Here is a 57671-nt window from a genome sequence, read left to right as displayed (position 1 = left end):
TGCTAGAAATGATGCATCTGTAAACAGCGAAAAAACAGCAAATACCAAAGAAGCTAGTGCAATCCAAAAGGCATATCTCGCCAACTGTCCCCAATCAAAACTTTTCACGTCCAAACTCTCCATCAATTCGTCCGCTTTCTGTTCATCCAATAGATTTTCTTTCTTCCAAAATCGGACAATATCTTCGATCGATTGTTTCTCTTGTTTGCTGACGTCGTATTTTCGCATAAATTTAGATTTACGTTGCAAGGTACATTATTTTTTTAAATCACTTGTATATCACATTTTATTCCAAAAGTCAGATTGGCTCGCATAATTCCTTTAAAATCTGTAATTTTGCATGTTTTGCATTTTATCCCTTAACAGGGACTTTAAGGAGTTTTCATGGCAGTAAAAAAAAGCCCAGATTTGGGCGAACAAAGTGAAGTTCAGGTATTTGGAGCGCGCGCGCATAATCTAAAAAATATAGATGTTTCTTTTCCTAGAAATGAGTTGGTTGTTATCACAGGTCTGAGTGGTAGCGGAAAGTCTTCTTTGGCTTTTGACACTATTTATGCCGAGGGACAGCGTCGCTATATGGAAACATTCAGTGCCTACAGCCGTCAATTTTTGGGTGGAATGGAACGTCCGGATGTTGACAAGATATCGGGATTAAGTCCAGTGATTTCCATTGAGCAGAAAACAACAAGCAAAAATCCCCGATCTACGGTTGGAACAATTACTGAGGTCTATGACTTTATGCGTCTATTGTTTGCCCGAGCTGGAGAAGCGTTCTCTTATGTGACTGGAAAAAAAATGGAACGCATGTCGGACGATCAGGTTATCGAACGTATTTTGACTGAATTCGAGGGGCAGGCTTTAAATATTTTGGCCCCGGTGGTTAAAGGGCGTAAAGGCCACTACCGTGAATTATTTGAACAAATCCGCAAGCAAGGTTATGTGAAAGTACGCGTGGATGGAGAGATATTGGATCTTGTTCCAAAAATGCAGGTAGATCGCTACAAAATACACGATATCGAAATCGTAGTGGATCGTTTGAAAGTAGAGCGTGAAGATAAAAAGCGCCTACAGACTTCGGTTATGCAGGCGATGAAAACAGCCAAAGGTATTATAAAAGTGTCTACAAAGGATAATCAGGAGCAATTCTATAGCCGTTATCTTATGGACGCCGAATCAGGTATTTCTTATGACGAACCACAACCTAATACCTTCTCCTTTAACTCGCCATATGGCGCTTGCCCCACATGTGATGGTTTAGGCTATATTTTTGAAATTGATAAGAGTGCGGTTATTCCAGACAAAAAACTCAGTATTCAAAAAGGTGGATTAGCGCCCCTAGGGCCTACGCGCGAAAACTGGACTTCGGAAGTCTTGAAAGCTGTCGCAAAAAAATTGGATTTTACCATTACAACGCCGCTTGAAAAACTCAATGAAGAACAAATTGATCAGCTTTTATTCGGGAATAAAGAAGAGCCTATCGTTGTCACTGTATCGTATGGAAGTTATGGTACACGTGAATATCGTGTTGAATTTGAAGGTATCTTTAAGATGCTGGAAGAGTTTTCTGGAAAATCATCGGATGAAGCCCCTTCTTTGGATGATTTTAGGACGAAAGTCACCTGTCCGACCTGTGCAGGCGCTCGTTTGAAGAAAGAGTCTTTACATTTTAAAATTGCCGATAAAAACATCCATGAACTCTCTACGATGGATATTACATCCATCAAAGAATGGTTTGATCAGGTAGAAAGCAAACTTGATGAACGCCAACTTGTTATTGCAACAGAGATCTTAAAGGAAATCCGTGCACGTTTAGGCTTCTTGCTGGATGTAGGCTTAAATTACCTCACCTTGGATCGTACCGCTAAAACACTTTCCGGCGGGGAGGCGCAACGGATCCGTCTGGCGACACAGATTGGCTCGCAGCTGGTCAATGTACTTTACATTCTTGATGAGCCGAGTATCGGACTTCATCAACGTGACAATGAACGGTTGATCAATGCGCTCAAAAATCTACGTGATATTGGCAATTCGGTACTTGTTGTAGAACATGATAAAGACATGATCCTACATGCCGACCATGTTATTGATATGGGGCCTGCGGCAGGAGTTCATGGCGGCACGGTGGTTGCGGAAGGTACTCCACAAGAAATCCTCAAATCAGACTCTTTGACAGCAGCTTACCTTAACGGGACTAAAGAGGTTAAGATCCCAGAAAAACGCCGTAAGGGCAATGGAAAAACATTATCATTACATGGCGCGACCGGACATAACTTAAAGAATCTGTCGGTCTCCTTTCCTTTGGGGAAACTCATTGTCGTATCCGGTGTTTCGGGCTCGGGCAAATCCAGCTTAATCACGGGTACTTTATATCCGATTTTAAATAAACATTTTTTCAGGGCCAAAGCAACTCCTCTTCCTTTCAAAAAAATAGAGGGCTTAGAGCATATAGACAAAGTCATCGAAATTGACCAAAGTCCTATCGGACGTACACCGCGATCCAATCCATCGACCTATACTGGTGTATTTTCAGATATCAGAACCTTGTTTGTTCAATTGCCAGAGGCGAAAATCAGAGGATATAAACCTGGACGATTCTCCTTTAATGTCAAAGGCGGACGTTGTGAAACCTGCCAGGGAGCCGGATTGAAAGTCATTGAAATGAATTTCCTACCCGATGTACAGGTTCCTTGTGAAACATGCCACGGAAAACGCTACAACCGAGAAACTTTAGAGGTGCGTTATAAAGGAAAATCCATCTCTGATGTACTCGATATGAGCATCAACGATGCTGTGGGCTTCTTCGAAAACGTACCAAGTATCTACCGAAAGATCAAAACACTTCAAGATGTCGGCTTGGGCTATATTACCTTAGGTCAGTCCTCGACAACTTTATCGGGAGGTGAGGCACAGCGGGTAAAATTGGCCACGGAGCTTTCTAAAAAAGATACTGGAAATACATTTTATATCCTTGACGAACCGACTACAGGTCTTCACTTTGAAGATGTCAATGTCCTTATGGGGGTTATCAATCGTCTCGTTGACCGAGGAAATACAGTACTGATCATTGAACACAATCTTGATGTCGTTAAATCGGCAGATTGGGTCATTGATATCGGTCCAGAAGGTGGCAAAGAGGGTGGTCAAGTCCTGTTTGAGGGAACACCTGAGAACTTAATTAAAAATAACAAAAGCGAAACGGCACGTTTCTTAAAATTGGAAATGTAATATCAACGAAACAGCAGCGGCGAATTATGCTGTTTGCAGCTGCTGTTCGTAGGGTGGCTCGGTTATTGCAAAGGGAATATTTTTCCAGCTCTATCAGTTGTGTTTTTACACAGCTGTTAGACAACGCACACTGACTTTGACGTCCAATGGATAGCGGCATATTTAATGACTAAATAGGTTTATAGGTCCTTTTGGGCTGTAAACAATTCGTCGTTGCTGTCCCCATTTTCATTTGTATAAATGAACGCTTACGGACTTTTGTTTTTTAAAGAACATGTGGAATACCCAATTGATTTTCATCAGTGTTTATACGCTGTAAATATGGATATTTCGTAACTTTGTATTATATGTCGGATATTATTCAATTACTTCCAGATAATGTTGCTAATCAGATTGCGGCGGGAGAAGTGGTGCAGCGACCAGCGTCTGCTATTAAAGAATTGATTGAGAATGCTATTGATGCTGGAGCTGACAAAATAAAACTTATTGTGAAAGATGCAGGCAAGTCATTGATCCAGGTCATTGACAATGGCTGTGGCATGAGCGTAACCGATGCCCGCCTTTGTTTTGAGCGCCATGCGACATCAAAAATCCGTAAGGCTGAAGACTTATTTGCTATTCGCACCATGGGTTTCCGTGGGGAAGCGATGGCTTCCATTGCAGCTATTGCCCAGGTGGAGCTCAAAACACGCCGTATCGAAGATGAACTGGGTACAGTTGTCGAAATAGAGGGGTCAAAAGTTGTCAATCAATATCCCGAAGCTGTTGCTGCCGGGACAAATATTTTAGTCAAAAATCTTTTTTACAATATTCCTGCGCGGAGAAACTTCCTAAAGAGCAACTCCGTAGAAATGCGTCATATCATTGATGAATTTCAACGTATAGCCTTATCGAATCCGCAAATTTTCCTGACCTTACATAGTGACGGAAATGAAATCTACCATTTGCCGGCAGAAACGCTCAAACAACGTATTGTCCATATCTTTGGCAATAATTACAATCAGCGTCTCGTCCCTGTGGAAGAAGATACTTCCATCATTAAGGTGGAAGGCTTTGTAGGGAAACCCGAATTTGCAAAGAAAACTCGGGGAGAACAGTTTTTCTTTGTCAACAAACGCTTTGTACGTGATCCATACCTGCACCACGCTGTTATGAATGCTTATGAGGATATTTTGCAGGCAGAAACATTTCCTTTCTATGTCTTATTTATCGACATAGATCCTGCACGCATCGACATCAACGTACATCCCACCAAGACCGAAATTAAGTATGAAGACGATAAGGCCATTTATGCCATTATCCGCTCAGCTGTAAAAAGATCATTGGGACGATACAATATCATGCCTTCTCTTGATTTTGAACAGGAAACAAGCTTCACCAATCTGATTACAAAAAAAGCATTGGATGAAATTATCGTTCCAACAGTGACCTTTAATCCGGACTTCAATCCATTTGATACAGACAACTCGAAGTCCAGTTCGAGCTACACGCGATCAGAAAGCTATGCGGAAGGACTTAATAAGAAGACAGGTGGCATACCTAGCAATTGGGATTCTTTGTATCAAATCGTCGAAAAGGAAGAATCTGTTCAGCTGCCATTGCATGCGGAATCCGAATTGAGTAGCGATGGCCCACAAGTCATTCAAGTCGAAGATAAATCATCTTCGAAGCTCTTTTTCCAGCTGCATAACAAATATATTGTTTCTCAGATTCACTCTGGATTTATTCTGATCGATCAGCAATCGGCACATGAACGCATACTCTTCGAGCAATTTCTTGCACAGCTGGATCAACATAAGGGATTGAGTCAGCAAAGTCTATTTCCACAGACGTTGGATCTGAATGCCGCAGATAATGAGTTAATGAAGGATCTTCTGGAGGACATCAATGGCCTGGGCTTTCAAATTCGTGAATTTGGAAAAAATTCCTATATTATTGACGGAATCCCTGCGGACTTAGGGACGGGATTTGACGAAATAAAGATGATTGAGAAAATATTGGAGGATTACAAAAACAATCAGTCTGAGTATAAGCTCGCTAAGCGGGAAAATCTAGCGAAGAGCCTAGCCCGCAATGCAGCGATAAAACCCGGTACTACACTGGATAATACAGCTATGGCAGAGCTTGTAGATAGACTTTTTGCCTGTCACTCGCCCAATATCTCCATCTATGGAAACCCTGTAATTGTAACATTTACATTGCAAGAATTAGCGGAAAAATTTGGTAAAAACTAGAAGATAAAATATATGTTTCCACAATTAACACCTGTTATCAAGAATTTATTGATCATCAATATTGTATTTTATATTGGATCACAACTTTTTCCTGTAGCATATGATTATCTTGCGGTCTATTATCCAGACTCGCCTTATTTTAAAATCTGGCAAGTGATCACACATATGTTTATGCATGACAAGAACAACATTACCCATATTTTCTTCAATATGTTTTCCTTAGTCATGTTCGGCCCTATGATTGAGCAGGTACTTGGATCGAAACGTTTTTTAAATTTTTACCTGGTTTCGGGGATCGGAGCCTGGTTTCTTTATACTGCAGTAAATGGTATACAGCTTTATAATGCGACGGGTTCCTTCGCACCACTCCACGGCATAAGTGGAAGCGAACTTATTGCCATGGCAAATACCGGAAACAACGAAGCATTAACTTATCTTATTCCAATGTTGGGAGCCTCGGGAGCCATTTATGGCGTTTTATTGGCATTTGCCTACCTTTTCCCAAACATACCGCTTCAATTTTTGTTTATTCCTGTACCAGTCAAAGCGAAGTATATGATCGGTGGATTTATCCTTATCGAAATATATATGAGCTTGTCTAGACCAGGAGATTCGGTGGCTCACCTGGCTCACGTCGGTGGTGCACTATTTGGCTATCTACTGCTTAAACTGTGGAAGATTAGAAAAGGAATTTATTAATATCGTGCACAATGAATAATATCGGCTTAAAAGATTTTTGGAGACAAACCTATAAGACAGGTTCACCGGTTCCTTTGGTGATCAGTATTCAGGTATGTTTATTTGTCCTCATTTATTTTTTAGATCTGCTCTTTGAATTAAAGATTGTGCCCCAAAGTTTTTTAGAGCCTATTGTACGTCGATTGAGTTTACCGAGTAATTTCTCAAGCTTTATTGAACAGCCTTGGTCGTTGATCACATCGAATTTTGTATACGTTAAGCTGCTGACCATACTTTTTGATAGCCTTTGGCTCTATTGGGTCGGTCAGATCTTTTTCACTTTTTTAAACAAAAGGCAATTTCTATTTGTCTATATCGCATCTTGGCTGCTAGGCAGTGTGCTTTATGTTGGTTTTGGGTCACTAATTCCCACGCCTACCAGCTTACAGCTCATGGGTGGCTCTCTCCCTCTGGCAGCAGTACTAGCGGCAATTGTTACCTTGGTGCCCAAGTATGAGTTACGGTTCCTGCTTATCGGTACCGTTAAGTTAAAATTAGTCGCCATTATTTATTTTGCGATTGAATTTCTTGCTCTGACCATGACAAACCGACCTGCGGCCATTTCCTACTTTGCTGTTGTACTTTTCGGAATGGGATTCACTTATGCCCTAAAATCAGGCATGGATTGGTCCACAGTTTTTCAGAAAAAACGAAAGAAGCCTGCAAAAATGAAAGTCGTTGTAGGCAACAATATACCTACAAATCGGAAACATCGTTATGACCTGCCCAATCAGGATGAAATCGATACTATCTTAGATAAAATTTCCATTTCTGGCTACGACAGTCTAACGAACCCCGAAAAAGAAACGCTCTTTAGGGCAAGCAATAGTGGTGACAAGGTTGATGGATAGAAGGACATTTTTAAGAAGAAAACTGGGCTTTATAAGTAAAACAATGTTCCTGGCAAATATGCTTGCGATCATTGCCTTGCTGATGAGTTATTCGGCGACCTTCATTAATCCTAAATCTTTTTGGCCCATTGCATTTATGGGCTTAGGCTACCTTCCGATCCTCCTTATTAATATTGGTTTTATTTTTTATTGGCTGCTTCGTAAACGGAAAATAGCACTTTATTCGCTCGTAGCAATCCTCATTGGATGGCCTTTCTTAACTAAACATTGGAACATCCGCAAAGAGAACGCTCCTGTATCGTCCGAAATACGCACGCTTCGCATTATGACTTTCAATGCTCATTTGTTCAAAAAGGTAAATGATGAGAAGAAAAACTTTAAAGCCGACGTTGTCCGCATTATTGACAGCATATCTCCTGATATAATCTGCTTTCAGGAATATATTAGCAAGATCAAGGGGAAACATGTTTTTTCGGAGGAATTCAAAGATAAACTGGGCTATGATTATTTTTTCTTTGAACCCAGCTCCAAAAATGATTACGAGGCATATGGTATGGCTGTTCTTTCCCGCTTCCCGATCTATGATTCCGGCACCATAAGGGACAACGACTACGGCATCAATCGGATCAGTTACGTAGATATCAAAAAACAGGATACACTGATTCGGATATACAATATACATTTACGTTCGTTTGCGCTTCAAAATGAGGACAAAGAGTTTATCCAGAATCTATCCAATAAAAACGAATCCGATAATTCAACCACCCGCAGGTTGAGCCGAAAACTCAAGAATGCTTTCGAGCTACGTAGCGAACAGGCACATTCATTAAAGAAGCACATGAATGAATGTCAATATCCTTATATTGCTGTAGGCGATTTCAACGACACCCCAATGAGCTACTCGGTCAATTTAATTGGAGACGGTCTGTACAATGCCTTTAAGGAGAAAGGTAATGGCTGGGGAGTGACCCATCATGCACTCCTGCCGATCTTTCAGATCGACTACATTTTTGCAAGCCAGAAATTCCAGATAATGAATTATCAGATTGTCAAACAGAAATTATCTGATCACTATCCCGTATGGTCGGACCTTAGACTTAAACCTTAGGCATCTGATACCCCAATGTTTTAAGGCCAATTTCAATAAATTTATCTCGGCGATTCTTGATTTTATAGTACGCTTCACGGCCAAAATAATACCGACCAACCAGGGCTTCGATATCAGACTGAATCAAATCATGCAGGTTTTTCGCTTCATTGGCTGTTACATGAATCGCCTTTTGTCGATTGAGGTATGAGATGAATAGATCAAACTCCGCAGCTGGCAGATGGTAGCCACTGATAAAATTCTCAATAGAATAGGCAGGCAAATGCTTTGTAAACCGATCATACACGAACTCTTCGATCGCATTGGAATGAAAAATCTCGCGGTATTTAGCACTGGTTTCATTGGTATCAATCGGGATAGTTACGTCTGGAAGAATACCCCCACCCCCAAAAACAAGTTTTCCTTTGCTGGTTGTAAACATCTCTTTTTGGCTAAATTCGGTATCCAGTGTCCATAGATCGAAACCTGTCATGTATTTTGCCGCATCAAAATTGGCGCGTGTATATTTTCGCTGAATGCATCTCCCAAGAGGCGTATAATAGCGAGCTACAGTCAGATTAATGGCCGATCCGTCTGAAAAGTCAAATTGTTCCTGCACTAGACCTTTGCCATAAGACCTTCGGCCGACAATCGTTGCCCGGTCCAGATCCTGAAGCGCACCACTCAAAATTTCGCTTGCTGAGGCTGTACTTTCGTTGATCAGCACAATGACACGGCCATCGCCAAAATCGCCAGTTTTCTCGGAATAGAAATCCTGACGAGGTTCATTGGCACCTTCGGTATACATCAATAGTCTTTTTTCTTTGAAAAATTGACCTGCCAGATCAATCGCTGTATGGACAAATCCGCCACCATTATTGCGTAGATCCAAAATAAGATCTTGAGCACCGCTTTTTCGTAAATCAATGAGTGACTGTCTGAATTCGTCGGCAGTTTTATGTCCAAACCTTCGAATCTTCACATAAGCTGTCTTTGGAGCGATCATATAGGATGCATCTAAGCTCGATACATTTACCTGATCGCGAATAACTTTAATTGGATTGCTCAATACCTCCCCATTGCGTTGAATGGAAATCAATACTGCCGTCCCTTTCTTGCCACGGATAAGTTTTTCTATTTCGGATTCAGTCACCTTTCTTCCAATAAGATCTTTATTTCCGATCTTTAAAATGCGGTCACCAATACGCATACCTGCTTTTTCTGCAGGACCAGCAGCCACCATCCCAACAACAAGCAGCGTATCCTTCAGACGAAAATATTCGACTCCGATACCGTCGAATGTTCCTTCAAGAGTTTCCTGCTTTGCTAGGACTTGATTTGGTCTCAAAAAGGTAGAAAAAGGATCGAGGCGGGAAACAACATGTTCAATGGCTTCATCCTGAACCGTGTCTATACTGACGTTGTCGACATAATTCTCAGCAATTAATTGAATGAGATATTGCAGTTTATCTGAATTGCCATTGGAGCGTAAACTTGAAAAGGTTGTTTTCTGGTTATTTCCTTGTTCCTCGGCATAATTTTGTCCCAACAGCAAGCCAAGAAACAGTACTGCAGCATATGTAGCGGCTACAAAGATATTTCGTTTAATACTTTTCTGCATGGGAAATCTTCATGAATTATCGAAGAAGAGACAAACTGTTCAACATTAATTACTTGATCAAAAATAATAAGTTTATTCGGTTAAACGAGTATTTGAGCGCATATTTTTACATTTAAAAACAAAAAGCTCCCCGATCTTGTTTTGAACTGAGTACCGCCTAGCCATCGCACTAGAAAGCTGGTAGGATTATGAAAAAGTGAATTTAACCTCATAACGATGATCACTATAATTTAACTTGCAAATGCGCGTAAATTTATCTTAGTTTGAATTGAAAAAGATTCCACTGTATGCACGAGATCGAACCTTATTACAATTGGCGGGACTACTACATTGCCGCTGAAGATGAACAATCCCCATTTTATGGCACCGTCTATAGCGAATTCGATTTTGATAAACAGATTTATAATTTCCTATTGCACCCACAATGGGATGAATTCGGCTCACTGACCTTATACCTAAAAATACTATTTGTGGACTACGAGAAACAGTACTGCATTATCGAACTCATTGGTGAATGGAATGATGCGATCTACAATGATATTATGTTGCTCAAGCGAGAAATTATTGATGTAATGATCAGTCAGGGCATCAAGTATTTTATGCTGATTGGAGAGAATGTACTCAATTTTCATGCTTCAGATGATTCTTACTATGAGGAATGGTTTCAGGATATCGATGACGGCTGGATAGCAGGCATTGGTTTCCGGGAGCATGTCATTGAAGAATTTCAGCAGCAGAATATAGACTATTACATTAATTTTGGTGGCGCACTGAACAAGCTTCCCTGGCGGACATTAAAACCGAAACAGGTTTTCCACCATGTGAATGAATCCTTGACAAAACGTCTTGGTTTTTAAGAGCTGATTATTGTTTTTTATTCTAATCCATATTCTTTAATCCTTGCTCTTTACTGTATTATCCTGTAACTTTGTAATTGATGTATTATGTGCTAAGCACATATACTCTTAATTTTTACGTTTTACTTATACTTACATACTATGTCATTCAGAATTGAAAAAGACACGATGGGTGAAGTTCAAGTCCCTGCAGACAAATACTGGGGTGCACAGACAGAGCGTTCACGCAACAACTTTAAAATCGGACCAGCAGCTTCGATGCCACACGAAATCGTCGCAGGCTTTGCGTATTTAAAAAAAGCGGCTGCTTATGCTAACCACGAGTTGGGGGTATTACCTGTAGAGAAACGTGATGCGATTGCTACCGTATGTGATGAGATCTTGGCGGGCAAATTGGATGACCAATTCCCACTGGTTATCTGGCAAACGGGTTCAGGTACACAATCCAACATGAATGTGAATGAGGTTGTCGCAAACCGTGCACAAGTATTGGCTGGACATAAAATTGGTGAGGGTGAACCTGTGTTAAAAGCAAATGATGATGTAAACAAATCGCAATCATCAAATGATACGTTCCCTACAGGAATGCATATCGCAGCTTATAAAGCTGTTGCAGAAGTTACAATTCCAGGTGTAGAAAAACTGCGTGACACATTAGCTAAAAAAGCTGAAGAGTTTAAAAACGTCGTAAAAATTGGCCGTACACACTTAATGGATGCTACTCCGTTGACTTTAGGTCAAGAGATCTCAGGTTATGTCGCTCAATTGAACCATGGTTTAAAAGCATTGAGAAACACACTTTCGCATTTATCAGAACTTGCTTTAGGCGGTACAGCCGTAGGTACGGGATTAAATACGCCAAACGGTTATGACGTTGTGGTTGCTAAATATATCGCTGAATTTACAGGCCTTCCTTTTGTAACTGCTGAAAATAAATTTGAGGCATTGGCAGCTCACGACGCAATCGTTGAAACACACGGTGCATTAAAGCAATTGGCTGTTTCATTAAATAAAATTGCAAACGATATCCGTATGTTGGCTTCTGGCCCACGTTCAGGTATCGGTGAAATCTTGATCCCTGAGAACGAACCAGGATCATCAATTATGCCAGGTAAAGTTAATCCAACGCAATGTGAAGCGTTAACGATGGTTGCAGCGCAAGTGATGGGTAATGATGTGGCTATTACGATTGGTGGAACGCAGGGCCACTATGAACTAAACGTGTTCAAACCTTTGATGGCAGCAAACTTCTTGCAATCGGCTCGCCTATTGGGTGATGCTTGTGTTTCATTTGAAGAGCACTGTGCAGCTGGTATTGAGCCTAACTACAAACGCATCAAAGAATTGGTTGACAACTCATTGATGTTGGTAACGGCACTAAACACGAAAATTGGTTACTATAAATCTGCAGAAATCGCTCAAACAGCACATAAAAATGGGACTACGCTTAAGGAAGAAGCGGTCCGCTTAGGTTATGTAACTCCTGAAGATTTCGATGCCTGGGTGAAACCGGAGGATATGGTTGGAAGTTTAAAATAGGCTGTGACTATTATTTCAAAAAAAAATACACGAACAAAAACATACCTATTGGCACTTGCCATAGGTATGTTTTTCTTTTTTACCGCCTGCAAATTCAATTCGGATATGCAGAGCGAAGGTGCCCCCTTTTTACAGGGCGAATGGGTCCAGGACAGTATTCCGGGGCAGCAACAAATGATGCAATACACCTTGACTGATTTCAAGTTCACTTGTGATTCTGTTTACGCGACCATGCACGTCAACAATAAAGTACAAACCATACCGGATAGCTGTTACAAAAACGGCTCCTGGACAGAACATGCAAAGGGTATTTATGTTTTGCGCGGAGATTCCGTCATCGTCGATGGTATTTATACCAAGGAGAATGGCAAGCAGAAGATTTCAGGCTGCTATCTTTCCGGTCAATATATCCCCCGCTTTAAAGTTGTTTACCATGCCGCTGATTCGGTCGTATTGGAAAGCAGATTAGATCAACGTCAGATCATCTTAAGAAAGACTAAAAATATTACTTGTGTCCCTCAAAAAAGGTATCAATAATTTTTAGTACAATCTATTTATTATCTTCGTACCATTATCGTACAACCTCAACCTTAAAATACAATGAACAAAGGAATTATCGCTTTGGCATTTGGCGGACTTGCCATCGGAATGACCGAATTCACGATGATGGGTATCCTGCCTGATATTGCCAAAGATCTTCATATCGAAATCCCTACCGCGGCCCACCTGATTGCGCTCTATGCACTAGGTGTTGTTGTTGGTGCCCCAACATTAGTGCTATTTACGGGAAAATATCCCCCGAAGAAGGTACTGCTCTTTTTAATGCTGCTCTTTTTTATCTTCAACGGCCTATTCAGTATTGCTCCAGGACAGTTTTTAATCAGTCTTTCTCGCTTTATGGCTGGACTTCCACATGGTGCATTTTTCGGTGTTGGATCTGTTGTTGCAGCTCGATTGGCTCCAAAAGGAAAGGAAGCGCAGGCTATTTCCATCATGTTTACGGGAATGACGATTGCCAATTTAGCCGGAGTACCATTGGGCACATACCTCGGTCATCATTATTCCTGGCGTTTGACATACGGTATCATCAGTATATTGGGATTAATTACTTTTGCAGCAATTTATGCTTGGATGCCCAAAATTGAAGCCGCCAAAGGGAATAATATCTTTAGCCAGCTAAACTTCTTCAATAAAAAAATTGCCTGGTTATTAATGGCTATTATCGCCATTGGTACTGGTGGACTTTTCGCCTGGATCAGTTATATCGCACCATTAGTGACCAATGTATCGGGTATCGCCCCTGATCGCGTACCGCTAATTATGATCCTGATTGGTATTGGTATGTTTTTTGGAAATCTTATTGGCGGAAAATTGGCTGACACGATTTCACCGACCAAAGCAGCTATTGCGAGTTTTTCAGCAATGGCGCTATGCCTTGTGATGGTCTACTTTATATCGCCACTAGGCTGGACAGCTTACCCTTTGGCCTTTATTACGGGACTGGTATCTTTCACTATTGGTTCACCGACACAACTGATGTTGATCCGCGCTTCAAAAGAAGCTGCAACATTGGCTGCGGCAGGTGGTCAGGCAGCCTTTAACCTCGGGAATACCTTAGGTGCATTTCTCGGCGGAATTCCAATAACATGGGGGTTAGCTTACAATACACCTTCGCTCGTTGGCGTGGGCATGGCAAGCATTGGTGCACTCCTCACCCTACTATACTTAAGAGTCTACGACAATAAAAGTCATTAAAAATAGAATACCCCAATGGCGCGAACCAGTTATATCAGTGTACTACGTATTGTTGCGATACTGCTCGTTATCTTGATCCATTCCTCTTCGGGTTATCTGAACAGCAATGAATTTCAGTCATTCGACTGGAATTACGCCAATTGGCTCAACAGCTTTTCACGCTTTGCAGTGCCTCTGTTTGTCATTATTTCAGGTGCTCTACTGCTACAGAAAGACGAAAGCACGGGACAGTTTTATCGAAAACGTCTGTTAAAAATTGTCCCGCCCTTTCTTTTTTGGACGATCGTCTATCTTCTTTATTATTTTATTCGGTACATCGATTTTGACTATATTGGTTTTCCACAAGTTATTAACATTGTGTTAATTCGCTTAAAGTCAGGAACGAATGCACACCTATGGTATCTATATATGATACTTGGGCTCTACCTTGCGGTTCCTTTCATACGCAAAATTGTGGGCAACTGCAGTAAGAGAGAGCTTGAGATCTTCTTAGGATTGTGGTTTGCAGCATTATTTTTTACAAATAAATGGTTTAATAGTTACCTGCCTAATTTTGACCTGACCTTTTTTTCGGGGTATATGGGTTATCTGGTTTTAGGCTATTACTTGCGCAACTATCCCATCCAGATGGGAAAATTACCGTGTTCTACATTTTTCCTGATCTGCTGTTTAATTACGGCTTCGGGGACTTATTATTTAAGTAGCTCTCGAGGGGAATTTGATCCGACACTTTACAATTACCTTTCGCCCAACATCGCATTGAGTGCAGGCTTTTTATTCATTTTCGTTCAAGGTCTTAAACTCCCAGAACATCTCAACGCATTCTGGGAATTTATCGACATCCACAGCTTTGGCATTTATCTATGCCATATTTTGCTGCTGAATTATATCCATCCCTTGCTTCCCTTATCCACTTTGTGGAAAATACCGGCTGCAACGGTGCTCACTCTACTGGCAAGTGCTGTGCTTACCTATTTGTTACGAAAAATTCCGTGGGGTAAATATGTCAGCGGCTAATTGAACGAGCAGGGTCTTGTTTTATTTATAATTTCTCTCCTTCAACCTTATTATACACATAGAGATGTGCATTCGGTCCTTCGATCTGATGACCTTCCTGATCCAGTCCGATCAATTTATTTTCGCCCACTTTCAGTTTCATATTTGTTTCCTTTCCTGTGAGATGAACAACGGATCCATTGTCGTGCCACATGACTTTACCACTGTCTTCGATTTTAGTGTTTTTATTAATGTATTCACTGATAATAGCGAAAGTATTGTCATTTTTTAAGGTAATATTTGTTTTGATCCCTTCACAATCTGCACAGGGAATGGTAGCTTCATAAGTACCGGCCCAATCCAGTGAATTCTGCGATGTATGGGCCGTGTCCACTGCCGCTGTCTCGTGTGCAGAAGAATCTGTGGCCGTATGTTGACTATTTTTTGAAGTTTGATTACATGCGCTTAGCGAAATCGCTGCTAAGCAAGAAAATAATACGGATAGTTTCATATCTGTTGTTTTTTTGATGTTAAACCTCCTATAGCAAGCAATTTCAGCGCCAATAAATGTCAGTTGCTAGAACTTGTCTTATGGAGGGAAATAAAAAAGGCTTCCCAAGGAAGCCTTTCTATCGTAGAGAACTGTATGCTTACAGTTCAAATAATCTATTCGCTACCGCTTGTGCGATAGAGCATGAAATCTTATTCAGATTAGAATGGTAGATCGTCATCATCTGATGAACCCGCCAAATCTACAGGAGCAGGCATATCTGCGTAACCTGGAGAAGATGGTGCCGGAGCAGCATTACCCAATTTTGTTACACGCCATGCGACCAATGAATTGAAATAAGTTGTTACGCCATCTTTATTAGTCCAAGGACGACCACGAAGATTAAAAGATACTTCTACCTCTTCACCAATTGCTAAGTTATCAAAAATTGAAGTTCTGTCTTGTGTTGCTTCAAAACGGATATATTCAACAAATTGTGGGTTTTCGGCATAAGCTACAATCATATCGCGTTTTTTGAATGATTCTGTCACTTGTTGTGTCGCTCCTATCTCGTGTACTTTTCCTCTAATTTCCATAATCAAAAAAATAAATATTAAAGCGTAAAATTAAGCAATTTTTGAGGAAGAGTTTAATTAACTTTGTACAAAATATGATGGAAGTTTTCAACACCCCCAATAAAGTTATTATAACGTGCAATAAGCGCTTATCTCCTTATTTGCAACAGGAAGTTAAAGAGTTAGGTTTTGACATTGTCAGAGCATTTCCCACTGGAGTAGAATTAAAGGTCAGTATAAATGATACGATCAAACTCAATCTGAACCTACGTACAGCCTCTCAGATTCTGTACTCGTTAAAGGAGTTTACAGCCAATAATCCGACGGAACTCTATGAAGAATTGAGTAAGATCGCCTGGGAAGAACTTATTCAATTTGACGGATATTTCTCTGTCAGTTCCAATGTAGACAATGAAACAATCAGTACACCTCTATTTGCAAATGTAAAGGTTAAAGATGCGATCGTGGATCGTATCAAAGAAAAAAAGGGCATGCGCCCTAATTCAGGCCCTGAGAATAATAAAGCAGTGGTACATTTGTACTGGAAAGATGATCGTGCTGAAATTTTTCTAGACACTTCGGGGGAGACCCTAGCGAAACACGGCTATCGGAAGATCCCTGGAAAAGCACCGATGTTGGAAGCTCTTGCTGCTTCAACAATTATCGCATCCAAGTGGGATGGCAATTCTCCTTTTGTGAACCCGATGTGCGGTTCCGGAACTTTGGCTATTGAGGCCGCTCTGATTGCAACAAACAGAAAACCGGGGTTACTACGGATGAACTATTCATTTATGCATTTCATTGGTTATGATGAAACTGTTTTCTTCCAGGAGCGCAGACTACTTAAAGATCAGATCAATAAAAAAGCCACTCCACAAATTATCGCAAGTGATATTTCGGAAGAGGCGATCAATGTTTCTAAAATGAATGCCAGAACTGCTGGTGTAGAACAATTAATTTCATTTGAAGTATGCGATTTTGCCGAAACGCACGTTCCTAAAGAACAAGGTGGTGTCATTTTATTCAATCCTGAATACGGTGAACGTCTAGGCACGCACAGTAAACTAGAAATTACCTACAAGCGCATGGGAGATTTCATGAAACAGGAGTGCAAAGGTTATAGAGGCTATATATTTACAGGAAATCCAGATCTGGCAAAGAAAATCGGGCTGCGTGCATCCCGACGTATAGAATTTTATAATGGTAAATTAGATTGTAGATTATTAGAATACGAATTATACGAGGGTACTCGCGAAAAAACAAAAGTATTGTATGAATAACATTATTGAGCGCACAGTAGCATTTGTGCAAGATCGATTGAAATTTGCAGAAGCAGGCCACGATTGGTCGCATATTCAACGCGTATGGAACAATACGAAGTTAATTTTAGAAGATGAAGAAGCAGATGTCATGGTTTGTGAATTGGCAGCGTTATTACATGACATCGCTGACAGTAAATTCCATGATGGCGACGAAACAATAGGCCCTCGTGTTGCCGGAGAATTCTTGGCAAGTCTAGAAATTTCGCCTGAAGTCATTGATCACGTCAAGAAGATCATCTTCAACATGTCTTTCAAAGCAAGTTTGGGTGAAGTATCATTCCATTCAAAAGAAATGGAGATCGTCCAAGATGCTGATCGTCTTGATGCCATCGGCGCAATAGGTATTGCCCGTGCATTTAGTTTTGGCGGCAACAAAGGTCGTGAGATGTATAATCCTAGCATTCCTGTGCAGGAATATAAGGATAAGGAAGCGTATAAACATTCGGAAGCCCCTACAATCAATCACTTCTACGAAAAGCTCTTATTGTTAAAGAATAAGATGAATACAGAAGCGGCGAAGAAAATCGCTGCGCATCGTCATGATTATATGCTCGGTTTCCTGGATGAGTTCATGGCCGAATGGAATGGTAAAAAATAAATTACACTTAACAATTCCTAAATATAAAAGTGGTACTTTAGATCTTGTACATCGAGATAAAAAGTACCACTTTTTTTGTCCTATGTAAAATCAGCTTTTAAACCCATTTATAAGAAACGAACCTTTTATCAGGTTCATTTTTTACGGGTAATATCGTCATAGGTAATATATAAATGTCGAAAAATAGAAATAGAATAGCAATAAATCACCGAGTGAAACGTGCGCATGATGCCGTTGAAAACAAACACTCATACATAATTATAGCATGAAAAAACATATTTTTAGCTGTCTGACACTAGCGATGGTGATCTCATCTTCGGCATTGTTCGCACAGACGAAAGCCATTGCGCATCGTGGTGTATGGAAAAACAGCCATCTCCCCCAAAACTCTATTGCTTCTTTAAAGGCGGCCCACGACCTTAAGCTCTTCGGATCCGAGTTCGATGTACATTTGACCAAAGACAATATTCTTGTAGTCAACCACGACAATGATTTCTATGGTATCGATATCGCAACGGCAACATATAAAGAGCTTTTGGAAAAAAAGCATCCTAACGGCGAATCTATTCCCACGCTGGAAGAATACCTTAATGCTGGGAAAAAATTGAAAGGCTTGCGGCTTATCCTTGAATTGAAAATCAATAAACTCGGCGTCGATCGTACACTTGAAGCGACCACAAAAGCGGTTGAGATGGTCAAAAGCTTAAAGGCAGAAAAAGTCACTGATTATATTTCCTTCAGCTTTGAGGCTTGTCAAAAAATTCACGAACTGGCTCCTAAGGCCAATATCCAATATCTTACAGGAGATAAATCTCCTTCAGATGTGAAAGCTACTGGAATCAATGGAGTGGATTATCACTTTTCGGTGTTCAAAAAGAATGCAACATGGCTGAAAGATGCGCATCAACTTGGCATGAAAGTGAACGCATGGACAGTAAACACAGAAGAAGAAATGACAAATCTAATCGATCAGAAAATTGATTTTATTACAACTGACGAACCTGAATTGTTGCTCCGTGTATTAAAGAAATAAAGACAAACCGGGTGAACCGAGCCTATCGATATCGATGGGACCAAACACTTATACCGCTAAAGGCAGTGTGAATACCTTTAATAGAAAATAAATAATCAACAAATAACCGAGTGAAACGAGTTCATTTATACACATGAAGATCACTCATAAATATCATAAATAATTTAAATAGATGAAAAAAAGTCTTTTTCTCGTTATAGCACTATGTTTATCCTTCTTGTCCTATGGACAGGAATTTATTGCCGCCAGCTATAATATTCGCCAAAGAAATACCGTGGATGTCGACAATATGTGGAATGACCGAAAAATTCCACTTACCAATCTGATTAAATATCATGGCTTTGATATTTTTGGTATCCAGGAAGGTTTCTTTGACCAGGTCCAAGATCTCAAAAAACTCCTACCTGGATTTGATTACGTGGGTGTTGGCCGCGACGATGGCGCGCAAGAGGGCGAGCATTCTGCGATTTATTACAATACCAATCGGTTCAAAGCTATTAAAAGCGGTACTTTTTGGCTCTCAGCAACCGATACCGAGCATCCAAACAAGGGCTGGGATGCAGCCTTACCACGGATCTGTACCTGGGGTATTTTTGAAGACAAGGCTAACAAAAAACGCTTTATCTTTATGAATACACATTTTGACCATATCGGCCGCACTGCACGTACAGAGAGCGCCAAATTGATTCTAGCAAAAGCAAAAGAATTTGCCAAAGACCTTCCATTAATTTTAACAGGTGATTTCAACGTAGATGAAAAAGATGATGCTTATTTCACCTTGGCCAATAGTAAAGTAGTGACTGATGTACACGAATTGGCGACATTTAAATATGAACCCAATTCTTCTTTCAATGGCTGGGGCAAAAGCATTAGACCAACAGGCCGTATTGACCATATTTTCATAACCAAACCTTTTCAGGCAAAAAAATATGGTATTCTGACTGATACCTACATGAATAAATTCCCTTCGGATCACTTTCCAGTAGCAACAACGCTCTCCTGGAAATAATATCTTATTAATACAACAACCTTATAACACAAACAGCAGGTTCTCTTAGAATCTTGCTGTTTTTTTATTTTATCGCTTTTAATTTATGTCTATCTGCGTTATTCTTCAACAAATTAAGTGATAAGACCGCATCATCGAAGTCTTCCCAGATTCTACGTAGATGTTCCGAGATTACTCTCCCACCTCTTCGCAGGATGCTTCAACACCTTTAAAAAGATAGGACATGCGCACTTTGCGGGAATCTGTAGCGCATTTGCTACTATTCCAGACAATAATGACGCTTAGCCATTATTGGTTTAAACTTTCACATAAATTAACAGTCGATATGTTTAATTTTGACAGCAAAACAAATCATGATGAAATTTCCACTATTATATTGTACACTTTTGGTCTCAGGACTACTGTATTCCAATGCAAGCGAAGCACAGATTTTTAAGAAAATCAGTGAGACATTGGCAAAAGCAAATCAGGGCCAGACGGACAGTACTAAAACCACGACAGCATCAAACACGGCCGCAACATCATCAAAATCCAACACCTTGGCATCTTTATCCAGCAAAGATGCTTCATTGGGGATCAAACAGGCTTTAAGCAACGGCTTAAATCTGAGTATCGAATCTTTAGCCAAAAAGGATGGTTTTTTGGGAGATGCAGCAGTAAAGATTTTGATGCCTGCCGAAGCACAGAAAGTAGAAAAAACGCTTCGTGCTGTTGGAATGGGGAAATTGTGCGATCAGTTTATACAGAGCATGAACAGAGCTGCGGAGGGAGCCGTTAAAGAAGCTGCCCCGGTATTTGTTAATGCACTTTCGAAGATGACGATTACAGATGCGACCAATATTCTTTTAGGAAGCAAAGAAGACGCCGCAACAACGTTTTTTAAAACAAATACATCGAACGAATTAACAAACAAGTTTAGTCCAGTCATTAAATCTGCTATGGGTACAAACAATGTGGATCAGTACTGGACCCAATTGACAACAGCTTATAATAACCTCCCTTTAGGCAACAAAGTGGAGACAAATCTTACTGCATACGTTACGCAGAAAGCAATAGACGGTTTATTTGTCAAAGTTGCCGACCAGGAGTCAAAAATTAGACACAACATAGGTGGCAGTAGAAATACCAATATTTTACAGAAGGTATTTGGTTACGCAGACGAAAAGAAATAGAAAACGATTTACTTTTTCTATTTATGGTGGACCATCATGATTTCTTTTTTTATCCATGGATCAAACCAAACTGTTCAAAAGCTCTCCAGCACCATTATATCTAGCGATACATTTCCTTCAGCAGGAATTAGGATCCTATCCGCTCCGATCAGTTTCAGTTCAGTTATTGCCCGTTTGTTCACAAAAATAGTCAAGCACATATATTAAGAGCAAATTGTTTGTAAATGCAACCAAATTAAATTGCAAATAAAAAGCAATTTATCTAAGTTTGACCACCCTTATCACATTAGGGCTATTAGAAAATGAGTACATTTGAGATCAACAACATAAGTGATTTTTCGGTATCCGAAAGATTTCAACGTTATGTACAGATTGACACACAATCTGATGCAAATTCACCAACATGTCCTTCTACAGAAAAGCAAAAGAACCTTGGAAAGTTACTTGTAACAGAGTTGCTGGCATTGGGTATTGCAGACGCGGCAATGGATGAAAATGGCTACATCTATGCAACTATTCCATCTAATACCACAAAGCAAGTTCCTGTTATCTGTTTCTGTTCTCATATGGATACATCTCCGGACTCTTCTGGAAAAGATGTTAAACCTCTGGTTCATTCTAACTATCAGGGCCAGGATCTCGTGCTCCCTGACGACAAGAGTATTATCATCAAATATGCCGACCATCCCGATCTAGCCAATCAAATTGGCAATGATATCATTACAGCAAGTGGCACCACTTTACTCGGTGCAGATGACAAAGCTGGTGTAGCGGAAATCATGGATGCTGCTCGTCTATTAATGAAACACCCTGAAATCAAACATGGTGATATCAAAATTCTTTTTACGCCAGATGAGGAGATTGGCAGAGGCGTTGATAAAGCAGATTTAAAACGTTTAGCAGCAGATTTCGCTTTTACCATGGATGGTGAAAGAGCGGGAACCATCGAAGATGAGACATTTTCCGCAGATGGAGCTACATTAACTATTCATGGCGTATCGGTGCATCCAGGTTTTGCTAAAGGGAAGATGCAAAGTGCCATCAAAATCGCCAGTGCAGTAATTGATGCGCTACCGAAAGATAGACTTTCACCTGAAAGTACGAATAAAAAAGATGGTTTTGTACATCCTGTTCATATCAGTGGATCTGTGGAAAAAGCAGAAATTCAATTTATTGTACGTGATCACGTTACGGACAATCTCAAGAAACATGAAGATGAACTGGAGGGTATTGCAAAATCAATCGTTGAACAATATCCAAACTGTACTTATACTTTTGTTGTAAAAGAACAATACCGTAATATGAAAGAAGTGCTGGATCAGCATCCTGAAATTATGGAAATCGGCATGGAGGCAATCAACAGAGCAGGAATGGTGGCCGAAAGAAGAAGTATCCGCGGCGGAACAGATGGATCCCGTCTTTCTTTCATGGGCTTACCTTGCCCAAATATTTTTGCTGGAGGGCATGCTTTCCACGGAAAACAAGAGTGGGTATCGGTACAAGATATGGAAAAAGCCGTCAAAACAATTTTGCATGTTGTATCTTTATGGGAAGAAAAAGCATAAAGGAAAAATAAATTATAATGAAAAACGACGTATTAAAAGCAATACACTACAGAAGATCAGTATTTCAAGCTTCCTTTACTGAAGAAGAAGTCAGTAAAGAAGATATCTTGAGTATCTTGGAAGCTGCCAATGCCGCACCAACACATAAAAGAACACAGCCTTGGCGTTTCGTTATCTTCCGTAAAGAAGGATTACAACGTTTGGGCACGGAGCTATCGCGTATCTATAAATCAGTGACTCCTGCAGAGAAATATACCGAGGCAACCGAACAAACAATGGGCAAAAAAGCAACACAGTCAAACGTTGCGATCGCTATTGTTGTCAATTATACCGGTGAAGTTCCTGAATGGGAAGAATTGGCCTGTACAGCTGCAGCAGTCGAAAACATGTGGTTAGCCGCACACTCGCTAAACATTGGTGGATACTGGGCGACTCCTGGTTTAATCAATCACTTGGGTGGTTTCTTGAATCTTGAGGAAAATCAAAAATGCATTGGTCTATTTTACTTAGGACACCATCAATCGGAAGCGCGTGAGCCTATACGCACACCTATCGAAGATAAAATTCGTTGGGAAGAATAACGCTTTCCAGCTTTATAATAAACAACGAGCGGCTTAGAAGAATCTAAGCCGCTCGCTGTTTATAAGTTAATTAATTATACTTGATGAACCATCAAAACCTATTTTTATTAAAAATTTAATAATGAGACCTTAACCATTTAACAATCTTGCAGGGATAATTTCGCAACATACTTGTGACGGACACTAATCAACTAAAAAGTGAAATTATCATGCAAAGAAACATCGTTTGGTTAATGGTATTAACCATTATTACATTTTTCCAAATCCCAACTAACAGTTGGGCTCAGGGTACCGAAGCCACTATTACAGGTCGGATCATAGACATCAATGGGCCAGTAAAAGGAACATCTGTATCGGTCAGAAATGAATCAACAGGGTTTAAACAAACGACACTGACCAACCAAAATGGTGTCTATACCTTTCAACAATTACCTTTGGGCTCGCCATACAGCATCACAGTAAACCATGTTGGCTATGCAGAACAAAAAAAGACCGACTATAAATTGAGCTATGGTGACGAACTCAATGTGGATTTCACCTTATCATCAGCTGAAAATAAATTGGATGAAGTTATCGTTCAGGGAACTGCGGCTGACCTAAAAAATAAGATCAAGACTTTGGGTGCATCCACAGCAATTACAGCCAATGATCTTAAAAAAATGCCTGTAAATGGACGTAATTTCTCCTCTCTAATTGATCTATCGCCTGTTAGTAGTGGTACGAATCTAGCTGGACAACGCGCTTCATCGACCAATTTTACGGTAGACGGAATGAATTCGCGCAGCACAGTAGCAGGTGGAAATAGCGGCGGAGCTTATTCAATCTCCATGGAAGCCATTCGAGAGTTCAAAGTAGTGACCAATGACTACGATGTCACATTCGGTCGCAGCGGTGGGGGCAGCATTACCACCGTAACCAAATCAGGTACAAATACTTTAACTGGAAGTGCATTTACTTTTGCCCGGGCAGGATGGCTTTCGAGCAAGTATAACCTCAATGGAACAGCACGAAAACAAAAATTCTCCACCTATCAATATGGTTTCTCACTTGGAGGTCCAATCATTAAGGACAAAGCCCACTTCTTTGTGACTTGGGATCGTCAAATGGACACCCGCCCACTTCAGATTGCTGATATTCAAACAACGGAGGATATTGCACGTTACAAAGTAACGCAGGCGACTTTGGATGAGTTTACCCGCACTGCTGTAGGAAAATATGGCGCAAGTGCGGATCGTCTGTTTGGTTCCTTTGACAAGAAGAAAAAGACCGACGCGGCCTTTGCTCGCATTGATTGGCAATTGAACGATAAGAACCTATTGACTATTCGGAATAACTTTGTCTACGATATGGACAATCAGCAAGAAGGGGATAATACAGGGATCAATGCTTTTGAATCCTATACCAACCGAAGATACATCAACAACAGTCTAATGGCCTCCCTACGGACGTCTATCAGTTCCAAATTGACCAACGATTTGAAAATACAACATTTCTATGAGCGTTCTGAAGCACAGCATAATGTTGCGGGATTTGATCAGTCACACAGTATTCCACGTGCAATCGTTGAATCAATTCAATCGGTGGACGGCACAAATAAATATACCAATTCGATCCAGCTTGGTGGTCAGCGTTATGCGCCAGAATGGTTCAATGGAAATATGTTACAATTGGTCAACAACTTATATTATAATACAGATAAAATCAAATATACCTTTGGTGCAGATGTCATGTATACCAACATGGACTTCCGCTACGGAAGCGAAATGAATGGTCGTTTTTATTTTACCGGTTTACAAAATTTTGACAACCTGACTCCTTATCGCTATGCCCGTGATGTATATATGACCGACAAAGAAAACACCTTGGTCAACAATCTGGCTGTAGGTCTTTATGGACAGATGGAAGCTAAAATCGCAAGAGGTCTTGATGTTGTCGGCGGCCTACGTCTGGACAACACGAAATACCTAAAGAAGGCAAGATTCAATCAAACGGTCTATGACGAGCTGGGGCTCTCGACCGATAATGGGATCAACACTTTTCAGATACAGCCGCGTGTGCAGTTCAACTGGGATATCAATGAGGAGAAGAAAAATATCATCCGTTTTGGCGCGGGTATATTTGGTTCGGCTCTCAACCCGTATTCAATGCTAAATAATATGTTGTTTGATGGTTCACGCATAGCTGGTGTGGATATCACAGATCCGACATTAATTCCTAAGCCAAATTTCGCAAGCTATCGCAAGGACCCCGATACAGCTCCAGGACGCGAACTGCTGGACAATCCGAAGATCGAAAAATTGGTCACAATCAATACTAATAGTAAAGATGTGAAAGTGCCGACTGTATATAAAGCCAATATTTCCATCAATCACTTTTTTACACCTTCGCTACGCATCGGTTTAAGCGCTTACGGAACTTGGGGTCGCAACAATTATATGTATGTAGATCGCAACATGGTGGAAGACCCTTATTTTAGATTGACTGCCGAGGGTAACCGTGGGGTGTATGTTCCGGCATCCAGCATCAACACGACAAATGGTGCCGCCAACTGGACCAATAGCCGTAAAACCAAACAAATAGGCCGCGTACTGGAAATGAACAGTGAGGGAAAAAACAATTCTTACACGGTTGTACTAGACGGAACTTATCGTTATTATAAGGACGGTCAGATCACGATGTCTTACACTTGGAACGATACAAAAGACAATACCTCCTATAACGGTAATGTTGCCAACTCTGCCACCCTTTCCCTGATGGTCAAAGATGATCCTCGCGACTTGAGTACGATGACTTATTCGGACAATCAATTCCGCCACAAAGTCGTCTTTTATGGCACCATGCCATCATTATGGGGTGTTTCGATGGGTTTACGTTTCAGCGGAATTGCAGGAACACGCTATTCTTTAGCGGTCAATGGGAATGTCAACGGTGATTTTGTAAATTCCAACGATCTTGCCTTCGTATACGATCCAAATAACAAAAACACCCCCGATTACATCAAAACCGGCATTCAAGCTATTTTAGACGATCCAAATGCAGAGCAAAGCATCAAAAAATACATCAATGGAAACCTCGACCGCATAGCTGAACGTAACGGTGGTATCAACGGTTTTTACGGCGTATTTGACTTGCACTTGGCCAAAAATCTAAAAGTTTACAAGAAACATGGCATTGAAGCTTCGATAGACATTTTCAATGTAGCCAACCTTTTGAAAAAAACTTGGGGTGTAGGACACAATCTGGGTAAGCAAAATCTATATGCCATCAAAAGCTTTGATGCAACGAGTCAACAATATATTTATAATATGAGTTCAGGTGTTGGCGTATCTAACTTAAATGGTAACCCTTATCAAGTACAATTAGGCCTGAGATATGCATTTTAAGTCATTCAGACTATAGAAAACGCAGCGAGCCATTTCTTTCAGAGAAAATGGCTCGCTGCGTTTTATCGGATCCCATCTATTTTTCCTCAATACCAAAACAATGTGGTGGTTTAATTACAGTTAACTGTGCCGAGTTCTTTTCCTCTTTGACGGGAAATACAATCTTCAGACGCCCTTTTGTTCCCTGCCATTTTGGCCCAACCTGTAGAAGTCGAACCGCTTCATCAAAGAGCGACTGATCCGGTTGTCCTTCGGCACTAATATCGGTAGGCACTCCATTATTGTCAATCGTAAAATTGACAATAATCTCTCCTCCTCTAACGGAGGCCATCAAGTTTTTATTGAGATACTGTTCAAAAGTCTTCCAGCCTTCACGGGGTGTTGCATCACCTCCGTCCAACAAAGGCTCAACAGATACCCTATTTTCAGGCTCACTCAACTCAACATCTGTCGTACGCTCAGCCTTACCGTTAAAGTGTTTAAAATATAGCAGAGCCAACAAAGTCACAAAAAGTACCCCCGCAGTGGCACCGATCGCCAAACGCTGCCAAGTAAAATACTGGGCATGCCTTGTTGCGATTGTATCTTCGACTCGTCGATTAAGACGCTGCTGCAATAGGCTCAATTGCCGGGCATCCACGCCATTTTGCAATCGGTAACCATCGATAGCATCTTGTAAAAAAGGATCGTCCAATGCCTCACGCTCCAATTGGAACATTTCCTCTTTACTCATCAAACCATGGATATAATTATGTATCCGTGATAATTGATAATTATTTTCCATTTTCTTTCCTTTCCATGCAGATTTTTAAATTGCGCTTTCCATTCTGAATAGCACTCTTGACCTTATTCAAATCATATCCGGTCAAATCTGCAATATCTTTATAACATTTTTGCTCTAGATAAAACAAACGTACACATTCTTGTTGCTCACGGTTCAGAGTTTGCATACAGCCTTCCAGTTTTTCAAAATCTCTTTCTTCCCACTTGGCTTCACTGGCATCATTGAGCTTTTGTTCGCTTTCAAGCAAATTGTCTTCAATATCAACCTGCGTTGTCCGCTTATCTTTACGTAATTGCATAAGGCAATAATTCTTGCTGTAAACGTGCAACCAGCTCTTAAAATTATCGACTTCATATTGACGTAGCTTCTGAATCAGTTCTTCAAATATCTGCATGACCGCATCCTGACTACGATCGGGGTCTTGTAAGTATTTGAAGCACAAACCATAAAGCAAAGACATATAGGGTGAATATAATTTCCCCAGTGTAGACAAGTCACCACTTGTTTTATAGTGTTGTAGAAGCTCTTTTTCGTTCATGCGCAAATCATTCACCTTAATGATGATTTAAGATACGGATTTCCACAAATAAAAAAAGAAGATGCCACAAATTATCGATAAACAAAAAACCGTCCCCATATTGAAATGGAGACGGTCAATAAAAATATATTATGAATTACGGATCTAATTCCCTTGTTTCCAATTGTATCGGAGGGTAACGCCATAGGTTCGCGGATCGGCAACCACTCCGGCGTATTGCCCATAACTTCCCGGCGCGGCCAGCAGCTGCTCGTAGTAATCTTTATTGGTTAGATTTCTGCTCCACACAAACACTGAAATACCATTTGATCCTCTAAAGCCAAGTCTTGCGTTCAAGACCGAATAGGCATCAATGTTTAGGTACTGGGATGGAGAGGAACTGGACGAGAATTTAGAACGATGGAATAGGTCGGCGCCCAAAAAGTAAGATCCATTGATTCCAATCAGCTTTCCACTTTTATTCGCTTCGCCACCCAATGACCAAGACCACTTGGAAACACCTGGAAGGACACCACCAGAAATGTCTTTAAAAGCCTGAGCTCCGCCTACCTCTTCTAAGGGAACAGGCGCATTGGTAAATTTGACATATTTGGCATCTGTGTAGGCAAGTGCCCCATTCAGTCGTAGAAAATGTCCAATATTGATATTTCCATCCAGTTCAATACCTTTTACACGCACTTTTTCGGCATTGGCCAGATAACCGCGGTTCACTCCTGGTTCGGGCGTCTGCACCTGGGTCTGATAGTCTTTGATATCCGTTTGGTAAAAAGTCAGATTGAGCAATGAATTGCGTGTCGGATTTGTTTTTACACCGATTTCCTTGTGACGGACAGCTTCGGGTTTGACTTCAGCAAGATCCAGAAGCACCGCTCCGTTGGCTGTAGGCAATCCACCCACGTTGATACCTACGGGTTTATAGCTTATGGAATAGGTTGCATATGCGTTTATCTTCGGATTGAAACGATATCTTGCAGAAAGCTGACCTGAGAAATTGTCTGCATCGGCATTGACATCAAATGTCTGATTGGTATACACACCATTTTTAAGTGCTAGCAATGCCGGATCGGATGTTTGCAAGCCACCATAGGTTTGCCTATCATAGTTAGCTACCTTTTTATCATAGTTGTAGCGAAGACCCGGCAGGATATGTAATTTTGGGGTCACTGCCCAATCGATCTGTGTGTAGGCAGCTAAGCTTGTGCTTTTAATTCCATAAACGGTCTTGATTCCAAAATTGTCAAATAATCCCGGTGTTTGCCATAAAGCACTCGTCGAGCTTTTTTGAAAACGCCAAAAGGCAGATCCCGTTTCTTCGGTATGTACGGGATCTGTACCGAGATCCTGCCACAGACCAAATAACCCAACAACGCCGCTGACCTTTTCACTGATTTTTCCAGAGTATCTAAATTCCTGTGACCATTGATTATGGACGGAATTACCTGCTGAAACCGTGTATACCGGAAGTCCCAAGTAATCGCGGTCATTGAGTGGAACCCATGTCCATGTCCGCCACGCAGAAGTTGAGGTCAGTGTCCCTTCACCAATCTTAATATCGGCATTCAACGCCACACCGCCCAATTTATTATCAGCTTTGGATTGTGTGTCCAGATCGATCTTACGTTCGAAAGCACTTTTATACGGGAGTTCGTAACCGAGATCCTTGATAATTGCATCGAACTGTCTATAGTCTGCACGCTGTGTCTTTACAACTCCTGCAACAGCCCAACCATAACCATCCGGTTTCTGTGAAGATACATCACCGGAAAGCACCAGTTTGATATTTTCAGTTGGGGTAAAAAGCAATTGCCCTCTAAAGCCAAGGTTGTTAATATCATTAATCTTTCTATTGGTATGTACATTGAACAAATTGCCATCGCGCTGTGTTCCTGAAAAGGAAGCTCTTGCGGCTAGGTTTTTAGCTAGAGGTCCGGATATGGAAGTTTTTGCCTGAATAAACCCCTGGTTCCCGTAACTCACTTCTACATTAGCCTCGGGTGTAAATTGAGGCAGACGTGAAGTGATATTAAAAGCACCTGCAGTTGTATTTTTTCCAAAGAGTGTACCTTGGGGACCACGCAGAACTTCGATTTGGTCGATATCAATAAAGTCTAACCAAGTTGCCGCAGGACGGGCAATGTATACACCATCAAGGTAAAATCCGACTCCCGGATCGATTCCATCATTGGTCAGACCATAAGTAGAGCCCAGCCCGCGTATATTCAATGTTGTATTGCGTGCGTTCGAAGCATAGAGTTGAACGGTTGGAACCAATTCTTTCAAACGATTTACGTTAAATGCACCTGCATCTTCCAATGCTGCTCCACGAATAATCGATACAGGAATAGGTACATCCTGCAATTGCTCTTTACGCCGGCGTGCTGTGACCACCACTTGATCCAACGCTTCCAAGCGCGGTGTAAGCTCAATTACAGCAGGAGAATGATCTACGACGATATGCCGGGTTTGATAACCGACAATAGACACGATCAATGAAAACGGTAATTTTTGTCCCGTGACAAACTGAAAAACACCTTTACTATCGGTTTTCACCTGGTGAGTCACGGCCTCCAGCTGAACAGTTACACCCTGCAAAGGTTCTTTTGTTACAGCGTCAATTACTGTCCCTGTTAATGAGGCATTTATAATAGGTTTTGGATTTTCAACTTGCGCATAGGTATGGTAGGAACCAGTTAAAAGTAAGCTAAAAATGACGCTAATTCGAAAAATAGCATTTTTTTTCATAAATTTATTCAGTTTAATGGTGAATCTAAACAAGTGCCAACGCCAATCGATACTTGCTTCATTGTTAAAACTTTGTAAAAGGGAAGCCTCGGCTTCCCTTTTCTAATATAAGAGAGTGTAAGAGAGAAATTTTAACAACACATTCGTTCCCGATAAATTATCAGGGCTACTAGAGATACTTCTGCCGAAGCAACCAATAAACTTGTTTTTGAAGAGTAATTTTGTTTCATTCTATTTAAATTGTTATTTTTTGTTTGCCTTGGTATAAACTCATCTTTACCTCCAGACCTATTGGCCTTTAAATCAGATAACGATACAAATATATAAATATTTTTCAAAAGACTACTAATTTGATAGATTTTATGATATTTTTTTTAATTAGCACCCTAAACACTCATTTAAAGGAATTTACATTAAAAAAATAAGTGTTTCCTCCGAAATGAAAAAATGTTACATTCCCCATCGTTACGACCCAGCACTCCATCGAAAATTAAAAGTATATCCCCCCTCTTTATAGGAATCGATAATCTGCATCGAGGATTAGAAAAGTCGGATCATCAGGTCATCTAATGAAAAACAAACTCAAGGATAATGGAAGCATTAGAAGCCATAAGATACAACTTAGTGTTTTTGAAATCGGAACAGCAGCGACAGGAGACCGCTATGTGGCAGAAATAATCGGTTGTTTTTGCTCGCTTAAAGCAAGTGAAATGCCTATTAAAACAAGGAGGACAGACAGGTATACTGTCTCGCATAAAAAGGTAACGGCTCCTTCGATCAGGCTGCCCATAAAGGCTTATCGAAGAAACCGTTAAGACACGATTGCGTTAGCGAAATAGCACCAATGCGATCAATAAGGTAATGATGACATTAAAGGTCTGTGCAATCAGGAAAGCATATAGTGGCTTCTTGTTATCTTGCACAAAGAGATCTTTAAAGTTCGTTTCAAGACCGATTGATGTAAACGCTAGTGTAAACCAAAGCCCTTGTAAATTTTTCAGGCTCCCTTTGACAGCATCAATCTTTTCCGGAGCGACAACAAAAGAAAATAACAAGGAGGCCAATACAAAACCCAGCACAAATTTCGGGAAACGTTCCCAGATAATTTTCAATGTCGGTTTATCGCGCTTGGTTTCATCATCAACAGATTTGCTATAGGTCCAATAAATACTAATGGCAAAAGCAGCCAGCCCGAGTAGTACGTTTTGTGAAAACTTCACAATGGTACTGATCTCTAAAGCCCTTTCGCCGACCAAGGAGCCTGATGCAACAACTGCTCCGGTCGTATCAATACTTCCTCCAAGCCAGGCGCCAGTAACTTCTTGCGACAAGCCCATCCACTCTGCCATATAGGGCATAAAAATCATCATTGGAATTGCGGTAATCAAGACCAAAGAAATTACGTAGGATAGTTTTTTGCTATCACCTTTGATCGCTCCCGATGTTGCTATTGCAGCGGAGACGCCACAAATAGAAACCGCACTCGACAACATCAGGGACATCTCTTTATCAATCTTTAATTTTTTACAGATCCAGAATGCAAAATACCAAACAGACAGCACGACTGCCAATGCCTGCACAAGCCCAAGCAATCCTGCTTTGAGAATATCTCCGAAGATTACCGTAGTCCCTAGCAGAATTAGACCGATTTTGACATACAGTTCTGTACTTAACGTTTCCTTGAACCAATCAGGCAGTTTAAAGCAGTTGCTGATAACCAGGCCAATGATCAAACTAAAAATTACAGCTTCTAGATTATATTCTTTAACCGTTGCGTTTCCGGCTAGGATCAAAGCAACTACGGTCAGGATAAATACGACAGGAAAGACAACCAGTAAATATTTTACAGGTTTCCTCAAAAGGAAAGCGCCCACTATTGCGGTAACAAACACAAAAATAAACTGCTCAAAAAGCTTTATTAAGTTTGTCGGGTCTAAAATTGTAGAGCGGAGTTCAGCAGCACTGCCCCACGAAAATTGAGGTACTGGCGCAACGATTCCTGAAAGCGCGAGAAAGATGGTAGCAATCCCCAAAATGACGACTACCCAGTCTTCTGTAAATGCAAACGATCTTGAAGATGTCATATAATGGTTAGGGTTTAAAAGGTTAAATTTAACATAATTACCCTGACTTTTAAGGATTGTAACACAAAAATGGCCGAAGATCTCTCTCCGGCCATCAACCAAAACCAATAATCTATTATCAATCAAAAACAATATTTATTCTCTTCTATCAATCTTTTTGCGATTCGCTGACGTGCATCTTTCACGTTAAATGGCTGTGCTTTTGTAAATCTGCGTAAGCCAACCAACATCATATTCAGTTCATCACCTTCACCAAACGAATAAAGTGCTTCTTTACCAGCAGCATTGATTTTATCAATTGCTCCATACAGGTATATTTTCGCCATATCTGTTGCATATTCAGCTTTCTCAGCGTCTGTATGTACCAATTTCTCTGCACGCAACAACACCGATTCAGTGATATATACATAGCCGATAATATCCGCAATATTCATGAGGATTTCCTCTTCTTTGGAAAGAGACATCATCAATTTTTGAACAGCTGCTCCTGCGATCAATAATCCTGCTTTTTTCAGATTTGCAACGATTTTCTTTTCTGCAGCAAAAGGTGCATCATCTTCATCACCGAAATCCGGGATAGCCAAAAGCTCTCCGGCTACAGCCTGTGCAGGTCCCATCAGATCCAATTCACCCTTCATGGCCCGTTTTAATAACATGTCCACGACAAGTAACCTATTGACTTCATTGGTTCCCTCAAAAATTCGGTTGATCCGCGAATCACGGTAAGCACGTTCCATCGGCGCATCTGCCGAGTATCCCATTCCCCCATAAATCTGTACCCCTTCGTCAACCACATAATCCAACATCTCCGAGCACCAAACCTTAATAATAGCACACTCTATTGCAAACTGCTCAACGGATTTTAGTTTTGCTTTTGCCTCATCCATCCCACCGGCAATCAACGCATCATAGGCATCGTCGATATTTTGACCCGCGCGATAGGAAGCAGACTCAACAGCAAACAAACGTGTTGCCATCTCGGCCAGCTTATATCGGATAGCACCGAATTTAGAAATCGGTAGATTAAACTGTATACGTTCATTGGCGTACTGCACGGCATGATTGATCACCATACGTGCTGAACCAATTGTAGCAGCCCCAAGTTTAATACGACCTATATTGAGAATATTTACAGCGATCTTAAATCCATTTTCACGATCAGAAAGCATATTTTCTACAGGAACTGGACAATCATTGAAGAAAATTTGGCGTGTAGATGATCCCTTGATGCCCAATTTATGTTCTTCGGGGTTCATAGTAATTCCACCAAAATCTTTCTCAACGATAAATGCGGTCAAATTTTTATCATCATCGATTTTTGCAAATACGATAAAGATATCTGCAAATCCACCATTCGTAATCCACATCTTTTGTCCATTGATCAAATAATGTGTTCCTTCTGCATTTAATTTTGCCGAGGTACGGCCTGAGTTTGCATCCGATCCAGCATTGGGCTCAGTCAAACAATACGATGCCTTCCATTCGCCAGTAGCAAGCTTCGGAATATACTTTGCCTTTTGGGCATCATTGCCATAATATAGAATAGGCAGGGTACCTATTCCCGTGTGGGCCGACAGTGCGACTGCAAAGGAAAAACCGCCTCCTACGGCATCGGCAACAAGCATAGAGGTATTAAAATTTTTACCAAAACCACCATACTCTTCAGGGATAGAAACACCCAGCATCCCCAGTTCACCAGCTTTATCCATCAAGCTGGGCATAAGCCCTTCTTCTTGCGCATCAATACGGTCAAGCTTATTCAGCACTTCTGTATCCAGAAAATCCAAACAAGTCTGACGAATCATTTTCGCTTCTTCATCGAATTCCTCTGGAATAAAAACTGCAGTATAGGGAGTCTCTCTAATAACGAACTCTCCGCCTTTAATTGCTTTATTTTCGCTCATTGTTTTTTAAGATTGAAGGGAGATCAACGTATTGTTGTTCAGTTTCTGATCTCCAATATTTTTAAATACTTCTATTCGCTATGAGATCGACACCCCATATTTTAATGATATCGTTATTCTTAAATGCTGCATTTAGTCCAATAACTCAAAAATACCAGCTGCCCCCTGACCCGTTCCCACACACATGGTGACCATGCCGTATTTTTTCCCTCTGCGTTTCAGCTCATGTAGGATCTGAACAGTCAATTTAGCACCGGTACAACCGAGCGGATGCCCTAATGCGATAGCACCACCATTGACATTTACCTTCTCTTCGTCTAATCCAAGCTCCCGAATAACCGCAAGGGACTGGGAAGCAAACGCCTCATTTAATTCAAAAAGATCAATATCTTCTTTTTTAAGTCCTGCTCTTTCCAAAGCCTTGGGGATTGCATAGATAGGACCGATTCCCATAATACGAGGTGGCACCCCTGCTACTGCAAAGCTCACAAGTTTTGCTATAGGCTTTACACCAAGCTCCTTCACTTTAGCTTCGGACATCACCAATACAAAGGCAGCACCATCGGATGTCTGGGAAGAGTTCCCCGCCGTGACCGAACCATTTGCTGCAAAAACTGGCTTCAATTTCCCTAAAGCCTCCAGGGAAGTATCGGCCCGAGGACCTTCATCTGTGTCAACAACATATTCACGCGTTGCAATCTTACCGTCTTTCAGATAAATCTCTTTTACAGTGATCGGCACAATACCATCTTTCAAATGACCATTTTGAATGGCTGCAACTGCCTTTTGATTCGACTTAAGGGCAAAAGCATCCTGATCTTCGCGTGAAACATTGTAATCTTTGGCTACAGCTTCAGCAGTCAATCCCATACCCCAATACCAGTCGGGATGCTCTTTTGCCACAACAGGATTAGGCACAATCTTCCAACCTCCAAAAGGCATTCCGGACATCACCTCTACACCACCGGCAATGATAACATCTGCCATCCCAGTCTTGATCTTTGCGACCGCTGTTGCAATAGTCTCCAAACCTGATGCGCAGTATCGATTAACGGTTACTCCGGGCACTTTATCCGTATCTAGTCCCATCAAGGAAATGAAACGTGCCATATTGAGCCCTTGTTCAGCTTCTGGCATGGCATTTCCAACGATGACATCATCTATATCTTCTTTATTTAAATTCGGCACAGTGGATACAAGATGTTTGATAACATCCGACGCTAAATCATCCGCCCGCATAAAGCGAAATCCTCCTCGCGGTGCTTTGCCCACTGCTGTACGAAATCCTGCTACTATGTATGCTTCCATTATTTTTAATTTTAGTAGTGAGTTCTAGTTTCGCAAAGGTTTACCCTTTGTCAACATAAATTGAATCCTTTCGAGCGTTTTGCGTTCTGCACAGAGTTCAAGGAATGTTTTACGTTCGAGATCCAATAGATATTGTTCAGATACTTCTGTTGGAGAGGATAAGTTTCCACCACACATCACCCAACCTAATTTTTCTGAGATCTTGCGATCATAATCCGATATATAGTTACCCTCTCGCATCGACGAAGCTCCCACATACACAATTCCCAATCCCTGATTTCCTAAAACCTTGATATCGTTGCGTGGAGCTGGCTGTACATATCCCTCATCGGCCAATTCCAATGCCTTCGCTTTCGCATCTGCCAGCAGGCGGGCGCGGTTCATTGTAATGCCAAACTTATCTTTCTGCAAATAGCCAAGTTCATAGGCTTCATAAGCAGAAGTTGAAACTTTTGCCTGCCCAATTGTCAGAAATTTATCTTTCAGGGTATTTTGAACAATCTGATCCTCTTTAAACTCCTCTGAAGCCCGAAGGGTAAATTCTTTAGTTCCACCGCCACCAGGAATAACACCGACGCCCAATTCAACCAAACCCATATAGGTTTCTGCATGAGCCTGAACAAAATCGGCATGCATGGAGAATTCACAGCCTCCACCGAGCGTCATTTGAAAAGGCGCAACGACTACGGGAATTGAAGAGTAACGTAAGCGCATGGATGTATTTTGAAATGCACGGACGGCCATATTCAATTCATCAAAATCCTGTTCGACCGCCATCATGAAAATCATTCCGATATTGGCTCCAGCAGAAAAGTTTTTCCCATCATTGGACACCACTAAACCGCGATATTCCTTTTCAGCAAGGTCAATTGCTTTATTCAATCCCTGGATAACATCGCCACCAATGGTATTCATCTTGGTATGAAATTCACAATTAATGATACCATCGCCAAGATCAATAATAGAAACACCCGTATTTTTCCAGATTGTTTTACTTTCCCGAATGTGATCCAATACGATCAGATCTTCCGTGCCGGGAATAGCTTTATACGATTTGGTCGCAATATCATAATAGTGACGCACACCATTTTCAATTTTATAGAATGATTCACATCCCGCTTCCAACATTTCGTGTACCCAGGAAGCAACCTCCCCATCTTGACCTGGCAGTCGCTTTTCCTCCGCCTTAATTTTTGCTAAAGTCTCGCGAACACCTAGCGCATCCCATACTTCAAATGGTCCCAATTCCCAACCAAATCCGGCACGCATGGCATCATCGATCCGGAAGAAGTCATCCGTAATTTCGGGAACACGACGGGAAACATATTCAAACAATGGATAATGCATGGCACGGAAGAGTTCCGCCGCTTTATCGCTTCCTTGTTCGTATACCTTCATCCGCTTGCGGATATCCTCTACAGGCTTGGTGGCTTCCAAAGTAGCGGATTTCACTTTTTGCTGTGAACCAAATTCCAGTGTTTTTAGATTTAAAGACAAAATCTCCGAATTACCATCGGCAGCTTTTACTTTCTCATAAAAACCTTTTTTGGTTTTCTCACCCAACCAATTATTCTTTACCATCTTACTGATGAATGCAGGAAGCTGGAAAACGCCTTTAGCTTCATCTTCAGGCGCATTCTGCGCTAGCCCATTAGCAACATTCACCAGGGTATCAAGTCCTACCACATCGGCCGTACGAAATGTTGCAGATTTGGGATGTCCCATTGCAGGGCCAGTATATTTGTCGACCTCTTCCACTGTCAACCCAAGAGGTTCCACCAAATGAGTAACCGCCAACATCGAATAAACACCGATACGATTTCCAATAAACGCCGGTGTATCTTTACACAATACAACGGATTTGCCTAACATTTTATCGCCGAAGTAAAGAATAAAATCAACGACTTCAGGCTTGGTATGCGGAGTTGGAATGACTTCCAATAAAGGGAGATAGCGCGGTGGATTGAAGAAGTGCGTACCACAAAAATGATCTTTAAAATCATCACTTCTGCCCTCTGTCATTAAATGAATAGGAATACCCGAAGTATTGGAAGTAATCAATGTTCCGGGTTTGCGGAATTGCTCAACACGCTCGAAAACAGATTTTTTAACATCAAGCCGCTCTACAACAACCTCGATAATCCAATCCACCTGAGCGATATCTTTTAGATTATCATCAAAATTTCCTGTTTTGATAAGTCTGACAAATGACTTGCTATAAATTGGTGAAGGGTTTGTTTTTAAAGCCGTTTCTAGGGAGCTGTTGACAATTCGGTCCCGAACGACCTTACTCTCCAGCGTGAGACCTTTGGCTTGTTCCGCCGGGAGCAGTTCACGCGGAACAATATCCAACAGTAAAACTTCAACACCAATGTTAGCAAAATGACAAGCAATTCGCGAGCCCATAACACCCGAACCGAGAACTGCCACTTTTCTAATATTTCTGTTCATCATAACATATTTAGTATGCACTTCTGTACATTTGGTTTAACTTCTAGACGATTACCTCTTCCTTGTAGCTCGTTGCTAGCTCATTGAGCTTTGCTAAAGAAGCAATCAATTGATCACGTTCATTTTCTGAAAAATTATCCGCTAGATATTGATTGAAATTACGGACCACATCTTTGGCAATTCTTCTTTTCTCCCGACCTAATTCAGTCAGGTACACTTTTACAGATCTTTTATCCGTTTCACTAGTTTCGCGGTAAATAAATCCCAATGATTCCAAATTATTCAACACCCGAGACAAACTAGTTGTTTTAACTCCCGTCAAATTTGCAATCTGAGAAACAGGCGTACCTTCTTTATGAATATTAATCAAAATATAACCTGCAGCCTGGGTAAAACCGTACTGTGAAGCAATTTGATTATATTTATTGGCAATTGTCTGCCAGCCTGTTTTTAAAAAATAGTCGATTGTCTGATTTTGGTTCATAAGCGTACTCACAAGCTATTTATTATGCTTGCATAACAAATATACTAGTTCGTAATTAGAATAACAAGCTCGAAAATATAAATTTTGTCATTTATTCGTCAGTATGGATCTGCCTCTATCTTTCCGGTCCACCCACCAGTAATGTGAAATGTGGAAAACTTTTAAACACTGAAATACAGCACAATAAAACAAAACACAAAACTTTTATTAACAAGTTCTGTTTAATAATCAAAATTAATTCCGTTAACTTTGTCCCGAACAAACATCAACATCGTATGGCTTTAGTAAACATACCTCGCTTGGACTTGCTACATTATACACAAGGAACCCAAGAACAACGAAATCAATTTATTCAAGATATTGGCAAGGCTTTTAACGAAACAGGCTTTGTAACGATTGCTAATCATGGTTTAATAAAAGAACTGATTGAGGAATTATATCAAGTAGTTCCTGAATTTTTTGGTTTGCCGACCGAGACAAAGGAAAAATATGAATTTCCGGAACTTGCAGGTCAACGTGGCTATACAGCAAAGGGAAGAGAAAAAGCCAAAGATTCGAAGACCCCAGACTTAAAAGAATTTTGGCAACGTGGTCAAACGATCGTTGGTGAAGAATATTCCAAAGTTGATTTTCCAGATAACCCTGAAGTAACTGAAATTCCCCGCTTTAACGGTGTTACAGCTGAAGTTTATAAAAAGTTAGAGGATACGGGCCGCGACCTGTTGAAGGCAATTGCGACCTACCTTGATCTGGAAGAAAATTACTTTGAAAAATTTGTTATCAATGGTAATTCTATTCTGCGTGCGATCCATTACTTCCCAATCAGTGATCCCGATGCCTTAGCTCCTGACGCTGTACGTGCAGGCGCCCACGAAGATATCAACCTCATTACCTTATTGATCGGTGCTAGCGCAGATGGACTTGAAGTATTGACAAAAGATGGTGAATGGTTTCCTATTAAAGCTAAAGGTGAAGATATCGTTATTAATGTAGGCGATATGTTGCAACGTTTGACCAATAATAAGCTGAAATCAACGACACACCGCGTTGTAAATCCTCCACGTGAAAAAATGGGCACTTCTCGTTTTTCTATTCCATTCTTTTTGCACCCAAAATCTTCCATGAGCTTAGCTTCCCTAGACTCTTGTATCGACGCAGAACATCCAAAAGTCTACGAAGACTATACTGCTGGTCAGTATCTGGATGAACGCTTAAGAGAAATCGGATTAAAAATGTAACACTTACCATCATTTAATTTGGATTAAATGCTCGGAACAGTATAAAAGGTAAAGGCCGCTCTTTAAGATCGGCCTTTACCTTTTTCGGATCGTTAAACTATTTCAATCGATAACCGACGCCAACATTCATAAAAATATTATGTAAACCAAAACTGATGCTTTCAAATCCGGTTTTCATAATATTATTGAAGCCATAGTCAAACTGCGCTAAGGCAAAAAACTTTTTATCGATCGCATAGCGGGCTCCCAAACTCATGCCAACATCAATACTCCTGACACTCTCCGCGAAGTCATAATCGGCATTATCCACAACAATTTTATTTCCTGTAGGCTGTTCATGCCTAAGGTACCCATTGTAGGCCTCACCATAGAACTCCTTTTTCACCGCGAAGGAGATATACGGACCTGCCTGTACATTCCAACGATCTGAAAGCTGATAGGTCGCCTGAATAGGAACAGACAGATACAGATTATGCACTTTGGTTGTAATATCTCCTGTATAATATCCTCTAAGCTCCTCTTTGGAATCGTTCACTGCGTTGAAAGTCGTTTTGTATCCTTTGACACTCGCCTTGGTATCCATCCCCTTTCCTTCGAAAGTTAACCCCAAGGATACTCCCCATTTGGGATCAATATGATAATTTGCTCTTGCTCCCACAAAAAAAGGAACATTAGGATTATAACTTTTAATTTTTCTGATTTCACGCGGCAACGATAGCGGTGCCGCCCCGCCTATCTTACCGCCCACCATTACATCGAAGTCTAATTTACTTTCATCCGCAGTATTTTCTTGCGCATGGGCGATAGATCCGATCAAAACCATCGCAGTAAGTGCGATTGTATATTTTATCATTTTCATTATTTCTTCGTTACAATTTTGAGATCATCTACCGTTAATTTGCTTCCGACGGCCCCAATAAAATTATCACCATATTTACTCGACGACATCACAATAGCGATGCTGTAGTCCAGGTTAGCTACATCAGCATCACTTACTGTAGCGGTGTATTTAAACGGCAATGTAAACTTAACAAAGCCTCCTGCCGCTGTTGCGCCACCATTTTCCAACCGGGCGATAGCCACAATGCTTGGATCTTTTAGAATATTGTGCCCCGTCAAATAGGACACTTTCTTCTTTGGATCAGGTTCGGAATCCATCAACTGCTTGCGATTATAAAACACGGCATAGATATCGCAGGAATCTTTGGTATTCACAGGTTTCATGTTTTCATCGGTCACGTTCGCACCAGGACTATATTTATAGTAACCTTCCAGCGCTAGGGGTATCTGGTTGAAAGGAAGACCAAACTGGGTCGCCGACAGTGGATCTGTTAATACTGGACCGGTGTCAAATGTTCCGATAAACAGGTTTCCTGCTGCAATAGGTTTTTTAAACATCGCTCCAAAAGCACCAGTCAGCTTCGTCTCCAATAAAGCTGCTTTTGTTCCTGAATGTGCATCTGAAGTCGTTTTGGTCGGATATGATTCAGGTTCCTTTGCTCCTCCTCCTAAACTCAGTGTTAAGGAGAAACTTGGATTTCCAGAAGCCCAATTGTAGAAATCCTGACCATCAATTTTATTATAAAAAATGGTGTATTTATCGTCTTTATCAATCGCTATATCCTCAAAACCATACTCCGTTGGCACAAATCCACCATCAGTTTTGACAATTTTAATTAGATAGTTCTTTGTAAACTGACGATCTTCGGACGTAACCTTATAATACACTCCATTTTTCAGTAATTGATCGACAAGGGCCTGATCAATGTTCTGCGTTCCGGCAGGCATTTTCAAAGAATCCTTTAAAAGTTCGATGGAGGCTCCGGGAGTCAGATCAAAAGTCATATTCAACTTGGTCAGATCATCAATATTGGGTTGAAGATAAAGCGTAACTTGCGTATTTGAGATAACTGGATTCAGCAAAAAGACATCTTCATCTGCATGAACCCCAACAATATCTGCTTCCATATTGAGCGCTTCTTCCTTTATACAACTTCCCAAGCTGAAAAGAAGCATAAAACAAATTACCCACGAGTAATTTCGTGTCCGTTTCATAAAAATAATATTTAGTGTAAATTTAAAGATCAATGTTATTGAGCAATACATTGATTTGACAAAGCTACCATTCCTAGCCCCAAAAAGAGTCAAGTTAACGCCTTTTTCTTACCAGGCAACTAATTCTTTACACGTAAAGTAACCTAGAGTCCGCGGATTTCTTGCTTGATCTTACCGGGTAGACTTTCCATAATCAGTTGATAACTATGCAAAATCAATTCCTCCAGTTTTCTATCATCAAGTTCTCGATTGGCAATAACGGTATTCCAGTGTTTTTTATTCATATGATACCCCGGAAGTACCGTATGTTCATACCTTTCACGCAGCTCAATCGCTCGCTCAGGATCACATTTCACATTAAACCGTAATTCATCAATCTGATCTAGCCCGACCAATAAAAAAATCTTACCGCCAACCTTAAATACCAATGTATCCGGACCAAATGGTGTTTCTTCCATGACAGGCCCAATAGATAAACAATATTCTCTCAGATCTTCAATATTCATATTTTTTTGTTTTAATTATCTGCTAAATAAAGCCGAATGCCCACCATAAACTGGACAATAATCTATATAAAGCTAACAAAAAAACAGCGGGTCGTTTTACTTTATTTTTCTAGCAGCATCTGGATTTCTCTTTGAATTTCCGCTCCTTTATCAGCATTATACCATTTTTGAATCTCTTCTTTAATTTCGGAGAAATCTACTTCTTTTTCTTTCAGGTTCAAAAACAGTTGCTGACATGCTTTTGGTCTTGGCCCCCAGACAGCCAGATCTTGTCCAGCTTCATTACGGATCACTAAAATCGGAATAGATTTCCCACCGTTGGTTAGATAAGAATCAATCAGGAAGGGGGCACTGTCACGCAGTTGGATATCTACCGTGATATTGGGATTTTTAGAGGCCATTTTAACGAGCATCGGCACTGAATGTGCCGCGTCCCCACACCAAGGTTCAGTGATAATGATCCATTGTTGCTTTTCAGTAATGGACTCAACAAACTGTTCAAAAGTCGCCGTTGGTTCAAAGCGTTTTAACCAGCGTCCCATTCTTGTCCAGTTCATTTTGGTATACTGATAATATTCATCATCTTGATAGGCTGGGTGATTCTCAGGATGGTTTAAGATATCTTCGAATTGTTGCAAATAATTTTCAAACGTCATAACATCAAATTTGTGCAAAGGTAAATTTTACTTCCAACTTTCTCAAAAAAACCAAGGCAAACAATCTGTATTGAATGCAATAAAAAACATCCTCTCCTCTACCTCATATACCAAAGATTTTACATTCAGAAAAGATATTTTACATTTATTAACGATTAAGTAAATTATATTTGAAAGATACAACCCGTACATGAAAAGATTAGTTCAATTAATACTTTTACTATTTATCATTATCAACAGTGCTTACTCCCAAATAAACATCAAAGGGAGGATTCTAGATAAAGCAGATGATAAACCGCTTACCAATGCTTCAATTATTTTATTGAATCGCGATTCAGTTCTCCGTTATTTTAACCGAGCCAACGAGGAGGGAAAGTTCCAGGTAAAAAATATCAAACCGGGAAGCTACATTATTTTGGCCACTTATCCCAAGTTTGAACTCTATAGTGATACCATCCAAATCGCAGACAAAGATCTCGACTTACATGATATTAAAATCAATTCTCAAAAAAATGTCCTGCAGGAGGTAATTGTTACCCGTCGTCTTCCAATTACACTGAAAGGTGACACCATAGAATATGATGCAGCGAGTTTTGCAACAGAAAAGAATGCCAAGTTAGAAGATTTACTACGTCGTCTTCCCGGTTTCACGGTTACCGGCGATGGAAGTATCACGGCCCAAGGAAAATCCGTACAGAAAGTGTTTATCGATGGGGAAGAATTTTTTGGTTATGATCCCAAAATAGCCATTCGAAATGTACGGGCAGATGCCGTTGACAAGGTGCAGCTCTATGAGAAAAAATCCGAGGAAGCGGAGCTGTCAGGCATCGATGATGGCGTAAGGATCCAAACCGTTAACGTAGTCCTTAAGGAGAAAGCCAGAAAGGGTATCTTTGGGAACATGGAGGCATTGGCGGGATCCAAAGGATTGTATGCTGGAAATCTCTTTGCAGCCAAATTCAATAAGACTGAGCGCATTGGCATCACGGGCAGTCACAATAACATGGGCAGTTCAAGTGGTCGTGAAGGTTCTTTACGAATGAACAACCAAATTACAGGCGAACCATTGAATACAAACCTTGGTGCTAACTATGAAAATCAGTTCTTCAAAAAGGCCCTAAAGGTAAACGCCAACTATGGTTATGACAACAACAGCAACAAGAACCACTCAGAGACTTACAATAAAAATGTGCTACCTGACCAATCCATTCAGGAAAAAAACAGTAAAAACGATAGCGAGAGACATAGCCGAAGTAATGGTCTCAGGTCGAACCTCAGCATGCGGCTGGATTCCACACAAAATATGGAACTCCAATCGAATGCCAACTGGGCAAGCAACACGAGTCAAACGTATACAGACAGCAAAACAGGCGATGATTCGGGAAATCCGATCAGCGACTTTAGGGAAAACAATCAATCGAACTCTTCAAGCTCGAACAGTAATTTTCGCTTAAATTATAGAAAACGGTTAAAAGCGGGACGTTCTTTAAACCTGATGGTCGGCAACAATCACAAAGAATCAGATTCAGAAAGTAAAGTCAATTCACGAACTTATTTCTACAAAACGGGGGATAGCACAATTATCAACCAAACTCGACATGGCCGGAATAAAGGCAATGACTTCAATTCTTCGATCAACTTCAATAACCGGATCAACGACTATATCAATCTGGCTTTCGGCTACAGCTTTAATCATTCGAAGAATACAAATACCCAAAATTCGATTGACAATATCACACAAAAGTTTGATTCATTATATTCTCAAAACCAGATCGACAATAACACCAATCAGGGTGTTAATGTGCACTTTTCCTATCGCAAAGAAAAGTTGGAGATCAATTTTTCCAACCGTACATTCTACAAGAATCAGAAGTTAAATGATAGTTATAGATCAATCGATCTTGCTCGTAATTTTTGGGACAACAATTTAAATGTTGATGCCAATTACCGTATTTCAAATAGTAGAAATATACGTTTAGCCTATCAAAGTTCCAATATCATTCCATCGTTTGACCAGCTACAACCACTACAGCCCCAGACCAATCCTTTATTTCAACAAGTTGGTAATCCCGACCTAAAACGCGCGGTGAACAATAATATTTCGGCCAATTATAATGCATTCAGTTTATTGAAAGGAACAAATATTAATATCAACGGGAACTTGTCATTTGTTAACAATCCTATTGTCAACAAAACAACCATACTTGACAATTCGGCTCAAATCAGTTCTTATGAAAACCTATCGGGTAAATCCAACTGGAATGGCGGTCTGAATATCAATCATATGCAGCCATTGGCCAATCGACGTATCAATTTTAACAAAAGTGCAAACGTTAGATTTAACAACAGCTACAGCTACACCAAATTTGAAGGCGGACAATCCGGCGGCGAGTTTCTGCTCAACAATGCAAAAAACACCAACTTTGGCCTAGGTTCAAGCTTAAATGAGCAAGATTCAGAAGGATTTGATTTCGACCTTTCCGCAAATGCCGGCTTTAATATCCAGCAAAATTCGATCAACACGCAATACGACGCAACAAGTTTTCAAGGTGGGACCTCGGCCTATGTCAAATACTTTCTACCGAAGAAGTTTAATATCATGGCAAACATATTCTATAGCTATGCAGGCCCCACGAAACTCTATAAGAAATCAATCAATCAATTTTATACCAATATCGAATTGGAGAAAAAAGTACTGAAGGATGAGAGCATGACACTCAGCTTAAAGGCCTTTGACCTTTTCAACACTTTTAATAACACACGTCGCAATTCGAGTGACACCAATTACTCCGAATCTGTCCAACAGGTATTGACACAGTATTTTTTGGTGGGTATAAAATGGGATTTTAATAAATATTTAGGAAAAGGAAATGATTAAAAAAATATATTTAGCCATCATCTGCTGCTTGTGTGGTTTATCACTTCAGGCGCAATATGCCTATTTTGGAAGCAGGGGTACGATCAGTTTTGACAAAGTCACCTATACGAAAGCCCGCATGCGTCAGCTCTCTAACGAGATGAGCTCGAAAAGGATGGACAGAGGTATGGGAATGTCGGAATATCTCGACAGGATGCCAGATTCGCATACAGAAAAACTAAACTTCTACTTTGATGAGAATGCTACCGTATTGATGCCAGAGGAAAGTACGGGAAGTGAAAAGCAAAATAATGAAGTAAAAATGGCTGCGCCTACAATAACTTCATCCAATGGAAGGGCTGGCAGATCTCCAGGAGCAGGCCGAATCGGGGGAAACCAAAGGGGGCAATTTAGGGGTGGTGGAGCCAACAAAAACGGTAAAGTCCTCTACCAGGATCTGAAAGCTGGTACAGCAGACATCCAGCTTGACATCGACGAAAAATACATTCTTTCGGAAACATTGGACAGCATTACCTGGCGTTTCACCGAGGAATTCCGCAATATTGCCGGAGTAAACTGCCGCAGAGTCAATGGTGCTACCAAAGACTCACTCTATCTGATCGCTTACTATTCGGAAGAAATTCCTGTTTCGGCGGGGCCTGCATTGAGCCATGGTCTCCCCGGCATGATATTGGGTCTTGTCATTCCGGAAATGCATATTCAATATTGGGCTACAAATATCGCCTATACCAATAAACTTGTTCCTGCTGACTGGCGGGATAAGAAATCAAAAAAAATGAAACTTGCTGAATTCTCGGAAATCTTTGGCAGATATATGCCACGCAATCGCCAAAACGAGTCAGCCAAAAAAAGGATATTAGAACAACTGGTGTATTGAAAATGTCAGTTTGGCAGTACCTAAGGACAAATTGATGACAAATAGTGTTTTTTTTACAAAACTTTTGGATTGGCATAAGGGTTGATAATAGACTGATAGAATTTATTTAAGTAAAAAATTAAAATACAAGATATGTCTAAAATTATAGGAATTGACTTAGGTACTACAAACTCATGTGTTGCCGTAATGGAAGGTAACGAGCCTGTAGTAATTACGAACAACGAAGGTAAACGTACGACTCCTTCGATCGTAGCTTTCGTAGAAGGTGGCGAGCGCAAAGTTGGGGACCCAGCAAAGCGTCAAGCAATTACTAACCCACATAAAACTATTTATTCCATCAAACGTTTTATGGGACTTTCATACGATGAAGCTGTAAAAGAAGCTGAACACGTACCTTATAATATCGTTAAAGGTGACAACAATACACCGCGTGTAGAAATTGACGACCGTAAATATACACCACAAGAGATCTCTGCTATGATTCTTCAAAAAATGAAGAAAACTGCTGAGGATTTCTTAGGTCAAGAAGTAACTGAAGCTGTTATTACAGTTCCTGCATATTTCAACGACGCACAACGTCAAGCAACAAAAGAAGCTGGTGAAATCGCTGGTTTATCTGTAAAACGTATCATCAACGAACCTACAGCTGCAGCTTTAGCTTACGGTTTGGACAAAGCACACAAAGACATGAAAATTGTTGTGTTTGACTGTGGTGGTGGTACACATGACGTTTCCGTATTGGAATTAGGTGACGGTGTATTTGAAGTTAAATCTACTGACGGTGATACTCACTTAGGTGGTGATGACTTTGATAACGTAATCATCAACTGGTTGAACGAAGAATTCAAAAGCGAAAACAATGGCTTTGACTTGAAAAAAGACCCAATGGCATTGCAACGCTTAAAAGAAGCTGCTGAGAAAGCGAAAATCGAACTATCAAGCGCAACTTCTACTGAAATCAACTTGCCATATATTACTGCTGATGCAACTGGTCCCAAACACTTAGTTCGTTCATTATCACGTGCTAAATTTGAGGCTTTGGCAGCTGACTTGATCAAGAGAACAATTGCTCCTTGTGAGTCTGCATTGAAAAATGCTGGTTTCAGCAAATCTGATATTGACGAAATTATCTTAGTAGGTGGTTCTACTCGTATCCCTGCAATCGTTGACGCTGTAAAAGCATTCTTCGGAAAAGAGCCTTCTAAAGGTGTAAATCCGGATGAAGTTGTCGCTTTAGGTGCTGCTATCCAAGGTGGTGTATTGACAGGTGAAGTAAAAGACGTTTTATTATTGGATGTTACTCCGCTTTCATTAGGTATTGAGACAATGGGTGGTGTGATGACTAAATTGATCGAAGCAAATACAACAATTCCAACTAAAAAATCGGAAACGTTCTCTACTGCTTCAGACAATCAGCCATCTGTAGAAATTCACATCCTACAAGGTGAGCGTCCTATGGCAAACCAAAACCGTACTATCGGCCGTTTCCATTTGAACGATATTCCACCAGCTCCTCGTGGCGTTCCTCAAATCGAAGTTACTTTTGATATTGATGCCAATGGTATTATCAAAGTATCTGCGAAAGATAAAGCTACTGGAAAAGAACAAAACATCCGTATCGAAGCATCTTCAGGTTTGTCTGACGACGAAATCAAACGCATGAAAGAAGAAGCTGAAGCAAATGCTGATGCCGACAAAAAAATGAAAGAAGAAGCTGACAAAGTGAATGCAGCTGACGCTTTAATCTTCTCAACTGAAAAACAATTGAAAGAATATGGCGATAAAATTTCAGCAGATAAAAAGGCGCCAATTGAAGCTGGCTTAACAAAATTAAAAGCTGCTTACGAAGCGAAAAACTTTGCTGATATCGATGCTGCTTCTGAAGAATTGCAAAATGCATGGAATGCTGCTTCTGAAGAAATGTATGCTGCTTCTCAAGGTGGTGCACAACAACCTCAAGGTGATGCAGGTCAGGCTCAAGGTGGAAACCAAGGTGGTGATGACGTAACTGACGTAGATTACGAAGAAGTGAAGTAATCACTCCTCCTCATAAAAAAAGCTCCGGGATTAATCCTGGAGCTTTTTTTATGTCTATTATTTTCACTATCTCACTTCACATTCAACGAGATCTTTCTTATGGATTTCTAGCTACTTCTTATAATGGCTTAATATTCCCTTGTCCAATGTCGCCCATATTCCCGCTGGCATAGCCGCCTTCTTGAGCGCATTATTTGTCCAGGTATTGCAGGAATAAAACATGCTATAGGCACCTTTTGCCTCATAAAAGGCATCTGAGTCACCATACTGTGCGTCAGTTTTCACCAAAATAGTTTCCGCTTGATTTCGATCTAGCGAATCTTCTATGTACTTTATCAGATCTCGATATTGTGACCTGCTGATCTGGTAAGCAAAACATAATTCATCTTGCTGAACCGTATTGTAATAGGTCACGTGAACCGCAGACTCCCCCAATCCAAAGGCTGCCACAAAGGCTGTCGATGCTTTCAGGTCCTTCCATTCAGGCGTATCCAAATAGAACCCTTTATCACCCCAACCGATACCTACATAACGATATCCACTATGTTTTCCAACTGTATTCGCATAAGGAAATAGCACAGACCAATCCATGTCTTCGTTAACGACAGGCAATACAATATCGGTGTGAACACCATTGGACTGAACAAAAACCTCTATCGTTTTCTCTTCATCTATTTTCTTCTTTGGAGCCGAAATTCTTGACAGGCTGTATTCAGCTACAATATAGAGCACACAAAAAGACAACAATCCTAAAATAATATAACCAAACACTTTAAGAATTTTTTTCATCTAAGATCTATTTCCGCTCATTCATCTAGCATACAGGGCAAAAAAAACCTGTATTGCTGGCAATACAGGTGAAAGATAAGCTATTTCTTTTAGCTCTTAAAATAACTTTTCCGGATAGACTCCATCTGCAACCAATTTTGAAATTGATTCTTGTACGATAGGTTTATCTTCTTTATATGTTACACCAAACCATTTCGATGAAGTTGGGATTACTTTGAAATCTGCCAATTTATGTTTCACCATATAATCAGGTACCGAAGGAATAAAGAATTCCGCTTTCAAATTTTCTTTATTTTCCTCAACAAATGCAGGGAACATCGCCTGAGCTACTTCGAAAACCTTTGGTGTAAAACCCCAAAAGTTCATTGAAACACGGGTTTTAGGGTCAAGATCTGTCTCCACCCCATTTTCTTCATAAACGATTTTACGATCATCACCCTCGCCTTTGTAGTATATATTTGTACGCTCCGTTACACTTTCCATGTGTCCGGAAGGGGTAACTTCACATACACCGCGTGAAACGTAGCCATAATCAGACATGGTATTTCCAACCTGAAAGCCCATTAACGACATTTGCTGGTCAGAAACCTCCGTAGTTAAGAATTCGGCCATTTTTTGAAAAGAATCCGATCCGTAGAAATCGTCTGCATTGATCACACAAAAAGGTCCATTTACTTTATCCTTAGCGCTCATTACCGCATGTGCTGTACCCCAAGGTTTAGTTCTTTCAATAACGTGGCTGACACCAAATTTCGTCAGGTCAAAATCTTGAAAAGCGTAATCTACTTCTATTTTACCTTTCAATTTTTCGTCAAATACTGTTTTCATTTTTTCCAGAAATTCCTCCCGGATAATGAATACAACTTTTCCAAATCCTGCGCGAATGGCATCGTAAATTGAATAGTCAATAATTGTCTCGCCGTGTGGGCCAAAACCATCTACTTGTTTTAAAGAACCATACCGGCTAGCCATTCCTGCTGCCAAAATCAAAAGGGTTGGTTTACTCATATTTAAATTGCGTTAATAGAATTTTCTTTTCGTCCGCAAACTTAGCTAAATTTGCCCTCAAAAGCAAATCTAGCTAAGTTCAGCCTTACCTCCAAAGGTATAGTATTGAAACGAAAAGAATCAAAAAATTATTGTTATTTCTTTTTTAAGAATGCGTTTAATAGGCCTGTTGCCAATTTGCCCAAAAACTTAACGCCTTCTCTTGCTAAAGTCGTTGTAGCGGTCCGTTGTGCCGCTTCCAAAGGTGTCTGTCTCCTCGAGCTAGGCCGGCTTGCTTTCTCCGCTTCTTTTTCCTGAGCCGCGCGTTGCTGTTCCTGCGCTGCAGTCTGCATTCTTTCATCTATGATCTCAGCCGCAGAACGATTTTCTTGTCGCTCCTGGTATTTTGCTCGCAAATCAGACTGGTTGATAATTTGGCTCACCGTCGCATCATCAGCCGGCCCCATCACGGCACGTGCTGGCACCAGATGTGTCGCAACAACTTCTGTAGGAATACCTTTATCATTCAATACGGTAATTAATGCCTGCCCCGTCCCTAAAGAAGTCAAAACCTGATCAATTTCATAAAAATCAGATTTTGGATAGGTTTTTACAGTCTTCTTCAGATTTTCGGCATCGTTGGGCGTAAAAGCCCGCAACGCATGTTGCACCCGATTCCCCAATTGGGCCAATACAGACTCCGGCACATCGGTTGGAGACTGCGTACAAAAGAAAACACCGATCCCTTTAGACCGAATAAGGCGAATGATTTGATCTACTTGTGTCAAAAAGGCTTTAGGGGCCCCATTGAACAGAAGATGGGCTTCATCAAAGAAAAAGACCAGCTTAGGTTTGTCCAAGTCACCCACTTCAGGCATATTTTTAAACAGCTGTGCCAACAAGCTCAATAAGAATGTAGAATAAAGCACCGGCTGATCTTGTACATCAGAAATATTCAATAGGCTAATCACCCCCTTTCCATCTACCTTTTGAAACAGATCGTTGATATCAAACTCTTTCTCGCCAAAGATATGCGCCAGGCCTTGTTGTTCCAATGCGACGATCTTACGCAGAATGGTTCCCGAGCTTGCCGAACTAATCTTACCATAATCAGCTTTGATTTCTTCGCTGCCGGGCCCTTCGGAAAGGTAGGTAAGCAGTTTCTTCGTATCTGAGAAATCGATCAACGGCATCTGGTGATCCTGTGCATATTTGAACATCGCGGCTAATACCCCAGTCTGTGTTTCATTGAGTTCGAGGATCCGGCCAAGCAAGACCGGCCCAAAATCTTCTACGGTAATCCGCATCGGAATTCCCTTATTTCCAGACAATGAATACAGTTCTACCGGAAACGACGATGGCTCAAACGGTACCCCCACAGCATTTCCTCGATCAATAAGTGCTTGGTTGGTCACCCCCGGCACTGCCAAACCTGACAGGTCTCCCTTGACATCGAGCATAAATACAGGTACTGAGGCATCCGACAACCGCTCAGCGATCAATTGCAGCGTCCGGGTTTTACCAGTTCCTGTCGCCCCGGCAATAAGTCCGTGACGGTTCATCATCTTCAAGGCTAAATTCACTTTTGCATCAGCCAAAATTTCGCCGTTAAGCATCCCCGCCCCCAAATAGATAAATGCTCCCTTGGGATTATAGGAAGCTTGGACCTTCTCAATAAATTGTTCTTTATTTGCCATATGAAAGGCTTAATATTTATAAATCAATAAAAATTGAAAACTTTTCAAAAAATAATCTCTTCGTCACAATTTCGTGCCAAATTTTATTTTTAGTGCACTATTAATTTGAATTTAACATAGAATTACTATTTTTACGATGTAAAACAGTAAGATTAAAGGTACTAAAAAATGTTAAATAAGCAGTTTAGATTTGTAGCAGCATTCCTTTGTGCTATCATCTTTTTCACAAAGATGGCCATCTCTATTTCGCCTATTTTTTCCAACAGTTTAGATCAAAGCACAATCTTACAGGTCGTTTTACAACTGGAAATAGAGAACAATAACGGCGCAAGTAATGATACACTTGAGACCGCCTCAAAATTTTTCAATACAAAAACAGAAGAACCTATTGTATTTGAAACTATTCTCGTTGAGAACCAAGGAAAACAGAAGAATTATCTTAAAAATGAGAAAAGCATTTTAGCTTTCCATCCTACGGTTCCAACACCGCCTCCTAACTGTTCATAAAGGCATCCTTGAAGGGATGTCCTTCCATCGACCTGCATGCGAAAGAGAAAGCATGTGCGGTATCCTTGATTTTTCTGAAGTAATCTATCTGCTCTGGCATGATCGAATTTTATCGTTGGCTTTTACGCAGCATGACGCATTTTTCAATGCTGCATATAAAACGATATACACGATACAATGACACAGTAAGTTAAAGGTTGCCTGATGAAAACTTTTTTTACAGATAAACACAAATTTTATGTTTGGAACTCGTACGTCGGCTTTTCTAAAATTATCGAAAAGGGACTTAAAATATGACTTCCCTGCTAGTGTTGTGGTGTTTTTGGTGGCACTTCCATTATGTTTGGGAATTGCAATGGCCTCCGGTGCGCCATTGTTTGCAGGATTATTGACTGGTGTAATTGGTGGAATCGTTGTCGCTTCAATCAGTAAATCACCACTCAGTGTAAGTGGGCCAGCTGCAGGTCTCACCGTTATTGTCTTAGGTGCTATTCAAAGCCTGGGCGCATATGAAACCTTTCTACTTGCCGTCGTGATCGCTGGTGTAGTACAGGTCATTCTTGGTATATTAAAAGCCGGGATGATCGGCAATTATTTCCCTTCAGCGGTCATTGTAGGTATGCTTGCCGCGATCGGCATCACAATTATCATGAAGCAGATTCCTTTGGCATTGGGCTTAGTGGAAACACATGCCTTCGAAATGGACAATGGACATGGTATTGGCGCTTATTTTGATACGATCGCCTCTGCGATCAACTTTGGTGCATTGATCATCTGTGCACTATCATTGGCCATTCTAATCTTCTGGCCATCTATTCCAAAGCTTAATAAGGTTCCGGCCCCTTTGGTTGTCGTGATTCTGGGCGTAAGCTTAGCTTATTTTTTCAACGGCTCAGCGCTCCAATTGCATGATAAACAATTTGTTTTGGTCCCTATTGTAGGTTCTTTTGCTGAATTCACAGGATTATTTACCCTACCGGACTTCACACAGATTGTCAACAAAGATGTGTGGATAGCTGCATTTACAATTGCAATTATTGCAAGTCTAGAAACCTTATTGAGTATCGAGGCGGTTGATAAAATAGACCCTTACAAAAGAAATACGCCAACCAACCGTGAACTCGTTGCACAAGGAATCGGTAATATGACCAGTGGACTTCTAGGCGGTCTACCATTGACATCCGTTATCGTACGCTCATCAGCAAACGTCAATGCAGGTGGAAAAACGAGACAGTCTGCTATCATGCATGGTATGTGGCTATTGGTCGCTATGCTCGCTATCCCAACAATGCTGAATATGATTCCTTTGGCCTGTTTAGCGGCTATCCTTCTCCATACAGGGTATAAATTGGCTAAACCAAGTCTATTCACCTCAATGTACAAAAAAGGCTTAGATCAATTTATCCCATTTTTTGTCACCATTGTAGCGATCGTGTTTACCGACCTCCTTATGGGTGTAGGAATAGGTATTGTCGTGGCGACATTCTATATTTTGAGAGCAAATATGAAAAATGCTTTCAAATATAATGTTGAAAAAGACAATGAAGAAGATAAGGCTGTCATTACATTAGCGGAGGAAGTATCCTTTTTGAACAAGGTTCCGATCCAACAGAAATTATACAGCTTACCAAAATCTATCAGTAAGATCCGCATTGATGGAACATTCAGTAAATTTATAGACAAGGATGTTATCGAAGTCATCAAGGATTTTGAGCAGAACGCGAGAAGTAAGGGAAAAGACATCGAGCTTTTGCAGGTTGTCTATAAAAAACCATCCTCATAAGGGAAAGGTTTTCGCCGTATCTCGTAAGACATTATCTTCCATCGTTCTACCAGCAACCCTTGGTTGAAACAAGAGGAAGGATTATTGAACATCAAGAACAGATTTTCAATAAAAAATAAGTTGTTTGAAGTAAACAATGAATTTAGACATTTGTATTAGTATAATAAAATCGAAACGATGCCTTTGGGCAAGAGTGAAATAAGAAGAATATGGAAAATAAAGATTTAAAAATAGGATTTGACAATATCATTAAAGGAAATAAAGAGTGGATGGAATTCGTAAAGAATGACGCTACAGGACGCTTCCAACAACTTGCTAAAGGTCAAAATCCGGAAATTCTTTGGATCGGTTGTGCAGATAGCCGTGTACCCGCAAATGAATTGACAGGTACAAAGCCGGGGGAAGTTTTCGTTCACCGTAATATTGCCAACATGGTCATTCACTCGGATATGAGTATGCTTTCCGTATTAGACTATGCCGTGAATGTGCTGAAAGTAAAACATGTGATTATCGCTGGTCACTATGGCTGCGGTGGTGTTGCAGCTTCTTTAAGCCGTAAGCAGTATGGTATTATCGACAACTGGTTGGGCCATATCAAGGATGTCTATCGCTTACATAGCGCAGAAATCGATGCGATCCAGGAACATGATAAAAAAGTAAATCGCTTAATCGAGCTCAACGTACAAGAACAGGTTTTCAATCTTTGTGCGACGTCGATTATCCAAAACGCATGGAAAGAGCGTAATGATCTTGCAGTACATGGCATGATTATCAATATCGGCACGGGAGAATTGATTGATCAACACTGTACCTTTACCAATAATGATGAACTAGGTGAAGTCTTCGCTTATAAATAGAGTAGTAATAAAAATCGGTAAAAAGGGACGAAGTTTCGTCCCTTTTTTATTTCATATCCCAACGTTATTAAGTCTCTCCATTCTTACCGATACAGCTAGCACATTCGATCGCTCATACTAAGCCGAATATCTACGATCTCCTAGCTAATATTTCACGGCGAATAATTAACTTTGTATTATGAGTGAAGAAAAATCATTAAATTTTATCGAGGAAATTGTCGAAGAGGATCTTCGTACAGGGAAGCATGGCGGACGTGTATTGACACGTTTTCCTCCTGAGCCAAATGGTTACCTCCACATTGGTCACGCCAAATCAATCTGCTTGAATTTTGGATTAGCACAGCAGTATAATGGCAAGACTAATCTACGTTTTGATGACACTAACCCTGTCACTGAGGACACTGAGTATGTTGAAAGTATCAAGAAAGATATTCAATGGCTTGGATTCCAGTGGGCAGAGGAATTATATACTTCAGATTATTTTGAGACATTATACAGTTATGCAGTTGAGCTAATCAAAAAAGGTTTAGCTTATGTTGACGATAGCACAGCTGAAGAAATCGCGGCAGCAAAAGGTACCCCAACAGAACCGGGTGTTCCAACTCCCTATCGCGATCGGTCTATTGAGGAAAATCTAACCTTATTCGCAGCTATGCGTGCCGGTAAATATCAAGATGGTGAAAAAGTGCTACGTGCAAAGATTGATTTAGCTAGCCCGAATATGCATTTGCGTGATCCTTTGTTATACCGTATCAAACATGCGCATCACCACAGAACAGGGAATCAATGGTGTATCTACCCAATGTATGATTTTGCGCATGGACAATCAGATTCTATTGAGAAAATTACACATTCGATCTGTACGCTGGAATTTATTCCACACCGTCCACTTTATGATTGGTGTATTGATAAACTGGAGATTTTCCCTTCCAAACAATACGAATTTGCACGTTTGAATATGACTTATACCGTCATGAGTAAACGAAAATTGCTTCAATTGGTCAATGATAAGTTTGTTGAAAGCTGGGACGACCCGCGTATGCCTACGATCTCAGGATTGCGCAGAAGAGGGTATACACCTGCGAGTATCCGCAACTTCTGTGAAAAAATCGGTGTTCAAAAACGTGAAAACATGATCGATGTCAGTCTTTTGGAATTTTGTATCCGTGAGGATCTCAACAAAACGGCATGGCGTAGAATGGCTGTTCTTGATCCAATCAAATTGGTGATCACAAACTATCCTGATGGTCAGGTAGAGGATCTTGTTGGCGAGAACAATCCAGAAGTCGAAGGTGGTGAAGGTTCACGCTCCATTCCATTTTCAAAGGAGCTCTGGATAGAGCGTGATGATTTTATGGAAGATGCACCAAAAAAATTCTTCCGTTTAGGCCCTGGGCTTTCTGTACGTTTGAAACATGCTTACATCGTCACCTGTCATGATTTTGTGAAAGATGAAAATGGCCATGTAACGGAAGTTCATTGTACGTATGTTCCAAACTCAAAATCAGGAGAAGACACTTCGGGATTAAAAGTAAAAGGAACAATCCATTGGATCTCGGTTCCACATGCAAAAGAGGCCGAAGTGAGATTGTACGACAGGTTGTTCAATGATGAAAATCCTGCTGCTGCCGAAGATTTTAAAGCATCGATCAATCCTGAAAGCCTACATATTATTGAACGTGCTTACATTGAACCGGATCTTGCAAATGCAACCCCGGGGAAAGGATATCAATTTATACGATTGGGGTATTTTACCTTAGATACACATTCAACTCCAACTCATTTAGTCTTTAACCGTACGGTTACATTAAAAGACTCTTGGGGTAAGGAAGTAAAGAAAAACGCGTAAAACCTTAACTTATAAAATAGAACAGGTCG

The 57671-nt window shown here is 40.7% G+C and carries 46 protein-coding genes (1 of these 46 cut by a window edge); 27 read left to right on the top strand and 19 right to left on the bottom strand.

The features are described from left to right. A protein-coding gene (locus B3C94_RS07085; protein ID WP_293901114.1) for a DUF2157 domain-containing protein crosses the window boundary here: on the bottom strand, positions 1-228 show its 5' end (the start). Its footprint begins 828 nt before the window's first position; 228 of the gene's 1056 nt are visible here — the first part of the coding sequence; the start codon lies at positions 226-228; its stop codon lies beyond the left edge, outside the window. A gap of 156 nt (positions 229-384) precedes the next feature. On the opposite strand from B3C94_RS07085, the gene uvrA reads away from it, so the two are divergent. The 5 genes from uvrA to B3C94_RS07060 all read left to right on the top strand — a co-directional run bounded on the left by uvrA (position 385) and on the right by B3C94_RS07060 (position 8156). Continuing rightward, positions 385-3225 (top strand): excinuclease ABC subunit UvrA, encoded by a 2841-nt coding sequence (uvrA, locus tag B3C94_RS07080; protein WP_293901111.1) that lies wholly within the window; start codon positions 385-387, stop codon positions 3223-3225. Between the two features lie 347 nt (positions 3226-3572). Next, positions 3573-5459 carry a DNA mismatch repair endonuclease MutL gene (mutL, locus tag B3C94_RS07075; protein ID WP_293901108.1) on the top strand — a complete coding sequence of 629 codons (1887 nt, stop codon included), beginning with the start codon at positions 3573-3575 and terminating at the stop codon, positions 5457-5459. A gap of 12 nt (positions 5460-5471) precedes the next feature. Continuing rightward, positions 5472-6158 carry a rhomboid family intramembrane serine protease gene (locus B3C94_RS07070; RefSeq protein WP_293901106.1) on the top strand — a complete coding sequence of 229 codons (687 nt, stop codon included), beginning with the start codon at positions 5472-5474 and terminating at the stop codon, positions 6156-6158. An 11-nt stretch (positions 6159-6169) separates the two neighbouring features. Further along, positions 6170-7048, top strand: a complete 879-nt coding sequence (locus B3C94_RS07065) for a rhomboid family intramembrane serine protease (RefSeq protein ID WP_293901103.1) — start codon at positions 6170-6172, stop codon at positions 7046-7048. 43 nt (positions 7049-7091) lie between these two features. Then, positions 7092-8156, top strand: a complete 1065-nt coding sequence (locus tag B3C94_RS07060) for an endonuclease/exonuclease/phosphatase family protein (protein WP_293901100.1) — start codon at positions 7092-7094, stop codon at positions 8154-8156. On the opposite strand, the gene B3C94_RS07055 is transcribed toward B3C94_RS07060, so the two are convergent. Then, entirely contained in the window at positions 8146-9756 is a 1611-nt protein-coding gene (locus B3C94_RS07055; RefSeq protein WP_293901097.1) for a S41 family peptidase, read from the bottom strand. The two genes, B3C94_RS07060 and B3C94_RS07055, sit on opposite strands and share 11 nt — an antisense overlap. A 287-nt stretch (positions 9757-10043) precedes the next feature. Here B3C94_RS07055 and B3C94_RS07050 point away from each other — a divergent pair, with 287 nt between their 5' ends. The 5 genes from B3C94_RS07050 (at position 10044) to B3C94_RS07030 (ending at position 14924) form a co-directional block, all read left to right on the top strand. Further along, positions 10044-10613, top strand: coding sequence for a hypothetical protein (locus B3C94_RS07050; RefSeq protein ID WP_293901094.1), 570 nt, complete (start codon positions 10044-10046; stop codon positions 10611-10613). Between the two features lie 141 nt (positions 10614-10754). Further along, positions 10755-12152: a class II fumarate hydratase gene (gene fumC / locus B3C94_RS07045; protein WP_075994412.1), complete on the top strand. Its 1398-nt coding sequence runs from the start codon at positions 10755-10757 to the stop codon at positions 12150-12152. Between the two features lie 3 nt (positions 12153-12155). Next, positions 12156-12689 carry a fumarate hydratase gene (locus B3C94_RS07040; protein ID WP_293901089.1) on the top strand — a complete coding sequence of 178 codons (534 nt, stop codon included), beginning with the start codon at positions 12156-12158 and terminating at the stop codon, positions 12687-12689. A gap of 63 nt (positions 12690-12752) precedes the next feature. Then, a complete protein-coding gene (locus B3C94_RS07035) occupies positions 12753-13907 on the top strand; it encodes an MFS transporter (protein ID WP_293901087.1) in 1155 nt (384 codons plus the stop codon). Between the two features lie 15 nt (positions 13908-13922). Continuing rightward, positions 13923-14924, top strand: coding sequence for an acyltransferase (locus B3C94_RS07030; RefSeq protein WP_293901084.1), 1002 nt, complete (start codon positions 13923-13925; stop codon positions 14922-14924). 25 nt (positions 14925-14949) lie between these two features. Here B3C94_RS07030 and B3C94_RS07025 read toward each other — a convergent pair whose 3' ends face one another. Together B3C94_RS07025 and B3C94_RS07020 are read right to left on the bottom strand one after the other, a co-directional pair. Continuing rightward, positions 14950-15414, bottom strand: a complete 465-nt coding sequence (locus B3C94_RS07025) for a copper resistance protein NlpE (protein WP_293901081.1) — start codon at positions 15412-15414, stop codon at positions 14950-14952. A 200-nt stretch (positions 15415-15614) separates the two neighbouring features. Next, complete coding sequence (locus tag B3C94_RS07020; RefSeq protein WP_070570272.1) at positions 15615-15989, bottom strand: DUF3127 domain-containing protein; 375 nt, start codon at positions 15987-15989, stop codon at positions 15615-15617. 77 nt (positions 15990-16066) lie between these two features. On the opposite strand from B3C94_RS07020, the gene B3C94_RS07015 reads away from it, so the two are divergent. The 8 genes from B3C94_RS07015 (at position 16067) to B3C94_RS06980 (ending at position 26631) form a co-directional block, all read left to right on the top strand. Then, positions 16067-17248, top strand: a complete 1182-nt coding sequence (locus tag B3C94_RS07015; protein ID WP_293901600.1) for a THUMP domain-containing class I SAM-dependent RNA methyltransferase — start codon at positions 16067-16069, stop codon at positions 17246-17248. Further along, entirely contained in the window at positions 17241-17888 is a 648-nt protein-coding gene (locus tag B3C94_RS07010) for an HD domain-containing protein (protein WP_293901078.1), read from the top strand. The genes B3C94_RS07015 and B3C94_RS07010 overlap by 8 nt, the downstream gene beginning before the upstream one ends. Positions 17889-18153: 265 nt before the next feature. Beyond that, positions 18154-18921: a glycerophosphodiester phosphodiesterase gene (locus B3C94_RS07005; RefSeq protein ID WP_293901075.1), complete on the top strand. Its 768-nt coding sequence runs from the start codon at positions 18154-18156 to the stop codon at positions 18919-18921. Positions 18922-19093: 172 nt separating this feature from the next. Beyond that, positions 19094-19930, top strand: a complete 837-nt coding sequence (locus tag B3C94_RS07000; RefSeq protein ID WP_293901072.1) for an endonuclease/exonuclease/phosphatase family protein — start codon at positions 19094-19096, stop codon at positions 19928-19930. A gap of 353 nt (positions 19931-20283) precedes the next feature. Beyond that, positions 20284-21102 carry a DUF4197 domain-containing protein gene (locus B3C94_RS06995; protein ID WP_293901067.1) on the top strand — a complete coding sequence of 273 codons (819 nt, stop codon included), beginning with the start codon at positions 20284-20286 and terminating at the stop codon, positions 21100-21102. Positions 21103-21404: 302 nt separating this feature from the next. Then, on the top strand, positions 21405-22667 hold the full coding sequence (pepT, locus tag B3C94_RS06990) for a peptidase T (RefSeq protein WP_293901064.1): 1263 nt from the start codon (positions 21405-21407) through the stop codon (positions 22665-22667). 17 nt (positions 22668-22684) lie between these two features. Further along, on the top strand, positions 22685-23248 hold the full coding sequence (locus tag B3C94_RS06985; protein WP_293901061.1) for a nitroreductase family protein: 564 nt from the start codon (positions 22685-22687) through the stop codon (positions 23246-23248). 209 nt (positions 23249-23457) lie between these two features. Then, entirely contained in the window at positions 23458-26631 is a 3174-nt protein-coding gene (locus tag B3C94_RS06980; protein ID WP_293901058.1) for a TonB-dependent receptor, read from the top strand. A gap of 76 nt (positions 26632-26707) precedes the next feature. Here the strand turns inward: B3C94_RS06980 and B3C94_RS06975 are convergent, their stop codons facing one another. The 3 genes from B3C94_RS06975 to B3C94_RS06965 form a co-directional block, all read right to left on the bottom strand. Continuing rightward, positions 26708-27415, bottom strand: coding sequence for a hypothetical protein (locus B3C94_RS06975; RefSeq protein ID WP_293901055.1), 708 nt, complete (start codon positions 27413-27415; stop codon positions 26708-26710). Next, positions 27405-27953 carry an RNA polymerase sigma factor gene (locus tag B3C94_RS06970; protein WP_293901052.1) on the bottom strand — a complete coding sequence of 183 codons (549 nt, stop codon included), beginning with the start codon at positions 27951-27953 and terminating at the stop codon, positions 27405-27407. Before B3C94_RS06970 ends, B3C94_RS06975 begins: the two co-directional genes overlap by 11 nt. 144 nt (positions 27954-28097) lie before the next feature. Beyond that, the gene (locus B3C94_RS06965) at positions 28098-30695 is read right to left on the bottom strand and encodes a TonB-dependent receptor (protein ID WP_293901049.1); all 2598 of its coding nucleotides are present in this window, start codon (positions 30693-30695) and stop codon (positions 28098-28100) included. 569 nt (positions 30696-31264) lie between these two features. On the opposite strand from B3C94_RS06965, the gene B3C94_RS06960 reads away from it, so the two are divergent. Next, positions 31265-31510 (top strand): hypothetical protein, encoded by a 246-nt coding sequence (locus B3C94_RS06960; RefSeq protein WP_293901046.1) that lies wholly within the window; start codon positions 31265-31267, stop codon positions 31508-31510. Between the two features lie 12 nt (positions 31511-31522). Here B3C94_RS06960 and B3C94_RS06955 read toward each other — a convergent pair whose 3' ends face one another. The 5 genes from B3C94_RS06955 to B3C94_RS06935 all read right to left on the bottom strand — a co-directional run bounded on the left by B3C94_RS06955 (position 31523) and on the right by B3C94_RS06935 (position 38926). Then, entirely contained in the window at positions 31523-32779 is a 1257-nt protein-coding gene (locus B3C94_RS06955) for a YeiH family protein (protein WP_293901044.1), read from the bottom strand. 122 nt (positions 32780-32901) lie between these two features. Continuing rightward, entirely contained in the window at positions 32902-34683 is a 1782-nt protein-coding gene (locus tag B3C94_RS06950; RefSeq protein ID WP_293901041.1) for an acyl-CoA dehydrogenase family protein, read from the bottom strand. A 132-nt stretch (positions 34684-34815) separates the two neighbouring features. Continuing rightward, positions 34816-35991: an acetyl-CoA C-acyltransferase gene (locus B3C94_RS06945; protein WP_293901038.1), complete on the bottom strand. Its 1176-nt coding sequence runs from the start codon at positions 35989-35991 to the stop codon at positions 34816-34818. A gap of 24 nt (positions 35992-36015) precedes the next feature. Beyond that, on the bottom strand, positions 36016-38445 hold the full coding sequence (locus tag B3C94_RS06940; protein WP_293901035.1) for a 3-hydroxyacyl-CoA dehydrogenase/enoyl-CoA hydratase family protein: 2430 nt from the start codon (positions 38443-38445) through the stop codon (positions 36016-36018). A 40-nt stretch (positions 38446-38485) separates the two neighbouring features. Continuing rightward, on the bottom strand, positions 38486-38926 hold the full coding sequence (locus B3C94_RS06935; protein WP_075995002.1) for a MarR family winged helix-turn-helix transcriptional regulator: 441 nt from the start codon (positions 38924-38926) through the stop codon (positions 38486-38488). A 275-nt stretch (positions 38927-39201) separates the two neighbouring features. Between B3C94_RS06935 and B3C94_RS06930 the strand changes: the two genes are divergently transcribed. Continuing rightward, complete coding sequence (locus tag B3C94_RS06930) at positions 39202-40164, top strand: isopenicillin N synthase family dioxygenase (protein WP_293901032.1); 963 nt, start codon at positions 39202-39204, stop codon at positions 40162-40164. Between the two features lie 97 nt (positions 40165-40261). On the opposite strand, the gene B3C94_RS06925 is transcribed toward B3C94_RS06930, so the two are convergent. From B3C94_RS06925 to B3C94_RS06910, 4 genes are all read right to left on the bottom strand, one after another. Continuing rightward, a complete protein-coding gene (locus B3C94_RS06925; RefSeq protein ID WP_293901029.1) occupies positions 40262-41017 on the bottom strand; it encodes a porin family protein in 756 nt (251 codons plus the stop codon). 5 nt (positions 41018-41022) lie between these two features. Further along, on the bottom strand, positions 41023-42219 hold the full coding sequence (locus B3C94_RS06920; protein WP_293901026.1) for a PCMD domain-containing protein: 1197 nt from the start codon (positions 42217-42219) through the stop codon (positions 41023-41025). Positions 42220-42362: 143 nt separating this feature from the next. Then, positions 42363-42725 carry an MmcQ/YjbR family DNA-binding protein gene (locus tag B3C94_RS06915; RefSeq protein ID WP_293901023.1) on the bottom strand — a complete coding sequence of 121 codons (363 nt, stop codon included), beginning with the start codon at positions 42723-42725 and terminating at the stop codon, positions 42363-42365. Between the two features lie 101 nt (positions 42726-42826). Beyond that, complete coding sequence (locus B3C94_RS06910; protein ID WP_293901020.1) at positions 42827-43381, bottom strand: thioredoxin family protein; 555 nt, start codon at positions 43379-43381, stop codon at positions 42827-42829. 190 nt (positions 43382-43571) lie between these two features. On the opposite strand from B3C94_RS06910, the gene B3C94_RS06905 reads away from it, so the two are divergent. The 3 genes from B3C94_RS06905 to dnaK all read left to right on the top strand — a co-directional run bounded on the left by B3C94_RS06905 (position 43572) and on the right by dnaK (position 49173). Beyond that, entirely contained in the window at positions 43572-46259 is a 2688-nt protein-coding gene (locus B3C94_RS06905) for a TonB-dependent receptor (protein WP_293901017.1), read from the top strand. Beyond that, positions 46252-47136, top strand: coding sequence for a GLPGLI family protein (locus B3C94_RS06900; protein ID WP_293901014.1), 885 nt, complete (start codon positions 46252-46254; stop codon positions 47134-47136). The genes B3C94_RS06905 and B3C94_RS06900 overlap by 8 nt, the downstream gene beginning before the upstream one ends. 132 nt (positions 47137-47268) lie before the next feature. After that, on the top strand, positions 47269-49173 hold the full coding sequence (gene dnaK, locus B3C94_RS06895; protein WP_120335073.1) for a molecular chaperone DnaK: 1905 nt from the start codon (positions 47269-47271) through the stop codon (positions 49171-49173). Positions 49174-49284: 111 nt separating this feature from the next. Here dnaK and B3C94_RS06890 read toward each other — a convergent pair whose 3' ends face one another. The 3 genes from B3C94_RS06890 to B3C94_RS06880 form a co-directional block, all read right to left on the bottom strand. Next, a complete protein-coding gene (locus B3C94_RS06890) occupies positions 49285-49962 on the bottom strand; it encodes a TIGR02117 family protein (RefSeq protein ID WP_293901009.1) in 678 nt (225 codons plus the stop codon). 96 nt (positions 49963-50058) lie between these two features. Beyond that, entirely contained in the window at positions 50059-50970 is a 912-nt protein-coding gene (locus B3C94_RS06885; RefSeq protein WP_293901006.1) for a sugar phosphate nucleotidyltransferase, read from the bottom strand. A gap of 134 nt (positions 50971-51104) precedes the next feature. After that, complete coding sequence (locus tag B3C94_RS06880) at positions 51105-52646, bottom strand: helicase HerA-like domain-containing protein (protein ID WP_293901003.1); 1542 nt, start codon at positions 52644-52646, stop codon at positions 51105-51107. Positions 52647-52814: 168 nt separating this feature from the next. Between B3C94_RS06880 and B3C94_RS06875 the strand changes: the two genes are divergently transcribed. The 4 genes from B3C94_RS06875 to B3C94_RS06860 all read left to right on the top strand — a co-directional run bounded on the left by B3C94_RS06875 (position 52815) and on the right by B3C94_RS06860 (position 57642). Beyond that, on the top strand, positions 52815-53153 hold the full coding sequence (locus B3C94_RS06875) for a hypothetical protein (RefSeq protein WP_293901000.1): 339 nt from the start codon (positions 52815-52817) through the stop codon (positions 53151-53153). Between the two features lie 238 nt (positions 53154-53391). Continuing rightward, positions 53392-54936 (top strand): SulP family inorganic anion transporter, encoded by a 1545-nt coding sequence (locus B3C94_RS06870; protein WP_120335077.1) that lies wholly within the window; start codon positions 53392-53394, stop codon positions 54934-54936. Positions 54937-55145: 209 nt separating this feature from the next. Beyond that, complete coding sequence (locus B3C94_RS06865) at positions 55146-55793, top strand: carbonic anhydrase (protein ID WP_075994442.1); 648 nt, start codon at positions 55146-55148, stop codon at positions 55791-55793. Between the two features lie 178 nt (positions 55794-55971). Continuing rightward, on the top strand, positions 55972-57642 hold the full coding sequence (locus B3C94_RS06860; RefSeq protein WP_293900990.1) for a glutamine--tRNA ligase/YqeY domain fusion protein: 1671 nt from the start codon (positions 55972-55974) through the stop codon (positions 57640-57642). The last annotated feature ends 29 nt before the right edge of the window (positions 57643-57671 follow it).

This window comes from Sphingobacterium sp. UBA5670 (genome assembly GCF_002420705.1).
Taxonomy (GTDB): domain Bacteria; phylum Bacteroidota; class Bacteroidia; order Sphingobacteriales; family Sphingobacteriaceae; genus Sphingobacterium.
Note: the sequence above shows the minus strand (reverse complement) of the source record. Positions and strands in the feature narration are given on the sequence as shown.

Bases quoted from the DNA above. Each gene is read 5' to 3' on its own strand.
- uvrA (WP_293901111.1), top strand. From the start codon at position 385: ATGGCAGTAAAAAAAAGCCCAGATTTGGGCGAACAAAGTGAAGTTCAG.
- mutL (WP_293901108.1), top strand. From the start codon at position 3,573: ATGTCGGATATTATTCAATTACTTCCAGATAATGTTGCTAATCAGATT.
- B3C94_RS07070 (WP_293901106.1), top strand. From the start codon at position 5,472: ATGTTTCCACAATTAACACCTGTTATCAAGAATTTATTGATCATCAAT.
- B3C94_RS07065 (WP_293901103.1), top strand. From the start codon at position 6,170: ATGAATAATATCGGCTTAAAAGATTTTTGGAGACAAACCTATAAGACA.
- B3C94_RS07060 (WP_293901100.1), top strand. From the start codon at position 7,092: ATGTTCCTGGCAAATATGCTTGCGATCATTGCCTTGCTGATGAGTTAT.
- B3C94_RS07055 (WP_293901097.1), bottom strand. From the start codon at position 9,756: ATGCAGAAAAGTATTAAACGAAATATCTTTGTAGCCGCTACATATGCT.
- B3C94_RS07050 (WP_293901094.1), top strand. From the start codon at position 10,044: ATGCACGAGATCGAACCTTATTACAATTGGCGGGACTACTACATTGCC.
- fumC (WP_075994412.1), top strand. From the start codon at position 10,755: ATGTCATTCAGAATTGAAAAAGACACGATGGGTGAAGTTCAAGTCCCT.
- B3C94_RS07035 (WP_293901087.1), top strand. From the start codon at position 12,753: ATGAACAAAGGAATTATCGCTTTGGCATTTGGCGGACTTGCCATCGGA.
- B3C94_RS07030 (WP_293901084.1), top strand. From the start codon at position 13,923: ATGGCGCGAACCAGTTATATCAGTGTACTACGTATTGTTGCGATACTG.
- B3C94_RS07025 (WP_293901081.1), bottom strand. From the start codon at position 15,414: ATGAAACTATCCGTATTATTTTCTTGCTTAGCAGCGATTTCGCTAAGC.
- B3C94_RS07020 (WP_070570272.1), bottom strand. From the start codon at position 15,989: ATGGAAATTAGAGGAAAAGTACACGAGATAGGAGCGACACAACAAGTG.
- B3C94_RS07015 (WP_293901600.1), top strand. From the start codon at position 16,067: ATGGAAGTTTTCAACACCCCCAATAAAGTTATTATAACGTGCAATAAG.
- B3C94_RS07010 (WP_293901078.1), top strand. From the start codon at position 17,241: ATGAATAACATTATTGAGCGCACAGTAGCATTTGTGCAAGATCGATTG.
- B3C94_RS07005 (WP_293901075.1), top strand. From the start codon at position 18,154: ATGAAAAAACATATTTTTAGCTGTCTGACACTAGCGATGGTGATCTCA.
- B3C94_RS07000 (WP_293901072.1), top strand. From the start codon at position 19,094: ATGAAAAAAAGTCTTTTTCTCGTTATAGCACTATGTTTATCCTTCTTG.
- B3C94_RS06995 (WP_293901067.1), top strand. From the start codon at position 20,284: ATGATGAAATTTCCACTATTATATTGTACACTTTTGGTCTCAGGACTA.
- pepT (WP_293901064.1), top strand. From the start codon at position 21,405: ATGAGTACATTTGAGATCAACAACATAAGTGATTTTTCGGTATCCGAA.
- B3C94_RS06985 (WP_293901061.1), top strand. From the start codon at position 22,685: ATGAAAAACGACGTATTAAAAGCAATACACTACAGAAGATCAGTATTT.
- B3C94_RS06980 (WP_293901058.1), top strand. From the start codon at position 23,458: ATGCAAAGAAACATCGTTTGGTTAATGGTATTAACCATTATTACATTT.
- B3C94_RS06975 (WP_293901055.1), bottom strand. From the start codon at position 27,415: ATGGAAAATAATTATCAATTATCACGGATACATAATTATATCCATGGT.
- B3C94_RS06970 (WP_293901052.1), bottom strand. From the start codon at position 27,953: ATGAACGAAAAAGAGCTTCTACAACACTATAAAACAAGTGGTGACTTG.
- B3C94_RS06965 (WP_293901049.1), bottom strand. From the start codon at position 30,695: ATGAAAAAAAATGCTATTTTTCGAATTAGCGTCATTTTTAGCTTACTT.
- B3C94_RS06960 (WP_293901046.1), top strand. From the start codon at position 31,265: ATGAAAAACAAACTCAAGGATAATGGAAGCATTAGAAGCCATAAGATA.
- B3C94_RS06955 (WP_293901044.1), bottom strand. From the start codon at position 32,779: ATGACATCTTCAAGATCGTTTGCATTTACAGAAGACTGGGTAGTCGTC.
- B3C94_RS06950 (WP_293901041.1), bottom strand. From the start codon at position 34,683: ATGAGCGAAAATAAAGCAATTAAAGGCGGAGAGTTCGTTATTAGAGAG.
- B3C94_RS06945 (WP_293901038.1), bottom strand. From the start codon at position 35,991: ATGGAAGCATACATAGTAGCAGGATTTCGTACAGCAGTGGGCAAAGCA.
- B3C94_RS06940 (WP_293901035.1), bottom strand. From the start codon at position 38,445: ATGATGAACAGAAATATTAGAAAAGTGGCAGTTCTCGGTTCGGGTGTT.
- B3C94_RS06935 (WP_075995002.1), bottom strand. From the start codon at position 38,926: ATGAACCAAAATCAGACAATCGACTATTTTTTAAAAACAGGCTGGCAG.
- B3C94_RS06930 (WP_293901032.1), top strand. From the start codon at position 39,202: ATGGCTTTAGTAAACATACCTCGCTTGGACTTGCTACATTATACACAA.
- B3C94_RS06925 (WP_293901029.1), bottom strand. From the start codon at position 41,017: ATGATAAAATATACAATCGCACTTACTGCGATGGTTTTGATCGGATCT.
- B3C94_RS06920 (WP_293901026.1), bottom strand. From the start codon at position 42,219: ATGAAACGGACACGAAATTACTCGTGGGTAATTTGTTTTATGCTTCTT.
- B3C94_RS06915 (WP_293901023.1), bottom strand. From the start codon at position 42,725: ATGAATATTGAAGATCTGAGAGAATATTGTTTATCTATTGGGCCTGTC.
- B3C94_RS06910 (WP_293901020.1), bottom strand. From the start codon at position 43,381: ATGACGTTTGAAAATTATTTGCAACAATTCGAAGATATCTTAAACCAT.
- B3C94_RS06905 (WP_293901017.1), top strand. From the start codon at position 43,572: ATGAAAAGATTAGTTCAATTAATACTTTTACTATTTATCATTATCAAC.
- B3C94_RS06900 (WP_293901014.1), top strand. From the start codon at position 46,252: ATGATTAAAAAAATATATTTAGCCATCATCTGCTGCTTGTGTGGTTTA.
- dnaK (WP_120335073.1), top strand. From the start codon at position 47,269: ATGTCTAAAATTATAGGAATTGACTTAGGTACTACAAACTCATGTGTT.
- B3C94_RS06890 (WP_293901009.1), bottom strand. From the start codon at position 49,962: ATGAAAAAAATTCTTAAAGTGTTTGGTTATATTATTTTAGGATTGTTG.
- B3C94_RS06885 (WP_293901006.1), bottom strand. From the start codon at position 50,970: ATGAGTAAACCAACCCTTTTGATTTTGGCAGCAGGAATGGCTAGCCGG.
- B3C94_RS06880 (WP_293901003.1), bottom strand. From the start codon at position 52,646: ATGGCAAATAAAGAACAATTTATTGAGAAGGTCCAAGCTTCCTATAAT.
- B3C94_RS06875 (WP_293901000.1), top strand. From the start codon at position 52,815: ATGTTAAATAAGCAGTTTAGATTTGTAGCAGCATTCCTTTGTGCTATC.
- B3C94_RS06870 (WP_120335077.1), top strand. From the start codon at position 53,392: ATGTTTGGAACTCGTACGTCGGCTTTTCTAAAATTATCGAAAAGGGAC.
- B3C94_RS06865 (WP_075994442.1), top strand. From the start codon at position 55,146: ATGGAAAATAAAGATTTAAAAATAGGATTTGACAATATCATTAAAGGA.
- B3C94_RS06860 (WP_293900990.1), top strand. From the start codon at position 55,972: ATGAGTGAAGAAAAATCATTAAATTTTATCGAGGAAATTGTCGAAGAG.